Here is a 57671-nt window from a genome sequence, read left to right on the forward strand (position 1 = left end):
TGTTTCGTTTCGAATCTAGTTTTCAGAGAACAACAACTCTGAAATGTAAGCTACGCGTTTGGTGGCGATGGCGGAGGGGTTCCACACGTACCCATCCCGAACACGACCGTTAAGCCCTCTAGCGCCGATGGTACTTGGACCGCAGGGTCCTGGGAGAGTAGGACGCCGCCAAGCGATTTCCCTTTGGGGTATTTTTTTTGGAAAAGGGATAAGGGCCCTTAGCTCAGTTGGTTAGAGCGCACCTCTGATAAGGGTGAGGCCGGTGGTTCGAGTCCACCAGGGCCCATAGCAAGACCACAACAAGAAATACACCAGTGTATGGGGCCATAGCTCAGCTGGGAGAGCGCCTGCCTTGCAAGCAGGAGGTCAGCGGTTCGATCCCGCTTGGCTCCACCATTCCCTGATAGCTCAGTTGGTAGAGCACTCGACTGTTAATCGAGTTGTCACAGGTTCGAGCCCTGTTCGGGGAGCCATATGGAGAGGTGTCCGAGCTGGCCGAAGGAGCACGATTGGAAATCGTGTAGGCGTCACAAGCGTCTCGAGGGTTCGAATCCCTCTCTCTCCGCCAGATATTTTTTAGCAAGGCCCGTTGGTCAAGGGGTTAAGACACCTCCCTTTCACGGAGGTAACAGGGGTTCGAATCCCCTACGGGTCATAATATGGAGGCTTAGCTCAGCTGGGAGAGCATCTGCCTTACAAGCAGAGGGTCGGGGGTTCGATCCCCTCAGCCTCCACCATATAAACTTTATAACGACGCGGGGTGGAGCAGCCCGGTAGCTCGTCGGGCTCATAACCCGAAGGCCGCAGGTTCAAATCCTGCCCCCGCAATTATACTTTCCTTGAGAAAGTGATCTGGAACCGTGGTGTAGTTGGCCTAACATGCCTGCCTGTCACGCAGGAGATCGCGGGTTCGAATCCCGTCGGTTCCGCCATTTTTTAATTAAATATACACCGTGCCGGTGTAGCTCAACTGGTAGAGCAACTGACTTGTAATCAGTAGGTTGGGGGTTCAAGTCCTCTCGCCGGCACCATTTTTAGTATTTACATCTGAATTTGTGATAGAATGTATATTACAAGTGAAATTGTTAATACTAAGATTCTCTTAGTGGATGAATGGCTTACTCTATGGCGGTCGTGGCGAAGTGGTTAACGCACCGGTTTGTGGATCCGGCATTCGGGGGTTCAATTCCCCTCGATCGCCCCATGATTTTTTAATGGGGATTAGCCAAGCGGTAAGGCAACGGACTTTGACTCCGTCATGCATAGGTTCAAATCCTATATCCCCAGCCATTTCATTACGAGTCATTAGCTCAGTTGGTAGAGCACCTGACTTTTAATCAGGGTGTCGAAGGTTCGAGCCCTTCATGACTCACCATTATATTTTGCGGTCGTGGCGGAATTGGCAGACGCGCACGGTTCAGGTCCGTGTGGGCTAACCCCCGTGGAGGTTCGAGTCCTCTCGACCGCACCATATGTTTTGCGGAAGTGGCTCAGCGGTAGAGCATCGCCTTGCCAAGGCGAGGGTCGCGGGTTCGATTCCCGTCTTCCGCTCCAATATTTGCGCCCTTAGCTCAGCTGGATAGAGCGTTTGACTACGAATCAAAAGGCCGGGAGTTCGAATCTCTCAGGGCGCGCCATTATTCTCATAAGTATCGGGATGTAGCTCAGCTTGGTAGAGCACCTGGTTTGGGACCAGGGGGTCGCATGTTCAAATCGTGTCATCCCGATTTTTTTTATTTGCGGGTGTAGTTCAATGGTAGAACTTTAGCCTTCCAAGCTAATAGCGTGGGTTCGATTCCCATCACCCGCTTCCTAGTAACATATAGAAGAGCCTTTGCTTATAGCAAAGGCTTTTTTTGTGTTAAAAAGAATAAGTGTAATTTATTTAAAATAGGGTCAATTGTCATTTGATTAAGGATGGAATCTTTGTTTAAATAAATAGAACAATTCGTATCTGATTAACCGTATTTGTTTATAAAGGAGGACAAACAGTAATGAAAAGAGCTCTGGTCATTGGTGGAAACGGAACATTAGGTAAAGCCGTTGTTGCGAAACTGAAAGATTATTCCGTTGAGGTTATTACAGCAGGTAGACAATCCGGGGATGTTCAGGTGGATATGACGTCGACAGAGAGTATTACTACCCTCTATGAAACGGTGGGTAATATTGATTACGTCATTGTGGCGGCAGGCCAGACCCATTATTCGAAACTGGAAGAACTGACTCCTGAGAACAATATGATTAGTGTGCAGGGTAAACTGCTTGGACAGGTCAATATTGTGTTGATTGGTCAGCACTATATTAACGATAAGGGGAGTTTCACGCTGGTCAGTGGCATTATACAAGACCACCCTATTGAGCAAGGTGCATCAAGTGCTATGGTCAATGGGGCTATTGATTCGTTTGCCAAAGCGGCAGCGTTTGAGTTACCAAGAGGCATTCGTTTGAATTCGGTTAGTCCTAATCTGTTTGTAGAGTCTGCGGAAAAATATAAGGATTTCTTTATTGGATTTAATCCTGTACCTGTAGAGAAAGTGGCTAATACGTTTATCCAGAGTGCACTTGGGATTGAAACAGCCCAAAATTTCAAAATATATTAAAAGCCGGAAAGTTATATATGATTTTGATGATTACCTATCCCTAATTAATTGCAGGATGAGAAAGGTGTACATGAAATACATTTAGTTGTTAAGCATGTAGAATGATTTTTCATGAAACAGAACTGAATGAGGCCATTTGAAATATTAAATAAAAAGGAGATCCACCGAAAATCCGGTGAATCTCCTTTTGTTTGTTGTGGATGAAACAGAGGTATATTGACTATTATGGAGCAGGTAGTCCAAGAACTTCGAGCATTTCATTACGTTTGAGCGATTCGGCAATGGGGCCGTCAATGAGCCATTTCTTAGCATTGAGGACATAGACATGACCATTTTGGACAGCGGGTAGGCTTTTCCATACTTGGAGTTGCTGGATTTCGTTGAGTTCATCTTTTGTTTTTTGCAACGCTTCAGCTGACCCATCTGAGCTAATGGACACGATAAACAGATAGTCTGCTTTGATTTCAGGCAAAAGCTCAACCGAGATACTGGCATTCATCCGATCCGGATTCTCTGCCTCGAGTTTGGTAACGAGAGCATCGGGAGTGAATCCAACCTCATAACCCGCTCCTACATAACTGGAAGCTGGAAATGGCGTGGATGGAATGGAAGAGAAGAACAAACGCATATCCTTCTCTTCCAGGCGCAGGAATGCAGCTGTAGGTTTGGTCTTGGTGATATCGGCTGCGAGCTTCTGAGCTTCAGTTACTTGGTCTTTATTTTTTTGTAAAAGCTGTTCAGCCCGCTCTTCAATATCTAGCGCAGTAGCTACCTGTACGATAGATTCCTGCCAATTACGGCGATCATAAGTGATCGTAGGCGCGATCTTCTCGAGTTGTTCGAGAATTTTGGCATCCAAACTGGCATTGGCAATAATGAGGTCCGGGTTGGCGCTGACTACAGCTTCAAAATTGACACTTTCATTGATGGGTTCGACATCCACGCCTTGAGCTTCAAGTTGCTCATTCAGGTAATCTTGCCGACCAATAGGTGTAGCAAGTACCAGTGGTACCTCCAAGGAGAGGAGAATGTCCTCCATATTAATGGACACAATCCGTTCGGGATGTGCCGGGATTTCTTTGCTGCCACTGGCGCTCTCCACGGTCTTAGTAGCTGATTCAGTGGATGAGTCGCCATCTGTCCCCGCAGCTGATTTTACGCCATCTGCAGATGGCTGCGAAGTGCTTGCAGGTGTCTGCCCACACGCAACAAGTAACATGGCGAGTATGAACATGATCCCCGTTATTTTGACATAATGCTGTTTGTACATCATAATCCCCCTGTGTTTCTAATGATATTGATTCTCAGTATACTTTATATTGTAGCGGTCTCATGTTGAGGGAGACATAGCCTTCTGTGCTATCCGGTCATGGATTAATGTGCTGAGTCCCACCAAAAAGTTTCAGGGTTTCATCGATGATCTGATCATGGGCATATGGTGAATAATCCAACCAAGGCATTTCATCAAGCAGATATACATGTTGGTTCTGCACAGGCATCAAATCTTGCCATAGCTGAGTATGTTGTAGTTTATGCCAACGTTGCTGGGATTCTGAGTCCTGGTCCACAATCAGTAACATGCGATCTCCAACCATTTGAGGCAACTCCTGTTCATCCAATGCACGATAGACTTGCCCCGGAAGCAGATCGTGTGAAGGGGACACGCCCAGGTCGTTATATAGAACAGCGCCCCCATTGCGTCGCCCGTAGATTAACAGATGACCCATCATGATATGAATAATGGAGACCGTATCCTTACCGATTAAATGAGTAAGCTGCTCTTTGGCTTGGATTACCTTGTCATCGTACTGCTCCAACCATTGCTGAGCATCTTGTTGCTGTCCCACAATGGAGGCAACTTGTACGAAGTGTTCCCGCCAGCTCAATCCTTTCCATGGAATAACGATGGTAGGCGCAATTCGCTGCAGTGTTCTTTTTAACGTATGGGCTTCGTACTCATTACAGAGTATGAGGTCCGGGCTCGCTTGCATCAACAACTCAACGTTGGTTTGCCAGATATGAGGATTCATTCGTTTGCTACGCCCCAGATGATAAGGGATATTGGAGAAAAAAAGATTCCTGTGTTGATCCCGTCGGTTATCGATCAATGCCGCATGGGGGATGATCTGCAATGCCAGCAGATGGCCAGTGGTTCCGAAGGAGAGAGTAGCAATTTTACTGCGTTTCTGCCGTTGATAGGTAGAGGGAGACACGCCAACATATTTTTTGAATTTGCGACTAAAGTAAAACTCGTCCTGAAAACCAACCTGTGAGGCGATATGTTTGATGGTTTGGCCGGGGACGAGCAGCATCTCTTTGGCCCGGTCCATGCGGATGTTATTCACGTATTCCATGGGACTGATGCCAGTGCGGTTTTTGAATACCCGCGAATAGTGCCATACACTCATGCCTGCCACTCCGGCAAGAACTTCACGAGAAAGATGCTCAGCATATCCAAGCTCAATAAGTTCAAGCGTTTGATCCAAAGCAGAGGTGTGTTCGGAATCTCCTATTGCACTTTCTTTGGGAGGAGCATACACATGGGTCAACAATTCATGCATCAAAGTCTGAATACGAAATGGACGATTTTCTTGAGGTACAGAGATGCATTCATAGAGCTGGGAGGCAATTCTGGTACATTCCTGAAAAAGTTCATGCGGTAATTCATCAGCGTAAGATGAACGAAGTAACCCTTTTTGGTAAATCTCCCTTACAGTAGAGCCGGAAGTAGCTTTATTGATATCGGAGAGAGGCTTCAACATATCAAAATATATCGCGATGCCCTGTAAAGGATGAACCTCATCCGTTGTATATTCTATCGCTGTTCCTGGCAGGATCAGATACATCTTGCCGAGTGTGGCATGATTCAGTCTGTGCCCAATACGAATATCGGCTTCACCACCAGTACAGATGAGCAGAAGATGTGAGTCCGCTAATACGAATGGGGCAAGAAAAGACGCTTGATCGAGAACTTCGGATGTCTTGAATCTTGCATATAGGTCACGGGTATGGTCACCGTTAGATATCAGTGGAAAGACTTGCAAAGTCACCAGAATCCCTCCTTAACTTACGATAGTAACATTACATATGATGTATTTGAGAATAATTATCAATTATCGCATATTGTCATACAAATAAGAAGTCATATGATAATATGAAAATGAAATAGCGAATTCTGATCATTTAACCGCGTAATTCTCCACTATAAATTGAATTGATAGGTTGTAGATTTGGAAAATAATACATGTTTCCCATCATCCAAACTGTTGAGCGAATAACCAGTAAAATTGCAACCGATGTTAATCTTAGAATTACTTAAATAACTGATCTAATTTAGTTCACTACACAAAAAAGACAAGCTCCTCTCCTATGATGTCCGCAGGAAGAGGAACTTGTCTTTTTAATTAAAGCTTGCGATTAGTATCTTTCCAGAATGGTTTGTGTTTTCAAGCCATCGGCAGGAATCAGCCAGTTGTTGTTCTCCAGCAATTGCAGCAGTTGGGTACGCAGTCCGGATACGGCTACAGCATCATCGGTTTTGAAAGAAACCTCTACGATATTCTCAATACCTGTACCTGCTGCGTCACGGATCGGCCATACTTCGAGCGTAAGCTCTTGACCATTCCACGTACCTTCATAACGTTGGAATGTGATTGGTCCATATGCACGGGATTGAGTCAGTTGCTGCTTGCCCCAGTTGGAGGAAGTCCAGTTTTTCAATTTGCCCGGAAGCTTGTCCAGTAACATGTTCAAGGCTTCTTGCTGCGAAGGAAGTTGGACTCCTGTCGCTTTGGTATCGACTTTTTTGGTGTTGGAGAAGCTCAGCGTCTGTTTGCCATATCCCCAATCAATTTCAGCCTCGTAGTTATCATCCGATTGATCAAATCCCTCTTGGTTAGCCAGAGTCAGCGCTGCGTTGATATCGCCATTGATCACAGGGTAGCGTTTTTTATAAGTCAATTCGTAGTTATTCTTGTCATCCTTTTTGCGAAAACGTACGTTCCATCCTTGTTGATCCAATCCGAGAGCATTGGTGTCGAAGTACTCCACGTTAATGTTTCTTGGCGTGGAACTCAGGCCGAGTGTCTGAATCACTTCACTGCGTGGTGTCCCATCTGTATTCAATACAAGTTCCGGCTTGGCCAGAAACTTTACTTCATATGCAGGAACGGCATTGGCAGCAGCTGAAGCCTGGGGTGCCCCCAGAAATGTCATTCCACTTCCCAATGTTACGATGCTCAGCATCAATGAGGCGGTTACCTTTTTCCACTTTTTCAAAACCAATCACTCTCCTAATCTGGATTAACGTACAGATCCCACTTTATCGCCCGAATATATGAAAGCGATTAAAGGGAAGCGCACATTGCGTTAACCCTGCATAGATTTGATGAATGGCAAACGATAGTTTATAGCGGATCAGGGCAATCAGCCATGGAAAATGGGGAAGCCGTGACTCACCTCTCGCAGCACTTCTTTGAAGCGGTTTACCTGAACGGAAGGGTGGCGATCCTTGTTATGTACCGTATAGATATGGCGCGGTGCCTGCTCTCCCGGAATTGGAAGAACTTGAATGAGCCCGTGCTGTTCCTCCCACTGTACCGCCATCCGAGACATGAATGAGACATGCCCCCCGATTAACACGAGCTGTTTGATCGCTTCCAGGGAATCCATCTCCACGGTACTCCGCAAACGAATATCATGTTGCGCAAGCCATTGATTGGTTAGCCGCCGTGTACTGGATTCATTGCCATGTAAGGCAAAAGGAATCTGCGCGATATGATCAGGTGTTAATGCATCCTTCTGGGCCAACCCATGTTGCGGGGAACAGATTAATACCAGGTCGTCTTCACACAGCGTCTCTGCTTGCAGGGCAGGGCCAACAAATGGCTCGGAAGAGATCACCCCCAGATCAATCTGATGCCGAATCAGCATCTCGCGAATAACAGGTGATGGTTTGACGGATAAGACAATACGAATGCCCGGGAATTCCTGAGAAAAGGTGTTGAGTATGGTAGGCAGCAAATATGTAGCCGGTACATAGCTTGCTCCAATGTGCAGGGTGCCCCGATAGAGACTGTCATATTCCTTTACGACCCGTCTTGCCTCTTGGGTCAGAGCATTGATTTTGACAGAATAGTGGAGCAAAGCCTGTCCGGCTTCGGTTAAAAAGGTCTTTCCACTACGCGATTCGAATAATCGCACGCCCATCTCTTCCTCCAATGACTTCATATGAAATGTAACGGTGGGTTGTTTGATCCCCAGTAACTCGGCCACGCTTGTCATGTGATGATGCTTATCGATCAGCTCAACAATTTGCAATTTGATCAGATTCAATGTCCCCCCACTCCTCTCACTTCTACTAGCCCCAATATATAAGATGATCTAATGTTTTTCATAAAGACGGAGAGTACAGAACCAATCTGAAGAAGCGAAGCGTTCGCCTTTATCCCCGGATTTCTCCCTTCATAAAGGGAATATAAGAAATCTGGGGATAACAGCGATCGGAAGATGGTGCTGTAATCGGAGCGACAACATGAAAATTAATTTAGTTCACCTACTATAGATTTAATCTATGAACATCAACAGAATTCATCTAAAAAGTTAATTCCAATTTTACATACAAGACATACAACTCGCGAAAGCGGACGTTAGACTGAGAACAGTGCAAGAGATCAAGTAACAGAAGACAGGCAGGGATGCTTATGAAATTAGAGATAACGGGAATTCAAAAATCATTTAATCAAACACCCGCACTGCTGCCGACAGATCTAACGCTGGAGCATGGAAAGTTCACGACCCTGCTCGGCCCATCGGGCTGTGGCAAAACAACACTGCTTCGCATGTTGGCCGGGCTGGAACAGCCGGACGCGGGGGAGATTCGTGCAGATGGTCAGTGTATCTACTCTGCGGCGAAGCGGATTGATATACCAACACACAAGCGTAATCTGGGCATGGTGTTTCAGGATTTTGCATTATGGCCGCATATGACCGTATACGAAAATGTAGCGTTTGGCCTGAAGGCCGGAAAACAGAAATCTGATCTGCGGCAAAAGGTGAACGAAGCCCTTGGCATGGTTCGCCTGCAAGGGATGGAAGATCGATATCCTCATCAGCTGTCTGGTGGACAGCAGCAACGGGTTGCTTTTGCCAGAGCCGTAGCGGTTAGACCTGGTGTGATCCTGTTCGATGAGCCACTGAGTGCACTGGATGCTGTACTCCGGGAAGAGATGCGGATTGAGATGATGTCACTGGTTCGGGACATGGGATTGACTGCGCTGTACGTCACACATGATCAGATTGAAGCGATGTCGATGTCAGATGAGATTGTGGTGATGCAGAAGGGGCGAATATTGCAAAAGGGAAGCCCGGAAACGATCTACTCGGCGCCAAGTGATCCGTATGTTGCTTCGTTTATCGGAAAGTCCAACTGGCTCACGCCTAATCAATCCATGGTTCGTCCGGAGCATGTCACCTGGAACAAAACAGGTCATGATGATCTGTGTTATCCGGGGACGGTACTCAGCGTCAGCTATGTAGGTGAGCGTTACGAAGTGCGAGTGCAGATGGAAGGGCTGGGTGTATGGACAGCCTATATGAATCAAAGAGTGCGTGTAGGGGAGCGGGTGCAGCTCTATGTAACCCCTGAGCGGATATGCCGAATGGACGGTTATGACCACCCGAGTATGAAGCAGAACGAAGCGATCGCAGTGGCATATTAAATTGTTGAACAAGCACGCAGTTGGAAGCAGAAGTACACATTTTATAAGAAACCAGGGGAGATGGACGAATATGTTGGGTATGAACACACGAAAAAAGAGCGCAATGCTGTTATTATCAGCGGTAATGAGTATCAGTTTGTTCGGATGTAGTACAGGGAACTCGACCACAGGCAACGTGGCACAACCGGCGGGTGAAGGTAGCACGGCAGCAGCGGCGGAAACAACGAAACCGGCTGGTGGCAAGTTAGTCTTGTACAGTGCTGGCCCACAGAAGTTGGCGGATAACATCGTGAGCGGATTTACAGACAAAACAGGGATCGAAGTTGAGATGTTCCAGGGAACGACAGGCAAAATTTTGGCTCGTATGGAAGCTGAGAAATCCAATCCGGTTGCAGACGTTGTAATCCTGGCCTCTTTACCTTCCGCACAGGCTCTGAAAGCGGATGGACTGACTATGCCATACCCTGAAGCAGCCGATGCAGACAAGCTGAACAAGGACTGGTCGGATGCAGAGGGCAACTATTTTAGCAGCAGTGCTTCCGCACTGGGCATTGTGTATAACACCAAACTGGTATCTACACCACCAACAAGTTGGGCAGAGCTGGCTACGCCTGCGTGGAAAGATGCAGTGAACATTCCGGACCCTACATTATCAGGTTCAGCACTCGACTTCATCACAGGATACCTGAGTGCGAATGGTGAAAAAGGATGGGATCTGCTGAGTGCCTATAAAGCCAATGGTGTAGCGATGGCAGGCGCCAATCAGGAAGCACTTGATCCAGTCATTACGGGTGCCAAAAGCATCGTAGCAGCAGGTGTGGATTACATGGCGTATTCCTCCAAGGCAAAAGGCGAACCACTGGATATCGTATATCCTGAGGAAGGAACGGTAATCAGCCCAAGACCGGCAGCGATTCTGAAATCCAGCCCAAATGTAGAGAATGCCAAAGCGTTCATTGACTACCTGTTGTCCGATGAAGCACAGAAGCTTGTTGCAGATGCTTATCTGATTCCGGGCCGCGAAGACATTGAAGCGACTAACCGTGCCAATGTGAAGGATATTCCACAACTTAAAGTGGATTGGAACTGGATGAGTGAACATGGCGAAGAGACAGCGGCGCGTTTTTCCGAGACTTTTAAATAAGAAGAACAAGGATAGAGACAACCAGGCAAAAGGAATACCTGCTGTCTGTGGAAAGTCATGTGAGGTGAACGTAGTGAAACCTGTTGGAATGGACAACAACCGAATTTTTCGGAGAGTGGGCGTGATTCTGGCCCTCTTTCTGCTGACCATAAGCATTGGCGTACCGCTATTGTTGATCTTCTGGCAAAGTGTGTATCCGGATGGACAATGGGACTGGATGGCTCCGATTCGCACGATTACCGGTCATCATCTATCAGGTGTATTGCTGAACTCCGTCTGGCTTGGTATCTGCGTTGTAGCAGTAACCACGCTGCTGGCGCTACCGCTGGCCTGGATGATGGCGAAGACTCGGATGGGCGAGCATCGCTGGGTCGATGTAATCCTGATGATTCCGTTCATGACCCCGCCGTATATCGGCTCGATGGGCTGGATTCTGTTTATGCAAAAAGGGGGATATCTGCAGCAATGGGTGTCCTCATCTGCGGGCTGGAGTGAGCTGTTCTTCAGCTTCTGGGGCATGGTGCTCATCATGAGCTTGCACTTGTTCCCATTCCTGTATCTGCTGCTTCGAGATGCATTGATCCGCATCGGTGGCAATCTGGAAGAAGCGGGAGCTGTGCACGGTGCACGTGCAGGGTACCGTTTCAGACGTATTATTTTACCCTTATTGTTGTCATCTTACGGCATGGGGATCATGCTGGTCTTTGTCAAAACGATTGCGGAATTCGGAACACCAGCGACCTTTGGGCGCAAGATTGGCTATTATGTCATGACCTCCGAGATCCATAAGTACATCTCCAGTTGGCCGATTGACTTCGGCAAGGCGACTTCGCTGGCATCGGTGCTGCTCTCCGTCTGTCTGGTGATGTGGTATATGCAGTCTGCCATGAGTCGAAAGTTCACGTATCGTCTGGTCGGTGGCAAAGGGCAACGTTCGAAGCGATATTCTCTTCGTGGCGGAGCAGGATGGTTGTGCGGGGCGTATCTTGCAATCCTGTTGATCCTGTCGATAGGTATCCCATATTTCTCCATCATCGCCGCTTCAACCATGAAGTTACGGGGATCGGGAATTGCATTTGATAATCTGACCTTGGATCATTACAAAGAGCTGTTATCTTGGGGATCGGTGAGCATGAAGGCCATCGGGAACAGTCTCGGTCTATCCCTTGCGGCTTCAACGGTCGCTGTTATTATCGGAACTGGATTTGCGCTGGCGATCGGCAGATCATCTTCATTCATGCAGCGTGTGATTGACTTGTTCAGTCTGTTGCCTAATACGGTGCCGGGTATCGTGATGGTGGTGGGTCTGATTCTGTTCTGGAACTCACCCTGGATGCCAGTCACGTTGTATAACACCTATGGCATGGTTGTGCTCACGTACGTTGTGCTCTTCTTGCCTTACACCGTGCAGTATGTAAAATCGAGCTTTACCCAGATTGACGGAACGTTGTTCCAAGCTGGGCAAGTGTTTGGCGGGAAGCCGCTGTATATTCTGCGGCGTATCCTGATCCCGCTGATCCTACCCGGCATGTTGGCCGGCTGGATGATGACCTTCACGATTGCAACAAGAGAACTGGTTGGATCGTTATTGATTCTTCCACCGTCGATGCAGACGTCGGCTACGTATATTTTTGCCCAGTTTGAACAAGGTCAGGTATCACTGGGAATGGCGATGGCCGTGGTGACTGTAGGTATGACGGTGCTGATGCTGCTGGGAATCGAACTGCTGAATTCAAAGAGAAAGTGGAATGCATCATGATCAAACTGAACGTATGGGGCGGTGCAGGGGAACACGGACGTTCCGCCTATCTCCTGAGCGGGAGCCAGTTCCACCTTTTGCTGGATTGTGGTGTGAAAAAAGAAGGCACGGGCGAGTATCCGATGATTGACCAGGAGATTGTCCCGCAACTGGATGCGGTCCTGTTGTCCCACGCCCATGAGGATCATTCGGTCGCCATCCCTTTGCTGTACAAGATGGGCTACCAGGGTGAAGTGTGGACGACGAGAGAGACGAGGGCGCAACTACGTACGTATTTTGCCAACTGGCGAAGGTTTGCAGAACGTGTCGGAGAGAAGCTCCCTTACGATGAAGCAGATGAGCAGGCTATTCGTTATCGGTATCTGGAGGATGAGGTTGTATCCCAAACCTGGTTCGAACCCATTCCTGGAGTAAAAGTGATGTGGGGCCGGAGTGGACATCTGGCTGGATCGGTATGGTTTGGGGTTGAAATGGAAGGTAAGCGGATTTTTTATTCCGGGGACTACACGTCCGAATCGATGCTTTTACAGGAGGATTATCCAGCGGAGGCGTTCTTACGGGAAAACATGATTCGTGAAGATACGTTGTTCGATACTCCGAGCAGTGAACAGTGGGGCGCGGAGGAACTAATTGCTATAAACAGTGGGCAAAAGGCTGGAGAACTCATAACGTCACCAGATCAGACATCTGTTGCATCAGAAGCGTCGTCAAGAACACTTGTATCCACGGAGATACCCATGAAGCAGAGAAATTTCACATCCAACGGAGCAGATGGAGCAGTCAGAGCAGGCAGAGCAAACGTAGCAGACGCTGCGCCAATATCTTCCGTCGTGGTGGATCTGGCGATCATTGATGCGGCCTACGGTACGGACCAGGATACACAGGCCGACAAACTGGAACAGCTTGAACGAGCCATTCGCCAGACGATTGCTCAAGGTGGAAAGGTGCTCTTACCTATGCCTGTCGTAGGGCGTGGACAGGAGATCATACTGTGGGCACAACAACAATTCCCGGCTATTCCAATCGTAGTGGAACAAGGGCTGGTGGACGGTATGAAGCAGCTTATGCATGTTCCGTATTGGTTGAGGGAGAAGGGAGAGCGTGTCACTGGAAGTTCGTTGAAAGACGAAATTGATGGCTTTCTGACTGGACGGGGATGGGATCTGCCTACTACTACCCAAGAGCGGGAACAACTGTTGGAACATCATGCTGCTTCGCTATGGTTCATTCCGGACGGCATGATGCAGTCCTCGCTTGCCCGTTGGTACTATAGTCAATTATCGGACAGGGAGGAGAATCTGATTCTGCTCACTGGGCATGTTGCTCATGGTACATTTGCTGATAAGTTGCTACGGGTTCCTGACAAGTATGGCGTGTGTGATGTGCGGAAAATACGTTATAAAGTACATCAGGGCTGGAAGGATGTTGAACGGATGCTGCATCAGGTTCCAGCAAGGCATACGGTCCTTGTGCATGCTGACCGGGCAGAGACGGACAGATTAAAAGAAGGATTGCTCAGAAATAGCCCGTCACCGAGAACAGTGATACATTCACTGTCTGCTGGTGACGAGCTATATGTGTGAATTGTGTATGAATCGAATTGATGCGTCAGATTGGAACGTCCCTGGGGACGTTCTTTTTCCATTGTTGTCTGATCATTTAGGGTTCGCGATGAATGGGGTGCTCCAGTTCGGCATGCCCCATCAAACTATCAACGGCTTCACCATCCACCAGTATATCCAGACTCTTCACTTCATCAAATTGAAACATCGTTGTTGTTATAGCTTCCAATGCGAGCAATTCTCCACTGGTACCGAGGTTCGCTTCAGCGGGGATATGAACATCCAAAGTCACCGTACCCTCAGCATATTGGACAGAGAGCAATTCCACCTGCTCCCAGAGGGAAACAAGCTCCGAATCGGTGTTCGTTTGCAACGCTGCAAATGTTTTTTCATATTTTTCGGAATCATCCTTGTATTCAATTTCCTGTTCTGTTTTCTCCAGCTCAAGTACCTGAGAATCTGCCAAATATACATTGACGACTTGTGTATTCATTGTGCCCAGATCCACTTCCGTTTCGGATGGGTTTGGTGACTGCGTCTGTCCTCCCTGAACAGCAGGTTCATTCGAACCGGATTGGCTCACTGGCTTCTGGGCACATCCAACTCCGATAAGGATCAAGCATGATAATATAAGTGCACAACCTAGCTTCTTATTCAAAGAATCACTTCCTTTATCTGATTTATTTGATGATTTATAGGCCCAAATACTCCTTGATTCCATCGGCTATCGCTTGAGCGGCTTTCATCTGAACAACTTCGGACGACATCAGTTCTTCATCGAGCACATTACTCAAGAATCCCACTTCCAAAAGCACTGCAGGCATGGTCGTGTCTCGGATTACTTCCAAGTTGCCATTTTTCACACCACGATCTCTGAGACCCATGGCTTTCACCAAACGTTGATGAATGATAGTAGCTAATTCCTTGCTGTTACTGCGTTGATAATAATATGTCTCCGTACCTGTGGCTTGGGGGGCGGACTTCACGCTATTGCCATGGATAGATACAAATACATCCGCATTTAATTGATTGGCGAGTTGAACACGCTCAGGGCGGGTCGGATAGGTATCACCTTCACGAGTCATCACCAATTCGATATTGGGTTCATTGAGCAACAGGGCTTGTACTTTGTGAGCCAATGCGAGGTTGTATTCTTTTTCGGGTTTGTTCGTGATGCTGATCGTCCCTGGATCACTGCCACCGTGTCCTGGATCGATGACCACAACCTTGCGTCCTGAGTCGCCTACTGGAGTGACTGGAGCAGGTGTGACATTGTCACCCGCAACATTCAGATCAATAATCAGTTTGTCGGCAATCACATTGTGGCTGTACTGGACATTCTTCACATTATTCAATTCTACGACAATGCGAACTTGTGCCGGTTCTCGTTTGAACAGTGAATATCTCACTTCCGTCACATTGGGATAACCGCTCACATCCAACTTGCCATTGAGTCCTTGATCCAGCGGCTGGGAGATATCACCAAAGGTGGCTCCGGGCAAGTCCACAACCAGACGATCAGGGTACTTGAGGGTCGTTACTATCGGCTGAACGGCCCCATCGGTGGATAAAACGAGCTGATTATTGGCAAATTGGATATCGGTAACCTGAGCGGTAGAGCTTGAATCCCCTTTTCCAGGACTATTTCCTGGTTCAATAGCAGGTTCCTTACTGGTGTTTGTTAAGTATACGATCTTGTCTGGATTGTTCCATCTTACCTTAAGCCCCATTTGTTCACTGACAAATCGAATGGGAACCACCAGCGTTTTATTCAAAATCTGCGGTGCTGTGTTCAAAGTGACTTGTTTATCAGCAACCATGGCTTGCTTTTGGTCCACGGTTAGGGAAATCGTCTGTTGATCTTGCTGAATTTTTACAGTGCGTGCTTGTTGGTTCCAATCGACTTTGAATTTCAAATTTTCGGCAACGACTCGAATCGGGATCATCACATTTTTATTGATAATTGTTACCTGTACATCACTTGGGAGGACTAATTCCTCTCCATCCATAAAGATTTTCGACGTGCTTGCAGCGGCATTTCCCTGATTAGGGAGCAAAACGAGTAAGAACAGACTCAAAAACAGTAGTAAAATGGTTTTCTTCATTATGCACCTCGACTAATATTAGATCATTTTCTTAATTCCAAAATATCCCTACATATTATAAACGGTAAAAATGTAAAAATGTTTCTCTTCTGATATCTAATTATCAATTGATGGATGAAAACATGATGTGTGATCTCAAATGGGATGAATATTTCTCTTTATATTTTTAATGATGTAATTAAATTTCATATAATGTTTGACTTGTGAAATTTAATATCATATACTGGGTGAAATTATGGCAGGATGACGTGTTCATCGGGTCTTGCAGGAGGTTGGAAGTGGATGGATACAGGCAGCTATCCGATGTGGGAGAAGTATCGTTTGAAGCAGGAGCATCTGGTCATCGGACTAATGTCAGGAACGTCACTTGATGGAACTGACGCGGCACTGGTGCGTATTCAAACCGATATGAGCGGGGTATTACAGCAGATAGAGCTGGTTGATTTCGTCTGTGTGCCGTATTCGAATGGATTGAGAGACGTACTGATCCGGTTATGTTCACCGGGGACGGCGCGTGTCGACGAGCTGACAGCCGCGCACTTTGGTGTATCGGAGTGGTATGCGCATAGCGTTACGGAACTGATGCAGTCTGCCGGTATTTCAACACAGCAGGTGGATGTGATTAGCATGCATGGACAGACGGTATGGCATGCTCCTGTAGCATCTGCATTTCCAGGGCCAACGGGAGCAAGTATTGATGTGGTATCGACATTGCAGATCGGTGAATGTGCTGTCGTTCGAGAACGGACAGGACTGCCAGTGATTGGCAACCTGCGGGCAAGGGATATGGCGGCTGGTGGGGAAGGTGCCCCGCTTACGCCTTATGCGGATGCTCTGATGTTCCGCAGCCCGACGGAAGGACGGCTGGTGCAGAATATCGGCGGCATTGGCAATGTCACGGTGCTTCCCTCCGAGTCATCTACCGAAGGTATTTCGGCTTTTGATACAGGACCGGGTAATATGGTGATGGACGCCATTGTGCGGCAGGCAACGGATGGGCGGCAGCATTATGATCCGAATGGAAGTATTGCCGCACAGGGGAAGGTCGATCAGGGTCTGGTAGACCTGTGTTTGGAGGATGAGTACTTCAAAAGGCTTCCGCCGAAAAGTACCGGGCGAGAAGTATATGGAGCCGCGTATGCAGTGAGACTGATGGAGATGGCCGCAACGCGTTCCTTATCCCTTGAAGATACGCTGGCTACTGCCACCTGTCTGACCGCGGAGACCATCGTGCGTGCAGTGAAGGATTTTATCCTGCCCAAGGTGCAAATATCGGCCATGCTCGCGTGCGGTGGTGGCACTTCCAATGCCACGTTAATGGAGATGATCCGTCAGAGACTACCGAAGGATATCCGTTTGGAGCGAACGGCAGATTATGGTATACCCGATGATGCTCGGGAAGCCATTGGATTTGCTTTACTTGGCCATGAGGCACTTATGGGAAGAACCAATACACTTCCGGCAGTAACCGGCGCGAAACACGCCGTAATCTCGGGCAATCTCACACTTTAGTGAGACCTGAATTTAATATGAGTTCAGTTATGGAAGGGCGAGGAATTCGATTAGACGCGAGTGGAATTATAAGATAAAATGCTTGTACATGAATGCAGTACGGAAAGGAGGAGCGAATGGAAGGCATGAAAGGTGGACTTGTACGTTTACGCGCATTAATGGATGACTTGACCCCGTCCGAACGGAAGATCGGAGCTTATATTCTCGATCACCCGCAAGAAACTGTTCAATCCTCGGTGGCCCAGTTGTCTGAACGGAGTGGAGGCAGCCCAGCTGCCATTATCCGTCTCTGCAAATCACTAGGTGTAACGGGTTTTCAGGAGCTGAAGCTGAAGATTGCCGGAGATTTGCAGACGAGTGAGCCATATCAATATACGGAGATTCGTCCCCAGGACTCCATGGAGAGCATTATTCAGCATGTGTCCGCAAACAATATTCAGTCGGTGAAGGATACGGTTCATATTCTGGACCCACGTCTGGTGGAAAAAGCTGTGGACGTGCTTCATCAGGCAAACCGGATCTTTTTCTATGGAGTAGGGGCCTCCAACCTGATTGCGCTGGATGCACATTACAAGTTCATGCGAATCAATCGCACAAGCTTTTCGTTCGCCGATCCGCATATGCAGATTTCGTCCGCAACGACGCTTCGTGAGGATGATGCGGTGGTATGTATCTCGTATTCAGGGGAGACGTCGAACGTAATCTCCTGTCTCAAGCATGCTCACGATGGCGGTGCAGCGACAATCAGCATTACCAAGTGGGGCAGCAATACACTCAGTAGTATGGCAGATGTACCCCTGATGATTACTTCCACCGAAAGTGATATTCGAAGCGGAGCAACTTCGTCACGGATTGCACAGCTGAACGTGATCGACATTTTGTATCTAGCGATTGCCAGTCGGGATTATAACCAGTCGGTGGAATATTTGGAGAAGAGCCGACAGGCTATTCTGGAGCACAAGTGAAGTAGAACCATATGAATCCCTTTCTGTTTATGCAGGAGGGGATTTTTTGACGGATTATATCCGCTTTTAGAATAAAAAAATAAAAAAAAGAGCCCAGACTAATGTTGGGCTCCTCTCTTACCACCTCTAATAATACCCCTTGATACGGCTCAGGAAGGCCCCGCAATGGCGCTGCGGACAAATCCGTCAGCCAGATCAAGCCTGTGCTGGGCTTCCGTTGCGTCCACACCTGCCATCAGCATGACGATTGCCGTTTTTACATGACCGTCTGCACCGGTAAAAGCCTCTTCAATATCCGCTTCATTCGCTCCGGTTGCCAGATGGATCATGCGTTTGGCCCGATGAACAAGCTTCTCGTTCGAAGGGTTCAGATCAACCATGAAATTACGGTAAACCTTGCCCAGACGAATCATGGCGGTAGTGGTGAGCATATTCAGAATCATTTTCTGGGCGCTGCCTGCCTTCATACGTGTTGAACCCATGACAACCTCTGGGCCGACAACAGCCTCAATGCTCACATCAGCCAACAGGGTCATCGGCGTGCCTGCATTATTGCTCAAGCTGATCACCGTAGCCCCGATCTCCTTGGCATGTCTCATCGCACCCAGCACATACGGCGTTCGTCCACTGGCTGCAATGCCAACCACAACATCGTTTTTGTCTAAGCCATGTTCATCAAGGTCCGCAGCTCCCAACTCCTCACTATCTTCAGCACCTTCAACCGGGTCCTTCACTGCCCGGAATCCCCCTGCAATAATACCCTGCACCATGGATGGTGGGGTTCCGTAGGTAGGCGGGCATTCCGAAGCGTCAAGTATTCCTAATCGTCCACTGGTACCTGCGCCTACATAAAAAAGCCTGCCGCCAGACTGAAACGCCTCCAAGATCCGATCCGCAGCTTGAGCAATGACCGGAATGAGGGGCTGAATGAGCTCCGCAATCCGTTGATCTTCCTTATTAATGAGCTCCATAATTTCTGCCGAAGGCAATTCATCTATATGATCCGTTAGTGGATTGGGTTGTTCTGTTAGTAGTGAATTCAGCATGTGATTCATCCGTATGGCCTCCTTCTCTCTTTTAAAATGATTCATTCAGGGAACGGCGTTTTCTTGCCAGTTGTGCTGCGCCAACCGCTGGAGCGGGGGCATCTTCACGATATACAAAGTCCAACTCTCCATAATATCCTGATAACTTCTGGATAAATGTATTTCGGAAAAGTGTAGCGTATCGAAACATTGATCCGGACAGGACAACCGGAGTGGATGCAAATTGGGGATGACGGGCAATCAGTGCCTTGGCGGTATCCGCCAATTGTGAGGCTTCGTCAATGATCAGTGCGCGGGCAGCCTCATCTCCGAGTTCAGCAGCTTCTATAGCTAGGCGTGCGATGGATGCGGTCTCGGTTTTGCCCCAATCCGTCTGATACACTCGCGTCTTTAACTCCGATATATCCCGAAGGTTCAGATTCTTTAGAAGAAGCGGGGTTAAACAGGTTGGAGGAAGAACACCGTCATAACTCTGCATAACCACTTGGAGTGCACGCTGCCCAATACGATAGCCACTCCCCTCATCTCCGAGCAGATGACCCCAGCCTCCTGCACGGTATCGCTCGCCTTCCCGCGTAAAGCCGTACACGATGGAACCTGTTCCAGAGATACACAATACACCGTGCGTATGTCCGAGAGAGGCCATCAGAGCAATCTCTCCTTCGGATATAACCCAGACTGGACAACCTTCTGATGCCTGTTGATTACGACTCTTCATGTAGTTATTTACTGCTTCGGCTATAAGTTGCCGTTCTTGGATCGTATCTACACCTGACATACCAAGGCATATACCCTCACAATTTGTCGATAAATCACTTATTAGATTAAATAGCTGTTCCAGCACTCGTTGCAGTTCGAAAATGGCCTGTTCAGTTGTAACGCTGTGAGGATTCGTGGGACCGCCGCTGAGTCGGGCGAGAATTTCACCAGATTCAGAAATGATTGCTGCATCAGTATTGGTACCGCCTCCATCTACGCCTACATACACTCGCAAAGTGGCTCACCTCGCTTGCTTGGGTTTTCTTTTTACATAGTATAGTTGCATGAAAAGAAAAAGTAAAATTAAATTTTATAATAAAAAATAATGTTGAATTTTTATTTTACAACTCATATAATGAATTCAATCTACAATTTTGGAAGGAATTAATACTGTTAATGTCAATTAAGTTGACGTTAATATTGCATTTAAGAGATTTAGCCTGCGACTGGCAGGCCCAATCTACAGGGGAGGTGCTTTTCCTTACTGCCGCGTGTATAGGTGGATGGCGTTTGAAGGCCGAATGATCACAAAGGGGTAGCATGGTTAGGCAATGAAAGAATCGGATGATGACATGCAAAGGAGATGAAGGGATGAAAAAGAAGGGTCTGGTATGGGCAATGTTGTTGATGATGGTCTGGGTTACAGCCTGTGGGAATAGCGGAGGTGCTGCTTCGGATGACCCGAATGCCGATGATACGGTAACGGTATGGACCTATCCTGTACATGGCACATATGAAGATGAACTGAAGGATCTAATCTCTGATTTCAATAAAGAACACCCGAACATTACCGTGAAGACGGAAATGCTTTCCTGGGCGGAAGGGCCCAAAAAATTCGATGTCGCTCTGAACGCAGGTAACCCGCCGGATCTTTACTTTCATAGCGTAGACGGCACATATGTGAATACGGGATTGGCACTTGAGCTGGACAGCTACCTGACACCTGAGATCAAGGACGACTACCTGCCAGGTACGCTTGATTTAGGCCAGATTCAGGGGAAACAGTACGGACTACCGTTGTATCAATTCCAATGGGCATGGGGTAGTAACAAACGCATTTTGGAGGAAGCGGGCATTGATTGGAAGTCCATTCAACAAAATGGCTGGACCTGGTCCGAATTCAACGATGCTGCTGCCAAGCTGACCAAAACGCTGGATGGCGGGGCCAAGCAATATGCACTGGTTACCGACGGAACCTCGCTTGACTTCATTGAAATGCTGTCTCGTAACAACGGGATGATCGATGTTCTTGATAAAGACGGCACGTTCCAATGGAATGATGGGCGCATTCTGGATACCCTCTCTTTTATCAAAAACCTGATGGATCAAGGGTATATGCCGAAGGAAACGGCGGCTCTTGCTCCAGCAAAACGGACGGATATGTTCTACGCGGGGGAAACGGCGATCATCTCCAAAGCGATTCCTTATTATGATGTGATGATTCAGAACCGCAATAAGGACATCGATGATGGCAAGGTGCAGGGAGAGAAGATTGATTTTGTCCTGTTGCCTGTACCGCATAATGATGATCAACCTGCGGCCACAACGATGGGTGGCGAAGGGTACGTAGCCTTCAAACAGAAAAAGGACAAGGGCGAACAGCATGCCAAAAATACGTTCCTGGTGATGGAGGCGCTTAGTGGTGCCAAAGCAGGGAACTCGGCCAATGAACTGGCGCTTCCATTCGTAAGACAGTCCCAGGTGGATCTGTTTAAAGGAAAAGAGCTTGGTCAACCGGATAATCTGGCTGCTGCAAAAGTCATGGCAGAGAATATCGCGATGCCGGTTGTACTGGAACTGGATATCGACAAAGCATCTCAGCAAAAACAATTCAAGGAACAGGTTGTGAAGCCTAATATTCAGGCGCTGTTCTCGGGTGAAAAATCACCGGAGCAGATCGCAGAAGACTTCAAGAGCAAAGGCCAGCAGATGTTTGGACAATAACTCGGACAATCAAACATAACGTAAAACCACACTGATTAGGAGAGGAGGATTCGCCATGCAGACCGCCCTTGCGCCAAAATCGTCAGTGCCCCGGACTTCCCGGGTTGCCCGGTTTTGGCGAGACTACGGGTGGGCGTATTTGTTTATTTTGGCGCCTGTCCTGCTGTTTCTCATTTTCACACTGTATCCCGTTCTGACGGCTCTTGTGATGAGCTTCCAGAAATACAATATTATGAACTCGACGTGGGTTGGATTGGATAACTACGAGCGGTTGGTGAAAGATGAGACGTTCTGGAAGTCGATTAAAAATACGGTGATCTTCACCGTAGGCACAGTCCCCGTCAATATTCTCATTACATTTGTACTGTCCTATTTCATCTATCAGATGAAAAGCAAATGGCAGACATTTTTCAAAGCTACCATGTATCTGCCTGCGGTAGCCTCCGGGGTGACCATCTCCATTGTATGGCTGGCGATCTTTGACCCGACGGATTCGGGACTGCTCAACCGTTTCCTCGGTCTGTTCGGCCTTGACCCGGTAATCTGGCTGGGCCAGTCGGGAACGGCACTTTTTTCCCTCATTCTGATGAACTGGCTTGGATCGCACGGAGCGGGCATTATTCTGTATCTTGCAGCCATGGGCGGTATTCCGAAATCGCTGTACGAAGCGGCGGATATTGATCATGCCAGCGGCTGGACCCAGTTCAGCAAGATTACATGGCCGCTGCTCAAACCAACGACGCTGTATCTGCTCGTCACGGGTGTGATCACGTCTTTCCAGGTGTTCATCTCGGTATATCTGATGACACAGGGTGGACCAAACTTTGCGACAACAACAATCGCTTATCTGATCTATGAAACGGCATTTAAATTCTATGAGTTCGGATTGGCTTCGGCTCAGTCGTTTGTACTGGCGATTATCATCATTGTCATCTCCGTCATACAGTTCAAATATTTCTCCAGCGATATTGAGTATTAGAGGTAGTTCAAAACACGGACTATTAGAGCACGTTGCATTAAGCATCCGGGGGTGAATGAAATCCATGAAATCAACACAGAAAAAGATTCTGCTCGTTGTTGCATCCATTCTGCTGGTAGTCTGGGCGCTGGTGACGGTCATTCCGATGTATTGGATGCTCGTTGGTTCGGTGCAGGATAGCGCGATGTCGGCTTCGTTTAAACCACAGATGATTCCGGAGCAGTTGTCGTTATCACCATATGAGCGCTTTTTTGCCAAAACTGATGCCTGGCGCTGGTTATACAACTCGCTGCTCATCTCGATCATTCTGACCGTAACAAATGTATTCTTCGCCTCCCTGGCGGGATATGCGTTCGCCAAACTGAAGTTTCCGGGTAGTCAGGCGGTATTCTGGACGTTGCTTGGGACAATGATGATCCCGGCGCAGGTGACACTAATTCCTTTGTACATTCTGATGGTCAACGTGTTTGATCTAGGGGATACGTATACGGCCATTATTCTACCTGCTGCCGTTAGTGTGGGCAACATTTTCTTGATGAAACAGTTCATGTCTACGCTGCCCACATCGCTGATACATGCAGCACGTATCGATGCATGTAGTGAGTTCGGCATCTTCTGGAAAGTCATTCTGCCGATGGCAAAGCCGGGAATCGCGGTGCTGGCGATATTCACGTTTGTGGCTTCGTGGAACGAATTCTTCTGGCCGTTCCTCATTACCAATTCCAACGAGATGCGTACCATTCAGGTGGGGCTGGCTTCATTCGTATTTGCCGAATCAACGGACTTCGGCGCAATGATGGCAGGGGCAACAATAGGTGCGCTGCCCATGATTATTTTGTTCTTCTCACTGCAACGTTATTTCCTACAAGGCATTACGATCGGTGCAGTAAAAGGTTAACTGTTAGTTCAGGACAAGCGACAACGTAAAGGGGGATTTACCTATGGCACGCGTGGAGTTTCGCCAAGTGCGCAAAGAATTCAAAGACGATCATAAAGGAACGTTCACGGCTGTGGCCGGCTCGGACTTTGTTATAGAAGATAAGGAATTCGTAGTGTTTGTGGGTCCTTCGGGCTGTGGCAAGACAACGTCACTGCGGATGATTGCCGGACTTGAAAAGCAAACAAGCGGTGATATTGTGATCGGTGACCGGCTTGTTAACGATCTGCATCCGAAGGATCGCGATATCGCGATGGTGTTTCAGGATTATGCACTCTATCCGCATATGACCATCCGTGAGAATCTTTCCTTTGGCCTGAAAAACCTGAAAAAGCCAAAGTCCTACATTGATGAACAGGTGCAGAATGCGGCCTCCATTCTGGGACTGGAAGCTATGCTGGAGCGCAAACCACGCGAGCTGTCTGGTGGTCAGCGCCAGCGTGTTGCGGTGGGACGGGCGATCGTCCGTGATCCGCAGGTGTTTTTATTCGACGAACCACTGTCCAATCTGGATGCCAAGTTGCGGGTACAGATGCGAGTGGAGTTGGGTGAGCTGCATAAACGTCTCGGTGCCACGATTGTGTACGTGACGCATGATCAGGTAGAAGCCATGACACTTGGGGAACGCATCGTGGTCATGAATCATGGAGATATTCAGCAGGTGGCTTCACCGAAAGAATTGTATGCGAGTCCGCGGAATATGTTTGTTGCCGGATTTATCGGTTCCCCGGCGATGAACTTCATTGATGCCCGGATTGAAGGCACGCAGGTTGTCGTGGACGGTGCATCATTCACCTTGCCAGAAGATGTACTCGCTCGTCTTCAGAGTCATCAAGGCAAGCCGGTGATTATGGGTCTGCGTCCAGAGCATATTTTTGGTGATGATGTCGCTCCGAATATCCCAACAGACCATATGCTGCAGGCACGAGTTCAGGTTGTAGAACATCTGGGCTCCGAGAATTTGGTATATTTCCATTCCGGTGCCCGTACTGTTACGGCCAAGGTCCACCTGGAAACCCATGCTTATGTAGGTATGGACAAAAATTTTGTGCTGGACCTACGTAAGGCGCACTTTTTTGATCCAGAGACGGAGCTTGCGATTGGACGGGAGTAAGAGACGATGCCTGGTGAAGAAGGAACGGTGAGAAAGGGGAGAATAAAAATGCGTAAGCTGAGTGAAGTATTGATCAAGTCGGGTGCGGAAATCTATCGGGATATTATTTCGGTGGCCTTGTACAGTGTCGTTAGCTCCATCGTTTTGATTCCCATTCTGATGTTTGCTCCGCTGCCAATCGCGGTGCTGCTTCTGGCCCTGATATATATGCCCATCCTGTTCGGGGTCTGTTATGCCATGCACCACAGGCTGGAGCGTAAGGAACGGCGCAATGGGCTTAAGGATATCTGGATCGGAACGTTGAAGGGAATAATCCCTGGAGTGTCGGTGGGTATGCTTTTCGCGGTGCTTGGCTTCATTCTATGGTCTACCTGGTGGTATTACGGTGGACAGGGTGGAATTACAGGTACAGCGGTGGGTGCATTCCAGACGTTCTTTGTTCTCATGGCGCTGATGTCACAGTTCTATACCTGGCAGCTTGTTTTACAAAAAAACATGGGCATCGTTCAGGCGATGGGGGAAAGTGTAAAGCTGTTCTTCCGTCACCCGGGGTACACGATGGGCGCTTGTTTTCAGGCCATGTGCCTGACGGCTCTGCTGATGCTGACTGTCGTTGGTTTCGGAGCGCTGTTTGGAGGTATGTTTGCCATTTATCAACATAAGGTTGCTCTTAATGTGCTGGAGCCTGAAGAAGAGCCTGTCGTAACAGGCGGTAATGATCACCAGCATACAGGCTGGGTCAGCCAGGGGAATGTGTGATGGGTCAGTTGAATGGGACCGAGCAGATCCCGGCTGTAAAAACGGGAGTTGATCTTCTGTCCAGAGGGTTATCGCATCCATGGATAACGGGTAACCGAATCGGTCTAATTACAAACCCGACTGGTATTACAGCGGATTTTGTATCGACAATAGATGTGTGCGCTGGACTGGCTAATACCGAGCTTACAGCGCTCTATGCCTGTGAGCACGGACTGTATGGAGAGCTTCAGGCGGGTGTCAGATTCGGAGACATGCTTCATCCACATCTGGACATTCCGGTGTTCAGCCTGTATGGAGATTACAAGAAACCTACGCCTGCAATGCTGGCTGGAGTGGATACGGTGCTGTTCGACATTCAGGATGTGGGTATCCGTTATTACACATATGCCTCAACCTTGTTCCATATGATGGATGCCTGTGCTGAAGCAGGCAAACGTATGCTGATTCTGGACCGTCCCAATCCGCTGGGTGGAAACGAAGTGGAAGGAGGTGTGCTGAACGCGGGGTATGAATCACTCGTTGGCGCTTGGCGTATACCTGTACGTACCGGATTAACGATAGGTGAACTCGCCCTGATGGTCAACAGCGAGATGGATGTACCTTGCAAATTGGACGTGGTTGCCATGGAAGGATGGCAGCGCTCCATGGAGTTTGCGGATTGTGGGCTTCCCTGGATATTACCCTCTCCCAATATGCCCACGCTGGACAGTGTGCGCGTATATGCGGGTACGTGCCTGTTCGAAGGCACTAATGTATCGGAGGGCAGGGGCACGACCCGCCCATTCGAGTGGATTGGAGCCCCCTGGATTGAGGGTGAGCGTTTGGCGGAACGATTTCGGGAATACAAGCTGGAAGGTGTACATGTGCATCCAGTGTACATGTCCCCAACATTCTCCAAACACGCAGGTGAGCTGTGTGGTGGCGTAAGGATTTTTGTAACGGACAGTAGGAAATTCCGGGCGGTAGAGACAGGGTTGGTGCTTTTGCATGAACTGGTGTCACTCTATCCGGAGCAATTCTGCTGGCTGAAGCCACCAGAGCCGGGTTCAAGGTACTTTATCGACCTGCTGGCAGGGGGGAAGGAAGTCAGGGAAACGATTCATGACCGCGCGGAATTCGTTCGTTTAATGGATGCGTGGAATGTACAGGCAGCGGAATGGAAGGAGCGGCGAAAGCCGTTTTTGTTATATGAATGAACGGATGTTTGTTATCGGAGGGAGGTAAGAAATGAGTGGGCCAAAAGAGTTATACCAGTCGAAGCTGAAACAGATGTCCTTGCGTGAGAAAATCGGGCAAATGCTGCTATGTGGCTTTCATGGCACCGAAGCTGCTGGCGATGTGGAACCCTTTCTCCGAAAGTATCCCATCGGTGGCGTAATCTATTTTGCACGCAACGTTGAGTCGCCAGAGCAGGTAGAGCGGTTATCGTCAGGGCTACAACAGATTGCCAAAAGCAGCGGTAATGTGCCGCTCTGGATATCCATTGATCAGGAGGGCGGCATGGTTGCACGAATTACCGAAGGAATCGCCTTGATGCCTGGACCAATGGCCATTGCAGCTGCCGGTTCCATTGACGATGCATATCAGGCGGCATATATCAGTGGGTTGGAGCTGAAGTCCATGGGCATTAACATGAACTTTGCTCCGGTATTGGATGTTAACAATAACGCGGCCAATCCGGTCATCGGTGTACGATCATTTGGCGAATCTCCACAATCGGTTGCAGAATATGGGGCCAGAACCATTGCGGGAATACAGGACGCTGGGATTGCAGCGACAGCCAAGCATTTCCCGGGGCATGGGGATACGGATACCGATTCCCATCTGGATCTCCCGATCATCACTCATGATCGGGAACGGGTAGAGCGCCTGGAGTTGATTCCATTCCGAGCGGCTATAGCCGAAGGTGTCGATGCCATGATGTCGGCGCATATTTATTTCCCTGCACTGGAGCCAGAGCGTCTGCCCGTAACGCTATCGCAAACCGTATTAAGCGGTCTGCTTCGCCAGGAACTGGGTTATGAGGGCATGATCGTGACAGATTGCATGGAGATGGATGCCATTGCCGTGAACTATGGCACTGTCGATGCAGCCGTAATGGCGGTAGAGGCCGGGGCAGATCTGGTGTTAATTAGCCATACGGCTAAGCTTCAGGCAGAGGCATTTGATGCTTTGTTAGCTGCTGTGAGGAGCGGGCGGATTAGCGAGAGACGTATTGATGAGTCGGTGAATCGCTTGCTGATGTACAAGGCGAAACGTGGTTTGTTAGAGAGTGAAACGGGTGGCGCAGGTGATGATGAAGTGTATGGTGTAGTATCGAATGCATCATTGCCAAAGGCATCAAACGCTCCTGCTCTATCCAGTGGGTCGGAGCGCAACAGTTCATTACACCAAGAGGTTGCTCGCCGTATTAGCGAGAACAGTATCACACTGGTGCGCGATCAGCTGAATATGCTGCCTTTGAGGCCGGAACGCACGCTGGTCATAACGGTTGCCACGTCCGTAACGACAATTGCAGACGAACAGCTGACTCAGACGTTCACCTTGGGCTCAGCCTTATCCATGTATGGTCTGGATGTTGTCGATCTGACGGTCACGCCCGAGGAGGTTGCCATTCGTTCCGCCCGTCTGCTTCAGGCAGCGGAAGCAGATGACATTCGGCAGATTGTGGTGGGAACCTACAATGCGGGAAGTCCCTCCGGCGATCCACAGTGCAGGCTGATTGGTTGGATACAGCAATTGGGCAAACCGCTGGCTGTTGTGGCATTGCGAAGCCCCTATGATCTGCTGGCGCTTACGGATGCCCAGGTCTATGTAGCGGCTTACGAGAGCCGGCCACTTGCCATGGATAGCGTCGCTCAGGCGCTGATGGGGCGCATTCCTTTTGCGGGGAAACTTCCTGTAACATTAAAGCAGACAGATGATGAAAGAGCGGATGTCTCCTAGGCAGTAATAAGAATATGAGTAAAACTACCTTTTGCAGGATGGAGAAGAGATGGATTGTGGGTTGAGCGAAACGGAAGTGTGAGTCGTTAAAATGAGAACATATACAACACAAAGAGACGATCCTTTAAAGGACCGTCTCTTTGCTCATTATAAGCTATTAATTATAGATTATTGCAATTGCAGGGCTTTGGCTGTCTGTGCCTCAACTTCATCCAAAAGTGAAGTCATGTCCATACCTGCGTGGTTGCCAAGCAGGATAATGGTGATATCATCGGACAGATTACGTGAAAAGGCTGTGGCAAACCCGCCACCACTACCGTTGTGGAAGACGGTACGGTTTGCGCCATTCTCTTTGAGAATCCAGGCGTAGCCATAGTTTTTATCAGAATAAGGCTCATACATCTGTTCAATCGTATCCTGGCTTAGAATCTTGTCCGTATACAGCGCACGATCCCATTTCAGCATATCGTCCACCGTGGAATAGATGGTTCCTGATCCGGATTGAGACACATAGTAAGGTGCAGTTACCCATGCGTTATCTTCTTGAACAAAACCACTAATCGTGTGCACTTTACGGGATGCCTCTCCCGAATTCTTCATACCAAGTGGTTTCAGTATCGTCTGCTGCACGTAATCGGCATAACTCATGCCAGATACCTGTTCAACGACGTATGCAAGTAAAACATACCCGCTGTTGCTGTACAGATAGGCACTTCCTGGTTCAAACTTCAGCGTTTTGTGGCGAATCTCCTCTACAGTCTCTTCCATAGAAGTTCCTTCACCCCGACCAAATGCAGATGGCAGACCTGAAGTCTGGGATAACAGCATATGCAGCGTGATCTGATCTCCCTTTGGTATACCAGAGATATACTTGGAGATTGGATCTTGCACATTAATCTTACCATCCTCCACGAGACTCAGAATGGACGCGGCCGTGAAGGATTTGCTCAGCGATGCGATTCGGGTCTTTTGATCCGGTCGATTCAGCGTCTGTTCATCGGCAAGTCCGTAGCCTTGCTTTAGAAGTACTTCACCATCGCGGGCGATCAGAGCCATACCTGGATAGTTGATCTCGCGCAGATACGTATCCACGCTGGCAACCTCGCTGTTCAGCAGGCTGACTTGATCAGTGACCATACTTACACTCATCTGCCCCGTGGCTGTACGTTGGACCTTGATGTCTGCTTTGATTGCATTAGCCATGGCCCGGACAGGTACCATCAACGTACCGTTAACGGTACGTGAATTCACACCTGTAGCTAGATCGACCTTGTTTACTTTAATGGAATTGCTGCCAGCCTGATGGATCAGCTTGTCTCTGCCAACGGTAATGGTAGCCGTCTTGGTGCGATTATCCCATTTCAACGTGCCTTTAACCGATGTGACCACATCCCGCAGTGGAACAAACGTTGAACCTTTGATGATAAGTGGTGCGTTCTTCCAGGATTGTTGCTCACCATTCACTTCAATGTGAACTGCTTGCGTCGCCTGCGCCACGGATGCCGTAATACCAGCTTGTCCCAGAATCGGGCCTGCACACAGGATGAGCGCTAACAGAATGCGGAACATGGATGAATATACAGTGGAAACATGTTGCCTTTCATTTGCCTTGCGTAAGATTTGAATCCTCTCCTTCCAATCGTTTCATGAATAGCCAGCTTATGAGCATTGTAAACGATCTCGCGTAGAGGGTCAAAACGATTAAGCGGATATAATCCATATCATCTGATCAGATCATTTAAATTAAATTTGTACTAATTTAGTATCTATACATAATATTTTTACAGCAATTGTCCGATAAAAGGATGGGTGAAGATTATGATGGGGGATAGTTTAATGAAGAAAAGGATTCGAAATTGGTTTACTTTAACCGTAAAAAAACGCCTGATTGCTGCATTGCTCCTGTTCCTGATAGTACCGAGCATTACCGTGGGATGGTTGTCTTATCAAAAAGCTGCTGACCAGGTTAAAATGGAGATTATTCGTTCCGCACAGGCCAAAACAGAAATGCTTAGTCTGCAGATAAATCAAATGCTGGATATGGAGAAGGATAACGCAGCGCAGATGGCTGCGGGTATTACTTCAAACGATATTATTAATAAATCCCCTGCACTGCAAAGGCAGATGGATCGGATGTCTCAGAATCATAAGGAACTGGGTGTACTCACCGCAGGTGCGGAAGATGGCAGCTGGATGAAATCTCCTGATCCCGGGGAACAGATCTATGATCCACGTGAACGTTCATGGTATACGATGGGCATGTCCCAGGACGAACCTGTAATCTCGGATACGTTCCAGTCGGTCACGACAGGTGAATGGGTTGTAACGGCAGCTGCCAAGCTGGCTGATGGCAAAGGGGTATTCGGGGCCAATGTCAGTCTCAATCATCTGAAAGAATCCGTTGATCAGATACGTATTGGTAAAGAAGGAAAACTGTACATGCTGGATAACGGGGGTAAATTCCTGTTCCACTACAATATTGAATCCGGTACACAGTCGGATGAAAGCTACATTAATGAGATGTATACGAAGGAAAGTGGAACGGTGAAGTATACATATGATGGTCACGAAGTGGAAGCTGTGTATTTCACCAATCCGGTGACAGGTTGGAAAATTGTTGGCGAGATGGTTCCTTCCGAAGCAAGTGAAGCCGTAATGCCTATTTTGATCCGTGCAATTACAATTGTGGCATCTGCATTGGTTATCGGGTTGATTCTGCTTATATTCATTATCCGCAGTATTCACCGGCCATTGCTGCAATTAACGCAGGCAGCATCCAAAGTAAGCGCCGGGGATCTCACCGTTCGGGTTGGTTTGCAGCGCAAGGATGAGTTCGGACAGCTTGGAGATAGCTTTGATACGATGACGACTTCCCTGCGTAGTGTGCTTGGAGAGGTGCATGATACGTCCAGCCAGTTGGCAGCATCTTCTGAAGAGCTAATGGCAAGTTCGGAACAGACATCCAAAGCCACAGAACAAGTGGCTGAACTGATGCAGGATGCAGCTGCGGGTACGACTTTGCAGAACAATAGTCTTGCTGCTACAGGTCAACTCGTGGGCGAAATGTCCATTGGAGTCAAAGAGATCTCATCAAGTGCTGAAGACACCGCTCGTATCGCTCTGGATGCATCCACGAAGTCGGAAGCGGGTATGGTTACAGTAGAAGAAGCGGTTACCCATATTCAGCAGGTGAATGATGAGAGCAAAGCCATGTCTGTGGTCATTGAGGATTTGCGCGCGAAAAATGAAGAGATTCTTGTGATCGTGGCCGAGATTACGGCCATTGCCAAGCAGACGAACATTCTCGCTTTGAATGCATCTATTGAAGCTTCAAGAGCTGGCGAGCAAGGGCGCGGATTCGCGGTCGTAGCCAACGAAGTGAAGACACTGGCTCACAGTTCAGGCGCTTCAGCCGAGCGGATTAATGAGCTTATGCATGAAATGCAGGAGAAAACCAATGCGGTGCAATCCACTTTTGCCCGTACGGGAGAAGGTATGGTGAAGAGTTCGCAGATGGTTACAGAAGCGGGCGAAGCGTTCAATAACATTCGTACTGCGGTTCAGTTGGTGGCTGCACAAGCTGGAGAAGTATCCGCGGCTTCCCGTCAGATTGATGGCGGCATGAGTCATATTAACAAGGCAGTAAGTGATACAATGGTTCTGTCGGACAGAATTGCCTCTGGAACGGAAGATGGATCAGCGGCGGCTCAAGAACAGTTGGCTACAATGGAAGAGGTTGCAGCTTCTTCGGCAGCATTGTCACGTATGGCTGAAGATCTGCAAAGCATGATTGAACGGTTTAAGTTGTAACAGAGATTGAAATGATAATGATTGAGGATAAATGCTTATGGAAGGTGCTGAATGCCCTTTCTGCGATGAGACTGCAGGGTTGCGACCCTGCGGTCTTTTTTCTGTTGAACAAGGGGCATCCGTTATGTCTTTAAACACAGCATTCTTTTCCGTTATATTGACATATAACAAACAAAACTATATTATATCTATAAATAAACAAACATAATTACAAAATATTTGATTAATATACGGTTGGAATGACCATAACAATGATAAAAAGGAGCTTTTACATGAAATCATCGGAATCCTGGTTGCAAACAGCTTCATTGGAAGAGATCAAGCGTGGTTATATGGAGGAGGGTTCCGCCTATATATGTGTCTGCTGCGGATACAGGACGGAATCGGGGATTATCTACCCTGAAGAAGGAGTGCTCTATGAGGCAGCCCGTTATATGCGAGTGCACATTGAGAAGGTTCATGGATCGGTATTTGAATATTTGCTGGAGCTGGATAAAAGCGTAACCGGATTGTCTGATGTCCAGCGGGGCTTGTTGTCACAATTCTATGAAGGCAAGAAGGATGCTGAAGTACAGAAGACCCTTGGCATCGGGAGTGCTTCCACGATCCGGAATCATCGGTTTGTATTAAAGGAGAAGGAACGGCAGGCCAAAATATTCCTGGCATTAATGGAGCTTCTCAAAAGTAAGGATACACAGGCCCCAGCCGAATGGGTGTCGCCGGTGACAAGGCATGAACATACGATCCATCCGAACTCATTTGATATTACAGAACAGGATCGGGAGAAGGTGCTAAACAAGTATTTTCCAGAGGGTACTGGCGGTCGGCTGACGACGTTTCATATGCAGCAAAAGCATAAATATATTGTGCTTATCGAAATTGCCAAACGATTCGAGACAGAGCGCAAATATTCCGAGAAACAGGTCAATGAGCTGCTGAAGGAAGTTCATGATGATTACGTGGAAATACGGAGGTATCTCGTCGACTATGGTTTGCTGGAACGTGAGCCAGACGGAAGTCAGTATTGGCTGGGAAGCCACACAGATCAACAGAGCGCCAAAGTTGGAAAACAGGAGCGCAAAGAAAAGGGGGAGCAGGAGAAGATGAATCGTCGCAAAGAATTGCAGGAACAGGCCAAAGAAGTTAAAACGGAAGCGGGCGTCTACCAGATTCGGAATGAACGTAACGGTAAAGTTTATATCGACAGCACACTGAACCTGAAAACTATTAACGGACAACGGTTTATGTTACAGATGGGTAGCCATCTGAATCGAAGATTGCAGGCTGAATGGAATGAATATGGAGAGACTGCGTTTGTGATCGAGGTGCTGGAGACATTGAAACAAGACGATAACCCGTATTACGATTCCAAAGATGCACTCGCCAAATGTCTGAATCGCTGGTTTGAACAGTTAGAGCCCTACGGAGATCAAGGGTACCACGGAGATAAAAAGCAATCTGCTGAATAGGAGAGGCATTTTCCTCTCTAAAATGCCTGACCTTTTATAACCCATAAGCCCCTTTGCCAATATGATGGCAAAGGGGCTTTGGGTGTTACAGACTACTTATTATTATATAAGTTGAACTAATCTTTTACACGATAACAGCGATTGGAAGGTTATTTTGTAATCGTAGTGTTAGTGTAAACAATCTTTAGTTCAACGATTACAGCTTGAATTGTTCCACCAGCTTCTGTAGCTTGTGAGCCAGATGGGCAAGGGAATCAGCAGAGGATGATATCTCCTGCATGGAAGCCACTTGCTCCTCCGTAGCAGCAGAGATGTTCTCCGTTCCATCGGCATTGGTTTCCGATATGGCGTGGATCTGATCAATGGATTGCACCACTTCGGCTGTACTTGCAGACATCTGTTGTGAGGCGGCTGCAATGTTCTCAAGCTGATGATTGACGACCCCAACAGCCTCACTAATCTGGGCAAAAGCTTCATCTGCAAACTGCACGGCACGAATGCCGTTGCTTACATCCTGTTGCCCGATCTGTACATTGTGATTGGCCATTGAAATCTCCTGTTGAATCGCTCCGACCATCTCTACAATCTTCTGGCCGGACAGGCTCGATTGTTCCGCCAGCTTGCGGACTTCGCTGGCAACCACGGAGAAGCCACGTCCATGCTCACCTGCACGTGCTGCTTCAATAGAAGCATTGAGAGCAAGCAAATTGGTCTGTGCAGCGATATCTGTAATGACAGATACCATCTCACCAATGGATGTGGAATGCTGTTCAAGTCGTCCAGCAGTATCTGCCATACCTTGCACAAAGCGACTGACGGAACTCATCTCGGATACGGCCGTCTGCATGGTTGCATTCCCTTTATCCGCGAGCTCACTTGCTTGCATGGCAGCTTCGGATACTTGCTGTGTGCTGTTCGTTACCTGTCCCACACCTCCAGCAAGTTCATTCATCTGCAGTGCCGTATGTTTCAGGTTGCTTGTTTGTTTCTCAAGTCCAGCTGCGGATTCTTCCGTGATTAGGGCGACTTGCTCTGTTGCTTTGGTTGTCTCCGATGAGTTGACTGCCAATTGTGTGGATGAGGCGGTTAACTCGTCAGCTGTATGTCGTACGTCCTGAATAACGGTTCGCAAGGATTCGCTCATCTTATTGAAGCTGGTGCTCAGCTTGCCGAATTCATCCTGTCCCAATACAGCAACCTCGATGGTCAGATTACCATTACTAATTTCGTCAGATGCCTTCACCAAGCGGTTCAGTGGTTTGGTGATTGATTGCACAATCCAGAAAATAATGATGGAGCTTACCGCAATTGCAATCGCTACAACAATAAGTGTGGTGTATAGGATTGGACGGACTGAAGCCGTCACTTCCCCACTGTCAATGACACCAACCACGGTCCAGCCCGTCGTTTCATTGGTGGAGAAAAAGGCGTGTTCCTGGTTTCCATTTAGTGTATAGGTCAGACTTCCGTTTTTCTGTGCAAAAATATCTTTATAGGGTGCCATGGTTCCTTCGGTCCCCGGTTTTTCGGTAGGATGTACAATGATTTTATTGGCATTATCAATGATATAGATATAACCCTTCTCGCCAATCTTCGTGGAGTTAACCGTCTTCGAGAGGGCTTCAAGCGACAGGCTGACAGAGACGACACCATGGCCATCCGCTGAGGTCTGAGCTACTGAAGCAACAACATTGCCGGTATTACTTGATAAGTAGGGGGTGATTACGGTAGGGACATCTTTGTTCTGCGTAGCAGCCTGATACCACGGGCGTTCGCGCGGGTCATATCCTTCTTTGTTCACCGCAGTTACAGGGGAGTTAATATACACGCCCTGATCGGTACCGATGGAGGCAAGTTCTACGTCATCATGCGTTTCCTTATAAGCGTCTAGCAAGGTACGGATGGTATCTGTTTCGTCACCCTGATTGGGTCCGACATTGCCTGCATCCAGCTGACTTGCCAGGAAATCAACATTTTTGCGTGTTGCACCAATGATCTGGTCAATGGTCTGGTTGAGCACAGTAACACTGCTGATCGCGTTCTCATACATTTTCTCTTCAACCTTGGCATCAGCTGTTTGGAACGAGATAATGCCCAGACTAATGGTTGGAATGAGCAATACAATGGCAAATGACAAAATCAGTTTCTCTCTCATCTGCATTGTTCTTTTGACCCCTTGTTTACGAATTTTTTTCATACACATTCCCCCTCTGTGTAACCCATCCTCATGTCTAGTGGACAAGCCCATCTGGTAAAAGATATTTCATTCCATCCTTTCCAGAAGTTTCTGGTGCTATCGTATGACAAATTTCGCGTTTATTCAACATAATTTATGAGTTTCGCGAAAATATTTTTTGATTTTGTAGGTATTTAGGATTACATCTGTTCTATAAAAAGTAATCTGTCTCTCCCTTAGTGCACATCTTGTGGTATATTTCTGAATTAATGTGAAGTGAATTCTGCAAAATGTGAAATCCATAAGACATGTAACTAGTCATGTTGAATACACAAAGAAGTTGTTTTCATGAAGAGTGGACCTTGATGGATCTACATCCATATATATCGGTTTATGGGGACTGAAATTGGAGAGGGGTTGTAAGGCAGTTGGACCAAAGTACACTACAGATATCTGGACAGGAGAACATGGAAGAGGTCCAGGATCAAGCTACATTCATGCAGGGGGTCAAAGATTGTATCCCAACCCTGCTTGGTTATTTGAGTATTGGCTTTGCGGCGGGTGTTATTGAAATGACCGCGGGTCTGAGTCTGGCGGAAACGGCACTGCTCAGCCTGATTTTATATGCAGGATCGGCTCAGTTCATTGCAGCGGGCATGCTCGCATCGAATGGATCAGCAATAGCCATCATGTTCACCATATTTTTTGTGAATCTTCGTCATTTGTTGCTCAGTGCAGCTGTATCACCGTATTTTCGGCATCTCACCCCGCTTAAAAATATGTGGCTTGGTTCATTGCTTACCGATGAGTCTTTCGGCGTGGCGATGACACGTGCGATTGGCAGGGAAAGGCTTAGTGAACGCTGGATGCACGGTCTGAATATTACCGCATATCTGAACTGGTTCGTGGCTAATATGGCGGGAGCGTACTTTGGACGCTGGATCACTAACCCGGAACGACTGGGTCTGGATTATGCCCTGCCAGCGATGTTTATTGGACTGGTTGTACTCCAGTTGGTGCATCGCAAAAACAAAAAAATACACATTAATGTGGCTATTATCGCCGTTGTCTGTGTAATCTTCGCCAGCATGGCTTCACTTGGCAGCATGAGTGTCATTGTGGCTGCGGTCATTGCGGCAACGATGGGAGTGTTCATGGAACGATGGAAGTAAGATGGGATGTTTTCTGGATTATTATGGGCTCAGCGTTGTTAACATTTATTCCGCGTGTACTGCCACTGATGCTGTTCAGCAAGATACAGATTCCAATGTGGTTATTACGCTGGCTGGAGTATGTACCCGTAGCGGTCATGGCAGCGCTGATTGGTCAGGAACTGTTCATGTCGGACAACCAGTTGGTGCCGATTACGCACAATGCAGCTCTGTGGGCATCCCTGCCTACGATTGCAGTAGCTATCTGGACACGCAGTCTGCTGGGAACCGTATTGGTCGGTATTGTGGCTATGATGATACTGCGATATTGGATCGGATAATTGCTAGGAGATTCATAAGATGGCGACACTCAGTAATGAAAACGCTATTTTCTATTGTGACCGAAAGGGATAAAATGGAGACTGAGGTGTTCAGTGTTTCTATTTTCACAAGAGGAAGGAACGATTTCAATCATGAGTACTAGTCCATCCGTTATATTGTTTCAGGGAGACTCGATTACAGATGGGGGAAGATCACGCAATGATGATCCAAATCATTTTCTCGGACACGGGTATGCGTATCTGATCTCCAGCAAACTGGGTATGGAACTGGCGGGCAAGCAAAAGACCTTCTATAACAGAGGCATCAGCGGGGATCGGGCATCGGACCTGTACGCACGCTGGAATGAGGATACCATTAGTCTAAAACCGGACCTGATCAGCATCCTGATTGGGGTTAATGATGCCTGGCGCACGATGAATGGTGAACCTAGCGGGGTAACGGATCGTTTCGGACGGGCGTATCGCCATTTGCTTGAAGAAACTCGGGAAGTGATGCCGGATACGGGGCTGATTTTGATGGAGCCGTTTATTCTGAGAACCGGAGCAACTGCGGAGAAATGGGAAGCCTGGGAAGAGTATATCGGTCAATATCAGAAGCTGGCCCAAGGTCTTGCTGAGGAATTTGGAGCTGTGTGGGTGCCATTGCAGCAGACGTTTAATGACGCTCTGAAGCAGGCGGATGCAGCGTACTGGTTATGGGATGGCGTACACCCAACCGCAGCAGGTCATGAGCTGATTGCACGCCAATGGTTGTCTGTTGTACAGAATTCTTCGCTTGCGATTGTGTAATAACAACAGCGGACAGCTAGGATATGGGCAGCAGCATTATAGGTATTCAGGATTAATTGAGGATGAGGATATAAGATAGTCAAGAATATGAGATAACCATAAAAAGCCTGTGGTGACAGGCAGAATGCAACGGAGAACCTGGCGAAGGTTCTTCGTTTTTTTGGTTAGGAAGGAGAAGGAAGTAACGTCGTGGAAAGGGTTCTAATGGATAATTCTTCAAAAATGCTATCATATCCGGTAAAATGAAATCGATTACATTATAATATGGGCATGACAATCCATTAACGAAGAGTGGTGAATCCAGTGGAAGATTCCATTCACGAAGTCGAAAATGAAAATATAAACCAACGTGGTACTGAGAGCAGAGCATTGAGTTCCTTAAGTGCCGACAGACTCTTGGAGAAGTTATCCCGGCCTGAATTGGCTACGTTATACACAGACTTGAAGGCTTACGGTGAACGTGCCTTGAAAGAACCCATGCCTTCCTTGTCGTTCCGTCTATATCGACAGTTCAGCGATAGGGGTGAGCGAAAAGCCTATGAAGAGGTTTATTTCGATCGAAGGGGCAGACTTGCTGCTGTGGCGATGCTCGCCTTGGACACGGCTAGGCCGGATGCACTGCAAGCGCTGGAAGAAATGTTGTGGGACGTGTGTGGTGAGTATACGTGGTGTTTGCCCGCGCATCTGGGTACGGGAGAGGTCAACCAGGTGAATGGGAACATCGATCTGTTCGCAGCAGAGACGGTACATATGCTGGCCGAGATTGTGACCATTCACGCCGAGCGGCTGAATCGCCTTGTCATAGAACGGATCAGGTCTGAAGCAGAACGGCGAATCTTCACTCCGCTTTACCGGGATCAACGGAAGTTCCACTGGCAGACAGCGGATCACAACTGGTCGGCAGTCTGTGGTGGATGCTGTGGTATGGCTGCATTGTTGCTGTTGGAAGATGAGCCAACACTACGAGAATCGATCTGCCAAACAGTCAGCTGTATGAACGCATTCTTGAGCGGATATGGCGAGGATGGCGGCTGTGCCGAAGGCATCGGATATTGGGTATATGGATTCGGTTATTTCACCTATTATACCGAGATGCTTCGTGAGTACAGTGAGGGCGAACTAGATCTACTGACGGGTTCCAAAATAACAGCTATCGCAGCCTTCCCACTGCGAGTTCATCTGTCGGGTGGCACATATGTGAATTATTCGGACAGTGTCGAGCAGGAAGAGATCCCTTCTGGATTGCTTTCCCTGCTCGCGTCCCGGGTTGGGTTGCAGATAGATCTTCCGTTTCATATTCCACTGCTTACAGATGATCCCTGTCATCGCTGGGCTCATCTGTTGCGGAACGTGATGTGGAGCGATCCAGCAGTGTACGGGGATGAAGGTGCCTCTGGGCAGGCTGAACGAGGATTTATTTTTCAAAATCTGGGATGGATGATTGCAAAAGGATCGTTCGATTCTCCGGATACAAAACATGCGAACGGCTCACCCCTTCATGTGGCTATTTCCATTAAAGGCGGGCATAACGATGAACCTCACAACCATAATGATCTGGGGCAGTTCATTATCCATTGCGGTGGTGAGAATATTCTGTGTGATCCAGGAGCAGGGTTGTATACCCAAGCGTATTTTGCGCTAGGCAGAGAGCAACTGTTCCACATCTCGTCATCCGGGCATAACGTTCCGCTCATTGAAGGCCAGGAGCAATGCTCCGGTCGGCAAGCGCAAGCCCATGTGTTAGAGGCAAAGCTGGCAGAGGGTGGCGGTGAGCTGGATACTACATTGGATCTGACATCCGCATACTCTGGGGCAGCTTCACTGGCTCGTTATACGCGCCAATTTCATTGGAAGATGGCTCCTGACGGGAGCGGGAATGGAGCGGAATTGCGTCTCATTGACCGTTTTCAATGGAAGAGCAGGTTGGTGTCTTCGGCAGAACGATTCTCTTCGGTGGATGATTCAGATGCAGGATGTTCGAGCGTAGTGGAGCGCTGGATGAGCAGAGTACAACCTGAGGTGGTGAAGAGCGGTAATCTTCGCTGGCAAGGTGCACATGGGGCGATCCATATGACGTATGATGCGAACCAGTGGAAAATTCTTACGGAGAAACTGGACACAGTTGATCATGACAATGTTCCAGTCACATTCTATCGGACGTCACTATCATGGACAGGTGCAATTGATGAGACGGATGTTCGGACAGAACGCCCTAATCCGCTTGAAACGATATGTGAAGTACGCTTCATCATTGAACCGAAAATGGGAGAAACCGAGGTGAGCATGCGTGAGTAAATATACATCTGCGTCCACGTATCCATGGAAAGACGAACTCGAACATTACCGTACATTGGCAGAACAAGCGGGCCCCCCTCCGGCAGACGGCTGGAATAGGGAGCGCAAGTTGGCACTTGTTGAAAGTGTTGTTCGCGCTTACACACCATATCAGGACAGCCAGGGTGCAATTATCGACCCGTTCTCGGGTGTGGAGAGATATTATTCTACACCGGCCTATGCGATGGCTGCGGCAGTTCTGGTTAATGCAGGGCGTACAGATTTGCTCCAATCCGCAGCAAAAGCCCTGTCACAGAGCATTGATGCCCTGGTCAAAGGTAGCGCACCAGACAATCACCCTGATTTTTTTCCGGTGCTCATGATGAGAGCTTATATGTTGTTGAAATCACACCTGCCTGAACATGCACAGATCTGGGCTGAGGCACTTAAGACGATCAGTCCTGAACAAGATTATGTATTTACGATGAGCAAGATGAACAATCCCAATCGCATGATTAACTGGAACGCCATTATGATCTCTGGCGAATATCTGAGGTGGCATGAACAGCTGGCGAATGAGGGTACTGCGTGGATGGATCGATATCTGGAAGCCTATCATCTACCCCGGTTTACGGCCCTTGGCTTGTATCAGGATGGACCGCTGGACCGTCCAAATTGTCCATTTTCCTATGATATTGCCACCCGTTATCACCTTGGGGTGATGCTTGAAGCTGGTTACGAGGGAACCACTGCCGATACGTTACGTGAGCAGCTGCGCCATGGTGCCTTCAGCTCGTTACTGACGCTCTCGCCGCTAGGTGAGATTCCACCGCGTGGTCGCAGCTCCCAGCATCAGTGGAATGAAGCGGCGGCGGCTTATGTATGCTCCACACATGCAACGCAGGCTCTGAAGGCGGGAGATCGGGTGATGGCGGGTGCTTTTGCACGTGCGGCCAATCGGTGTTTTGCTGCTGTTGAGCGCTGGAAGATGGAAGATGGACGTTTGAAAATCGTACGCAATGAATACGCGCCAGAAGATCGGCACGGGTACGAGATATATACCAACCACACCTGTTACAACCTGTGGACGGCAGCAGCGCTTGCTCACGCTTGTCTCAGTGATCCGGGAGACGATGTGAGCGAAGTATACCTTCCTTCCGAGTTAGGCAGCAGGGTTTTGCAGACGGATGGGTGGTTTGAAACTGTGATTGCTTCCATACCTGGTCAGCAACTGGTATTACACACGGCGATGAATGATCCGTATACGATTCCTGGTTTGGTACGGATTCAACAGATGGGGTTACCTGGTCTGATTGGTCCGTCCGCTGCCAGCCATGTGCAGGCCGGGTTTACGGAATTTGCCGAAGGGGCGGTTCGTCCGCTCAGTTACTGTCCTGCCTGGAAGACACCAGATGGGGTATGGCACAGTCTTGCAGAGGGGATTCCATCCGGTGGTGCATATGATCGGGATGTTGGATTAGACCCTGCTCAGGGAGGTGGTTCCATTGTGTATGAGAAGGTGGACCCTGATACACGGAACCAAGTGGAGCAGCATCTGGAGGAAAGAGCGGCAGAAGATGGCGTGAACGCCTTGGAGAATGCTTTTGCCGTGACATGGGTCGGTCCATTACCCGGAATTAAAACATTGCGTACCCATTATGTACAACAGGCGGATGTGCTGACTATAACGTATGAATTCGAAGGAGAGATCGCTGCAGCAGGGGCACTCATTCCGTTGATGTTCCATGATGGTCGTGAACAGGCGGTAATTACCCATACGGATCATAGCGTACGAACGGAGTATCGGGGGGCGTATGTAGAATCCACTGCGCTGGATCAGGGAGCCACAATTCATCTGGAGGAACAGGCTGTGGCCTCCCGTAATGGTTTACTGAAGGAAGCCCGGATTGAATTGAACGGAGCACGTAGGTTGTCATTTGCGATCCGATTGGGCGAGGTTAACTGAAGGTGTTCAGGTTGAGGATCATTAGATCTCCAAACATCTCAAAACAGCTCGAAGCATAGTTAAAAGTGTTATTCGTGGATGATTAGTGATATTTATCGGATAGCTATTGCAGTTACGGCATACGACGCTATAGATAAGTTGAGGATGAGCTGGAGCATCAAACATAGATGTCCGGTATTGAATCGAGGAGGGATATGTTCATGAACACATCAACGTCGGTAAAATGGCTCGAGGAAGCGTGGCAACAGGGAGCTGCCAAGACGATTCGGAATGCAAAGCGGATTAAGGATACCTTTCCGCACATTGCCCCGCAGGGGACGTATGACCGGAATGATCCGGAATGGTGGACAGCGGGTTTCTGGCCTGGATTGTTATGGCTGGTCTATGAGGATGCTCCGGAAAGTGAAGCTGCGGCTTCGCTACATCGCATTGCCGAAAGCTGTGAGCGGCAACTGGAGGGTTGTCTGCGTGATCCCGAATCGGTGGATCACGATCTGGGGTTCATCTGGCTGCTTAGTGGCGTAGCCAACTACCGCCAGACGGGCAGCATGGATGGACGGCGGCGTGGCATGCTTGCCGCCAACCTGCTCGCTGCACGGTTCCACGTGCGCGGTGAGTTCATCCGCGCCTGGAACTTCAGCTCGTCAGCAATGGATACGCGCGGCGTAGCCATCATTGACAGCATGATGAACCTGCCGCTGCTCTACTGGGCATCCGAGCAGAGCGGCGACCCTCGCTTCCGCTGGCTGGCGGAAGCACATGCGGACACCGTGGCGCGCGAATTCATCCGCGCGGACGGGTCCATCTGCCACGTGGTGGAGTTTGATCCACACACGGGGCAGAAGCTGCGAGAGCATGGCGGACAGGGCCATGCTCCAGGTTCCGCCTGGGCGCGGGGCACCGCCTGGGCGTTGCACGGGTTTGCGCTGTCTTTCCGGTATACGGGCGAAGCCCGATATCTGGAGACAGCGGAGCGTGCGGCCGATTTCTTCCTCGCCATGCTTGGCGAAGAGATCGTGCCGGTGTGGGATTTCCGCGCACCTGCGGAGCATCAGGTGGCGTGGGACTCGTCCGCTGCGGCGATTGCCGCGAGCGGGTTGCTAGAGCTGGCGAAGCTGTCGCCACGCGGGGAAATCTATGCTGCCGCGGGAGAACGTATCGTCCGCGGCTTGTATGAGCACTATAGCTCTGGCGACTCGGCAGCGGAAGAAGGTCTGATCATGCAGGGAACGGTGCATTACCCGGAAGGGCGAGGGTTGAATGTGCCGATTATATACGGCGATTATTTCTATATGGAAGCGCTGGCGAAGCTGCGTGGACATGCGGGGTTATTTTAAAAGAAGAATTGAGAACTACGGGCTGGAGGAACTTAAGGTGAGAACTGATCAGTAGGGTTGTGTTCGTGTTATTAGCCTGCGAGTTCTAGTATTAGATTCAACCAGTTAACCAGTTATATATTCAGTATATAGTTGTCATTAGCGTCATTAGCAAACCATCATCACCTGTCCACGTGAGGCTGTCTCCAGTATTAGGAACGATATCCCTTCTATTGGAGACGGAGTATACCTAAGCTTGAGCTTTGAATAGACAAATCAAGGTGAGCGGACAGGCGGATGGTGTACATAATCCAAGGAAGACAAAAGAATGTCTGGTCTATGAATACTCATTCTTACGGGTCCAGTTGGGGTGCAGACTTAGCTATGCTCTACTGAAAGAATCGATTTTCACTTCGAAGGCGTACGTCTCAGGATGACAAAGTCGGCAGAAGATTGATCTGGATAGCGCTGCGGAATAATCTCATGAACTTTGAAATCAGGGTAGTCGAAGAGATATTGAAATAGATTACGGTCCTGGATTGTATCAATCCCCGGGTTGCCGTTTTCTTTCAAACGGGTGTAAAGCACCACCCATGCTGTTGAGGAGTGCAGAATATCATAGAGGGTATTGCGAAAATCCGTTTCATCCGTGATGTGATATAACACATCCAGACAGACCGTCAGATCGGCTTGCAGGAAACCTCGGTTAATCCATAGGCCTGGTGTATACAGCATGAAACTCTTGGAAGAATCCTTGGCAAATTGGGAAGCACAACGCTTTACTGAAGAAGCCGCTACATCCACGCCCAGGTAGTCCTCATAATTCATGTATTGCAACTGGTTGCCATCCCCACATCCAAACTCAATGACACGATGAATCCCTTCACGTTGAATCAGTCCGTTCACGACCTCGGCCTTGAATTCAGCCAAAACCCCGTATGAACCCCTCCCGGAAGTTTCACCCAAACGATATGTTTCCTCCCAATACCCGATGTAATCAAAAGGCTGAACCATTATGTTTCCTCCAATCCTGTTAAAAGAAGTTCAAGACTGCCAATATACATAGGTATGCGCAATATTCGCAGGTATGATCGGTTGAAACAGGAATAGAAGATAAATTAATTTCCATAGAATTCCCTGAAAATTTCCTGAAAGTCTAAACATCTGGAAAGAACTTGCCGACATAAAACATAAGGAAAAAAATGATGATAATCGGGGGGAAATGATGTTAAAGCCAAGATTGACCAAGTACATGGTGATGATGCTGGTGTTGATGCTGAGTATTTCCAACGTAGGCTTGGCCGCTGCGGCAGATAAAGAACTGTCCAAAATTGTGGTTTCCAAGAATGAGATGTCGCTCGAAGTTGGTGATTCTGGGTCTGTTACGGTGACAGGGGTATATTCAGATAATACCTCGGCTAATGTAACGATTAGTACAACCTGGAGTAGCGAAGATACTTCGATAGCAACTGTATATAATGGTGCAATCACGGCCAAAAAAGAAGGTAAAGCGACGATTACGGCAGCTTACCAGGGTCAGAGTCAGACTGTTCAAGTGAAAGTAACGAAGAAGGTCAAAGCCCTTTCGAAAAACGTGCAAAGTCTGGATTTGCGCACGGGAGATACAAAAGAAATTATTTTGACAGCAACGTATAGTGACAATGAAACAAATAATGCAGCAGCAAATACTGCAGAATGGTCTACCAGTGATGAGAAGGTTGCTACCGTTGTGAATGGTAAAGTAACTGGACAAAGCGCGGGTACGGCCGTTATCACAGCCAAAGTTGGCAGCCAAAGCGTGACGGTGGATGTTAACGTTGAAGTGGTTAAACGTGTAGATGTAGATAAACAGCAAGTTAACCTGTTGTTGAACAAAAGTGAAAGTGTGAAAGTGACGGCTACGTATCCAGATGGCACAACCAAAGATGTAACGGATCTGGCGGAGTGGACATCCAGCAACGAGAAGGTCGCAGACGTTCTTAAAGGCGAAATTACAGGATACTCGGCAGGTTCTGCCAAGATCACAGCCAAATACGGTACGAAATCAGTATCCGTTGACGTGGATGTGGATCTGACGAGCAAACTGAGTGTGGTGAAACAAAGTATTTTCTTCCGTTTGAGTGATACAACCAAAACGGCTAATGTCGTTGTAACGGCTTCTTATCCAAACAGCAGCGATGTGAATGTAACAGATCAGGCAACATGGACATCCAGCAACGAGAAGGTTGCAACGGTATTCAAGGGACAGGTCACAGCGATTAGTGCAGGTTCAACAACGATTAAAGCAACCTACAGTGGAAAAACCGTAGAAGTTGCTGTGGATGTAGATACGGCAAGATATTTGGATATCAAAGATGTGACTGACAAGCTCGCCATGAGTGTTACAGGTGAGAACAAGTCCAAAAAATTGGTAGCCAATGCAGAGTATATTGATGCAAGCACAGAAATTGTAACTTCCAAAGCAACATGGACTTCAAGCAATGCAGATGTCGTATATGTATCGAACGGCGATCTAATTGCATACAAATCCGGTACGGCTACGATCACTGTAGCTTATGGCGGTAAAACGGTTAAATTCACAGTGAATGTAGACGTAGCAGACAAGTATGAGATGGACAAGAAGAAAGCATCGGTAGCCGTTGGTGGAACGACTTCTGCCAAAGTACTGGCGTTGTATGGTGAAACATCCAAAGATGTATCTGAAGATGCAACTTGGAGCAGCAGCAGCGACAAAATCGCTGAGGTAGATAGCAAAGGGGTTATCACAGGTGTTGCTACAGGTAAAGTAACCATTACCGCGAAGATTGAAGGCAAAACACTGACTCTGCCTGTTGAAGTAGGTATGGCTAGTGGACTGGAAGCAGATGTGAACTTCGTTGTTCTGTCTGCCAAAGAAACTCAGACGATCCTTCTAACAGGTACGGATGAGGACGGCAACACGTTGGATGTAACATCCGAAGCAACCTGGAAATCCAGCAATGCACGTGTAGCGGATGTGAAAAAAGGCGTGATCACAGGTAACAGCAGTGGTAAAGCCAACATCACAGCAGAATACGGCTCCAAAAAAGTGACGATCCAAGTTGAAGTGGATGTCATCACACGTATTGAAGCTTCCGAGCCGGTTCTTTCCCTGAAATCAGGCGATACAGCTGATCTGACGGTAACTGCCTTCTTGAGCGACGGTAGCGAGCGTGATGTTACGGACAAAGCTGAATGGAAAACGAACAGCTACAAAGTAGCTCAAGTGACCAAAGGTAAAGTCAAAGCTACAGGTTCAGGTAAAGCCAAAATCACAGCAAAATACGGCAGCAAGTCTGTAACGATTGCTCTAGATGTGGATACACTGAAATATTTGCAGACGGATAAAGTAACGTTGACCATGAAACCTGGTGAAAAGGTAACTGTGGCGGCTACTGCAACGTATGCTGATGGCAGTGAAGCTAATGTATCCAAACCGGCTCTCTGGAAATCTTCCCGTATTGCAACAGCATCGGTGAAAGATGGAATCATTCAGGCGAACGGCAAAGGTAAAGCAACGATTACAGTAACATTTGCAGGTGTGAAAACCAAAGTAACGGTAGTGGTTGAAGCGAAGTAAACGATATTTTTCAACTGTGAGTGTGAAACGTGGAAATAAAAACGGTGATGCCAGCTAATAGCTGGTATCACCGTTTTTTGGTCTATAAACTAGGCATGTCTTCAAGCGCTAACGAATCTGAAACGTCTTATTCAGGGGTCTGGAGCGTTTGCAGAAATCTAAGGAATCTGAGACACGTTATATCGGAAAGTACAGTCTTTTATAGCACTTTTGTCAGGTGTTTTTGGTGAATAACGTGTCTGAGATTCCTTACAATTTATAAAGAGGACCTAAAGACCAAATAAGACGTCCTCAGTTCCTTAGAAAATGAAAATAGTCTAGCTATTCGCCAAGATCAGCCACTATGGACTTTGAGAATTTTCTTTTTGGACACTGGCATCCATCCTCATATAGCTTGCCTTAGTTTGAAGACAGACCCTAATGTTAAAAAAGAAACGTCCAGAACCACTTGATACACCCATTACAGATGTATAACCAAGTGGTTCTGTGACGTTCCCTGTATGTTCTACTACTACATCGTGTGAGACAGTACCAGCGCACCATAGGCAAAAGCGATCACGATCAGAATGGCCGGATGCAGCTTGGTTTTGGTCATGACCCAGAGCGAGATGCCTGCAATGATCAACGTCTGCCAGATGCCGATGGAATTAGTGGACAGCTGCCCGAATTCCCATGTGAGCAGAATCATGAGAACGGCGATAACAGGCTGTACGAGTAGAGTCATACCTTTGACTTTTGGTGACGTGCGATGTTTGTTCAACAGACGAAGTAATATAATTAGTGCGGTTGCGGAAGGCACGATTGTGGCAAAACTTGCGATAAATGCCCCAAACCATCCTGCTACGTGGTACCCGACAAATGCAGCAATTTTGGTTGCAATCGGGCCGGGAAGGGCGTTACCAATCGCCAGTACATCACCGAATTGCTCGGTGGTCATCCATTGGTAGTGGTTCACAATCTCTTCCTGCATAAGCGGGATGGAAGCTGGACCGCCCCCATATCCCAAGATGTTCGCTACGAAAAATCCCCAAAATAATTCCCACCATGTCTGGAGCATCCTTAGGACACCCCCTTATCGGACTTGCCCTTGGATTTGAAGCGCTGAACCAGATCCAGATGGAAGACACCATATCCCAGGAAAACCGCGATCACAATCCCCGGATGGATATCCAGCAGCTGCAATAGTACAAAGGCAATTACGCCGAATAGGGCGGCAAAAACTTTACCAAGTCCCTTCCAGGCTTTCATGGCAAATTCATAAGCCATCATGCCCAGCATGACAAAAATAACTGGCCTTACGGCGGCTACCATGCCTGCTACCACTTTCGACTCGCGTAGCGCGTACATGGAACCGAGCAGAGCAATAATGGCAATACTTGTCGGCAAAATATGAGCCAGTACAGACACAATCGCGCCCAGCACACCTTTGGTTTTATAACCGAGATATGCGGCCATTTTGGTCGCGATGGGACCCGGCAAGGCGTTGGCGATAGCCAAAATCTCGCCGAACTCCTCATCACTGACCCATTTGTAACGCGTAACGGCTTCGTAACGGATTAACGGGATCACCGAAGGGCCGCCGCCATATCCGAGAATTCCGGTTCGTACCATTCCGATGACGAGACCGTTGTAATCTTTCCAACCCATGCTGATTTCCTCCTAGAGTCTCATGCCCATCCGGCTTTTATAACGTTTCAACAATAGCTGTGATTCCACTTTGACGATACCTGGCATCTTATAGAGCTTCTCTAGCAAGAACTGCTCCATCTCTTCCATATCGGCAAAAATACCGTGCATGTGCAGGGTACTCGGGCCTGTCATATGATAAAGGCTGGTGACGGCTGGCTCTTCGTCCAGTTTCTCAGCGACTTCATCCAGGAAGGGCGGTTCGACATCGACATTAAAAAAGGCGGAGACCTGAAGCCCAACCTTGCCAGGGTTGATCACCACGGTGAAACGTTCGATGATTCCTTTTTCGGATAACGCATTAATGCGCGCCTGAACAGCTACACGCGACAACCCGATCTGTGTCCCCAGATCCGTATAGGATATCCGGCTGTTCTTGTGAAGCGCGGCGATGATTTTGCGATCCATCTCGTCCAGATTGTACATTTGTGGAATTTCTCCTCCTTTGGAGGAGCGTTTCTCTGACATGTTGACCATCCTTTTCTCTCGCTATATGAAATGAACAATGGAATTTTACTAAACATACAATGTGTATGTGGCATTCATAGTTTAATGACGAATCGTAACTGGAGTCAATCTATTTATCATAGTTATTGAATTTAACCGATTATGAGCCTTCATTTTGTCATTTCGACTAATCGGAAATAAAAAGACCACTCGCATAGTCCAATAGCGAGCAGCCGTTAAATAATAGATAAGCTGGAGTAAAGCGCAAAGTGTGATACGAAGCATGTACGGTTATCCCTGTGCTGTCTTGGGCAATAAAAGGGTAACGGTAGTCCCTTCGCCAGGCTCGGAAGAAACTCTCAACGTTCCTCCTGCACCACGGGCACGCTCTTCCATACTGAACAATCCAACGCCATTGCCAGCGGTTGCTTCGCTGAATCCAGCACCCTGGTCTTCAATAATAACCATCGTCATGTTCTCAGCGTCTTCTATAGTAACACGTGCCTCGGCAACATCGGCATACTTTGCGACATTGGTTAAGGCTTCCTGAATAATTCGGTAGATGGCTATCTCCCGGTTCATCTCCAGTCGTTTGCGCAAATTACATTCCAGATCAACTTCAATCCCGTAGTGTCGGGTGTAATTCTCGATATACGTACGAATCGCCGGAACAACACCCAGGTCATCCAGAACGGATGGTCTCAGCTCCCATGCCATACCGCGTACATCTTCCATAATACCCGTGACCTGCTTACGAAGTGCTTCAACCCCGGGTTGAGGCTGGTCTGCCAGCAGGCGATCCATCTGAATCACCAGAGAGAAGAGACTCTGTCCAATCCCGTCATGCAGTTCACGCGAGATCCGGCGTCGTTCCTCTTCCTGAATGTTCATCACTTGGGACATCATCTTTTGCAATTCGGCTTCGACGGATTTCAGCTTGGTGACCTCGCTGCGTACAGCCAGGTATTGATAGGGCTCGCCGTCGTTATCAAGAAAAGGCACGATGGTGGTGTTGACCCAATAATGACTGCCATCTCTGGCACGATTGAGAATTTCCCCGTTCCATACCTTACCTGAGGATATCGTCTCCCACAGGTTTTTCATAAAGCTTTTGCCATGGTATCCGGAATTAATGATTCGATGATCCTTACCGATCAGTTCCTCGCGCTCATACTGCGAGATTTCACAAAATTTATCATTCACATACTGGATTTTACCCTTGCGGTCTGTCAGGGCTACAATGGAGGATTCATCCAAGGCAAATTTCAGATCACTCAGTTGATGCAGGGAACCCTTCAACCTGCTGCGAAATTCATTATCCGTAATGTGATTATCGATTTCGTTCAGCAGGAGGCGTACGGGCTGGTCTGCGAGACCACTTAATCTGTTCTTGCGTGCACTACTCAAAGTTCAGCAACCCCTTTTTCATGGCGAACTTCACCAGTTCCGGTCGTGTACGCAGGCCAAGTTTCTCCATCAGATTGCTTTTGTGGGATTCGACCGTTTTGACACTGATGATCAGATGTTCGGCGATTTCCTTGTTGGCGTAACCCTTGGCAATCCAGGACAAAATCTCTTTCTCCCGCTCGGATAACGTGTCATACGGTCCGGCGTTTTCCTGTTTGGCTTTGTCCAGGTATTCACTCATCAGCCGCTTGGTCGCACTTGGGTACAGATAGGCGCTACCCTCTGCTACGGAACGAATTGCAGCAAGTAATTCTTCATGCGGCGCACTTTTGAGGATATACCCGGATGCTCCCGCATGGATGGCGCGGAACAGATATTCTTCATCGTCATGCATGGTTAGTATCAAAATGGAGACATCTGGCATCAATTTCTTCAATTCAGCCGTAGCGGTCAGACCGTCTTTGCCTGGTGGCATGCTGAAATCCATCAAGACTACATCTGGCTTCAACTCTTGAGCCTTGGCAATGGCTTCATCGCCATCTGCGGCATCTCCAACGATATGTATATCATTCTTTCCTTCAAGTAAGGCGATCAGCCCGGAACGCACGACAACATGGTCGTCTACAACTAATAGTTGAATCACATGATTTCCCCCTGTCCGCTTCCTTAGTTCTATCTATATCATAACAAAAAAAGAAGCCATTCAGAGCTTTAATCTCCGAATAGCTTCTCTCACGCTCTAGTTCAAACTTTATCCAAACACCTTCGGCTGAAGATGTAGAGCGATTTGCTCCGTCTGCCGGATCATGTCCGGTGAGAAGGTGCAAGGCAATCTGCTGCCAACGAGCAGCACGGCGCCAGGCACGCTTCCTTCCTGGAACACAGGTACCGCTATGGCACATACCAGCCGCTCAGCAAGCATTAACGGGCAACGACCGGGTGTATGCTCCCCGGTGGATTGTGCATCAGATCGGGCTGTGCGTCCAGTCCGAAGGGCTGTGCCCACCAGATCTTGTCCGGCGCGCATTTCCATGCGTTTCACCCGTTCATTACTAGCCCCCGAGGTATACTTCCAGCGTAGCATTGTCCCGTTCAGACAGGCAAGTCCACAGAAGTCGCTGGATGTGTTCAGGCGCAGGCCGTCGATCATCTCCTGAATGCCAGATGGCAGTTCATCATGCATGAGAGGACACTTCCTTTTTCGAAATTATAACGTACGTAACGTGTAATTATTATCATTAACCTTTGAACAGGATCATCTTAAAGAGGTAGTTCAAAAAGTCCGCTTTTGATTACGAAGGATGCCTATCGGCATCATCAGCATCGAATATGGAATTCAGCCGAAATGTCCGTTGCTCACGTAGTTTTGCCTACGCTCCGCTACTCCATTTCTAGCTTCATCCCATCTTCTCGGTACTGAAAACCGCTCTTTTTGAACCGGATCATCTTAAAGTAAGGGTATTACAATGTTAATTCTATTGTAGACCCTTTCTCGTACATTGTAATTCAGGGAAAACCCCTATTTCCGTTCTATAATCTACTGAACTTGGGCAGTGGAGGACTCCTGAGTCAGGTGCACCAAGGGATTGAAGAAATGCGAAGAATGAGGCATATCGGTGAAATGTGACTTTTCTCACAGCAAACTCAGGGAGTTTCTCGTTAAGGATCAGGTAATCCCCCGATAACCCTCGCGCTACTTTCGCGGTATGATGGATACATAAGGAATCACCGAGGGGGACGAAGGTTATGGGTACAGTATTTGTAGAAAGAACAACCCAAAGAGCAGAGCAGAAACAAACGGAGGCGGGCAAAATGACACGAGAAACAGGCGGAATCCTTTCGTTCGTTACATCTGAGCAATGGGGCCTGATTGAAGCAAAAATGCAGCCCAAACGGGTGAAGTCGGGGTATAGTCTCTTTCTCGAAGGCGATGAAGCCGGATATCTGTACTACATTCGTTCGGGACGAGTGAAAATGACCAAGTCGACGGAGGATGGCAAGGAAATTATTTTATCCATTCAGCAAAGCGGCGATCTCATCGGTGAATTCGGCGGCATCGGAGGATTGAATCATAGCTACAGTGCAGAGATGGCGGAAAAAGGGGAACTGGCCATTATCTCGCTTAGCGATCTGGAAAGTATACTCAGCAAACATGGCGACCTTGCCTTGAAATTCTTGCAATGGATGGCACTGTCGCAGCGGATCACCCAGTCGAGATTCCGTGATTTGCTGCTCTATGGCAAGGCGGGTGCGCTCGCTTCGACACTGATCCGTGCCAGCAATTCGTATGGCAGGGTTACACCGGATGGTATTGTGCTGGACATGAAGCTGAACCATACCGATCTTGCCGAGATGATTGGAGCGACCCGGGAGAGCGTAACGCGGATGCTGGGGGCATGGAAGGAACAAGGTACGCTGGATATGATGGACGGCAAACTGATGATTCGTGACCTGGCAGCCCTGCGCTGTATGTGCGGATGTCCGACATTCCCGAGCTGTCCGGTAGAGCTGTGCCGACTGTAAAATAACTTGTTCCGGTGTTCCGAGTTGAGGGAAGCACAACGGTTGCATTCCCGAGGAACAAATTTGATTTGGATTCCAAATGAGGCTTCAAGGCTTCACCTCCATTGGCGATTGGGGTCGTTACGGAGTAAAAGAAAAAAAGCTGGGGTCCCATATATGGGAGTCAGCTTTTTGTGTTTCTTTGTAATTGTTCATTAGTATATTCTCTGGCGAGAATCGAATAGAGCACCGAATCATGAAAGGAACCTTTGTAGAACCAGTGCTCCCGCAGCAGACCTTCACACTGCATGCCAATCTTCTTCATGACATTCTCCGAAGCAGTGTTATGCGGACGACATTTGGCGTAAATCCGGTGAATGCCCAGTTCGTTGAAACCGAAGCCTAGTAGAGCACTGGCTGCTTCGGCGGCATAACCTTTCCCTTGGTAAGCGGGGTTAAGGACATAACCGATCTCTGCATTGGTTTTCTCCATAACGTGAATACCGACTCCGCCGAGGAGTCTTCCATCACTTTTCAAACATATCGCCAGTTCATAGCCTTCTCGTGGTTTGGTCTGCTGCATGTCCAACACAAACTGCACATAAGCTCGTGTATCCTCTTCGGTATTCGGCCCCCACGCTGTATGCTGTGTAACTTCCGGCATGGATGTGTAGCTATGTATACTTTTCCAGTCTGTCTCCAGAATATCCCTGATGATGAGTCGTTCGGTCTCCAATTGCATCGTTGTTCACTCCTTCACGTTTGAATAACTTTACTGTCCATTGTACAACAAAAATAGCCCATAACAGATTCAAAGAATGAATCGGTCATGAGCCATAATGTAGATATCTATGATGTATGTCGAATGCTATTGTGGTTGTTTACATTGAACTGCGGGATAAGTATAAGCCAACTTGCGGATAATTTCCTTTTGCCATCTCGTATCACCCAGATTGGTTGCCAGGTTCAGAAGATCCAAATAATCGTCAAGCTGCAGATCAGCCTTTTGCAGAGTTGTATTCATTCGATGTTCGTTCCCCTTTATCTATAAAATCGTAAAATCATATGCAGTAGAAAGTTACAAAGAGACAAGTTCAAGAATGATAATCATTATCATGTTTATATATTCATTATGCAATGAACGCTGGCAAAATGCAATCCCAAGTCCGCATCGAATTTAACTTTTTTCTGAAAATAGGCTCATCCACAGCACATAGGGAATGTATACACCGAGATATGCAGACGGATACAAGAACCAGCCATTCAGCAGGAAATGGTGAATTTCGGTGGTGAATGTGGTCATATGAGCATTCGTCGCATACACATCACCAGCGATGACGGTTGCCGCACTGTAGAAACAGAGTAGCGCAAGAATATGAAATACTCGTCTAACCATCCGGGAACGAAGAGCAACATAAGCCATAATCAGCGGAACAATCAACAAGAGCAACAAAAATACCAACTTCATCATCGTTTTACTCCTTCGGTAAATGGAATTCTATTGATAATCAGTATGGGCCAATAGACTCAACTTCTAAACTTTTTCATAAACTTTACAAAAAGAAAGAGGAATTCAGCATATGAACAATTAAATTAAAGGAGGATAACCCATTATCAGGTAATTTGGAGGAGGAGAAAGGGAATATGAAGAAGGCGTTATGGCAGCACTGGATCGGGGCATTCCTGGTCTTTATCATGATGGCAACCGCACTGCTGGGGCCGGGTTCGCAAAGTCCGGTACAAGCTGCAGCACCACTTACGGTATCTCAGGCCATCGCTGCCCAGAGCGGTGGAGGCACAGCAACGGTTGAAGGAATCATTGTTGGACATGCTACCGGGTCGCTTACCGCAAAGTTTACATCTCCCTATGCCAATGATTTTAATGTTCTGATTGCGGATTCAGCGTCAGAGCGAACCAACGCCAGATTATTGGATGTACAAGTTCCCTCATCTTTCCGTTCGCAATATGGATTGGCGTCCAACCCCAGTCTTGTAGGCAAAAAGATCATCGTAACCGGAACCTTAGGTGCTTACAACAGCTATGCAGGAGTCAAAAACCCAACGTCCATCACACTTTCCTCCGGAACAACCAATCCTGATCCAGAACCAAACCCGGGCACAACACTGCCGGACGGTACCGGCAAGAAAGTATTGTTTGATAATACCCACGCCCAGACAGCAGGTGCTGCCGACTGGATTATTGACGGGGCATTTTCGGATTTTGCCAATGGTTTGCGAAACGCAGGCTTTGCCGTGGATCAGCTGGAACGCAGCATCCCGTATACATTCGGTGAGCAAGCCATCACCTATAATAAATTGAAAGATTACCACGTCTTCGTCATCGGCGAAGCCAACGTGCCGTTCAAAGCGACTGAGCAGGCTGCGCTGGTGCAGTACGTGCAGAACGGAGGAAGTATCTTCTTCATCTCCGACCACTATAATGCAGACCGCAACAAAAACCGCTGGGATTCTTCCGAATTATTTAACGGCTATCGCCGCGGTGCCTTCCTGAATCCGGCCAAAGGCATGTCCTCGGCTGAAGCCGAATCACCAGCGATGCAGAGTGTGACGAGTTCAGACTGGCTCGCGACGAACTTTGGTGTCCGTTTCCGCTACAATGCCCTTGGAGATGTAAATGCATCGGATATCGTTGCACCTGCACAATCCTTCGGCATTACGACTGGTGTTAATTCTGTAGCCATGCATGCGGGATCGACCATTGCGATTATAGACCCGAACAAAGCCAAAGGCTTGGTGTATGTACCAAGTGGTGTATCCAAGTGGGGCAATGCCGTGGACCAGGGCGTATATAATGGTGGTGGACGAGCTGAAGGAGCCTATGCTGCCATTGCAAAGGTTGGTGCAGGCAAAGCCGCATTTATCGGTGACTCTTCACCTGTGGAAGACGCGACTCCGAAATATTTGCGTGAAGAGACCGGTGCTACCAAGAAGACCTATGATGGATTCAAAGAAGTGGATGATGCAACGTTCCTTGTGAATACCGTGAAATGGCTCGCGGTCAAAGAGAGCTACACCAGTCTGGCACAAGTGCCAGGATTGACATTGGATACGGCAACAAGCCTGCTTCCTATCGAAGCTCCGGCCGCATCAACCGAGCCGCAACTTGAGCCATGGGCTGCACCAGCGGCAGGGTACAAATGGTATGATCCGACTACATTTAAGACAGGTTCATACGGCAAAGCGCAATAAGTAAAGTAGACAAACATCAAATTATTATGCGAATAGGGTCTGACCGTGGAGTTTTGCGGACAGGCTCTTTTTTTGCTTGTTATATCAGTTACAATGAAGATCGTGATTAGCTCCTACAGCCCTGCCATTGCATAAATATGTGCTCCAGAGGGGAAGGTATGGGTACTAATGATGCGGCGTGAAGCCCAACCCAACCAAGGAGGCGGCGAATGATGACTCAGCAAGCAGACTGTGACAGTTCCTCGATGAGGCAGAAGCTTAAGGAAGACCTCCATCGTGTAGCAGAGCGTATGAATCTGACGTTATCCCGATTTGACAATGACAGCGCCTGTCTGCTGGGGCAATTTGCAGAGATTCGAGCGGAGATCAAGCAGATCGAGGTGCTCGCCTCTTCGTTTTATCTGGATTGTTATCTGTCACCCTTTACCGAGAAGTTTGCCGAATTAACATCGAGCGTGCAGCACCTATCTGACCGGAGATATGGGGCGTTGATTGTGATTGAACGGGAGATTCCGTTGGAGTCGATCATTCACTCAGGCGTGACTGTGGATGCACGAGTGACACATGCGTTGCTGGAATCGCTGTTCATTCCTGGTGCGCCATTACATGACGGGGCTGTGTTGATTCGTGGCAATCAGATTGTATCCGCTGGTAATGTGCTGCCGTTGTCGCAAGCGGA

At 48.2% G+C, this 57671-nt stretch carries 46 protein-coding genes, 17 tRNA genes and 1 rRNA gene (1 of these 64 running past the window's edge); 44 read left to right on the top strand and 20 right to left on the bottom strand.

The genetic code is table 11. From position 1 onward, the window contains the following. The first annotated feature begins 57 nt into the window (after positions 1 to 57). From rrf to PAEAM_RS12770, 19 genes are all read left to right on the top strand, one after another. Positions 58 to 174: ribosomal RNA gene (gene rrf / locus PAEAM_RS12680) — 5S ribosomal RNA — on the top strand. Positions 175 to 212: 38 nt separating this feature from the next. Beyond that, a tRNA-Ile gene (locus tag PAEAM_RS12685) sits at positions 213 to 286 on the top strand. A gap of 34 nt (positions 287 to 320) precedes the next feature. Next, positions 321 to 396 (top strand) — tRNA-Ala (locus PAEAM_RS12690). 1 nt (position 397) lies between these two features. After that, positions 398 to 473, top strand: a tRNA-Asn gene (locus PAEAM_RS12695). A 3-nt stretch (positions 474 to 476) separates the two neighbouring features. Beyond that, positions 477 to 568 (top strand) — tRNA-Ser (locus PAEAM_RS12700). Between the two features lie 15 nt (positions 569 to 583). Further along, positions 584 to 655: transfer RNA gene (locus tag PAEAM_RS12705), tRNA-Glu, on the top strand. Between the two features lie 6 nt (positions 656 to 661). Further along, a tRNA-Val gene (locus PAEAM_RS12710) sits at positions 662 to 737 on the top strand. A gap of 17 nt (positions 738 to 754) precedes the next feature. After that, a tRNA-Met gene (locus PAEAM_RS12715) sits at positions 755 to 828 on the top strand. A 26-nt stretch (positions 829 to 854) separates the two neighbouring features. Beyond that, positions 855 to 932, top strand: a tRNA-Asp gene (locus PAEAM_RS12720). 23 nt (positions 933 to 955) lie between these two features. After that, a tRNA-Thr gene (locus PAEAM_RS12725) sits at positions 956 to 1031 on the top strand. A 97-nt stretch (positions 1032 to 1128) separates the two neighbouring features. Further along, positions 1129 to 1204: transfer RNA gene (locus PAEAM_RS12730), tRNA-His, on the top strand. 11 nt (positions 1205 to 1215) lie between these two features. After that, positions 1216 to 1290, top strand: a tRNA-Gln gene (locus PAEAM_RS12735). Between the two features lie 9 nt (positions 1291 to 1299). Further along, positions 1300 to 1375, top strand: a tRNA-Lys gene (locus tag PAEAM_RS12740). Between the two features lie 9 nt (positions 1376 to 1384). Then, positions 1385 to 1471: transfer RNA gene (locus PAEAM_RS12745), tRNA-Leu, on the top strand. 8 nt (positions 1472 to 1479) lie between these two features. Continuing rightward, positions 1480 to 1554: transfer RNA gene (locus PAEAM_RS12750), tRNA-Gly, on the top strand. Positions 1555 to 1560: 6 nt separating this feature from the next. Further along, a tRNA-Arg gene (locus PAEAM_RS12755) sits at positions 1561 to 1637 on the top strand. Positions 1638 to 1653: 16 nt separating this feature from the next. Further along, positions 1654 to 1727 (top strand) — tRNA-Pro (locus PAEAM_RS12760). A 12-nt stretch (positions 1728 to 1739) separates the two neighbouring features. After that, positions 1740 to 1810 (top strand) — tRNA-Gly (locus PAEAM_RS12765). Positions 1811 to 1994: 184 nt separating this feature from the next. Further along, entirely contained in the window at positions 1995 to 2600 is a 606-nt protein-coding gene (locus PAEAM_RS12770; protein ID WP_100527780.1) for a short chain dehydrogenase, read from the top strand. 223 nt (positions 2601 to 2823) lie between these two features. On the opposite strand, the gene PAEAM_RS12775 is transcribed toward PAEAM_RS12770, so the two are convergent. From PAEAM_RS12775 to PAEAM_RS12790, 4 genes are all read right to left on the bottom strand, one after another. Further along, positions 2824 to 3873 (bottom strand): ABC transporter substrate-binding protein, encoded by a 1050-nt coding sequence (locus PAEAM_RS12775; RefSeq protein WP_100527781.1) that lies wholly within the window; start codon positions 3871 to 3873, stop codon positions 2824 to 2826. A gap of 94 nt (positions 3874 to 3967) precedes the next feature. After that, entirely contained in the window at positions 3968 to 5650 is a 1683-nt protein-coding gene (locus tag PAEAM_RS12780; protein ID WP_100527782.1) for a helix-turn-helix domain-containing protein, read from the bottom strand. Positions 5651 to 6017: 367 nt separating this feature from the next. After that, positions 6018 to 6878, bottom strand: coding sequence for a hypothetical protein (locus PAEAM_RS12785; RefSeq protein WP_100527783.1), 861 nt, complete (start codon positions 6876 to 6878; stop codon positions 6018 to 6020). 147 nt (positions 6879 to 7025) lie between these two features. Then, a complete protein-coding gene (locus tag PAEAM_RS12790; protein ID WP_076253950.1) occupies positions 7026 to 7934 on the bottom strand; it encodes a LysR family transcriptional regulator in 909 nt (302 codons plus the stop codon). 368 nt (positions 7935 to 8302) lie between these two features. Here PAEAM_RS12790 and PAEAM_RS12795 point away from each other — a divergent pair, with 368 nt between their 5' ends. The 4 genes from PAEAM_RS12795 (at position 8303) to PAEAM_RS32285 (ending at position 13805) form a co-directional block, all read left to right on the top strand. Further along, positions 8303 to 9319: an ABC transporter ATP-binding protein gene (locus PAEAM_RS12795; RefSeq protein WP_076329907.1), complete on the top strand. Its 1017-nt coding sequence runs from the start codon at positions 8303 to 8305 to the stop codon at positions 9317 to 9319. A 70-nt stretch (positions 9320 to 9389) separates the two neighbouring features. After that, on the top strand, positions 9390 to 10463 hold the full coding sequence (locus PAEAM_RS12800) for an ABC transporter substrate-binding protein (protein WP_100527784.1): 1074 nt from the start codon (positions 9390 to 9392) through the stop codon (positions 10461 to 10463). A gap of 88 nt (positions 10464 to 10551) precedes the next feature. Next, the gene (locus tag PAEAM_RS12805) at positions 10552 to 12222 is read left to right on the top strand and encodes an ABC transporter permease (RefSeq protein WP_100527833.1); all 1671 of its coding nucleotides are present in this window, start codon (positions 10552 to 10554) and stop codon (positions 12220 to 12222) included. After that, positions 12219 to 13805, top strand: a complete 1587-nt coding sequence (locus tag PAEAM_RS32285) for an MBL fold metallo-hydrolase (protein WP_243391339.1) — start codon at positions 12219 to 12221, stop codon at positions 13803 to 13805. The genes PAEAM_RS12805 and PAEAM_RS32285 overlap by 4 nt, the downstream gene beginning before the upstream one ends. Positions 13806 to 13881: 76 nt before the next feature. Here PAEAM_RS32285 and PAEAM_RS12820 read toward each other — a convergent pair whose 3' ends face one another. Beyond that, positions 13882 to 14442 (bottom strand): GerMN domain-containing protein, encoded by a 561-nt coding sequence (locus PAEAM_RS12820; RefSeq protein WP_165789907.1) that lies wholly within the window; start codon positions 14440 to 14442, stop codon positions 13882 to 13884. 34 nt (positions 14443 to 14476) lie between these two features. Beyond that, positions 14477 to 15889, bottom strand: coding sequence for an N-acetylmuramoyl-L-alanine amidase family protein (locus PAEAM_RS12825; RefSeq protein WP_100527786.1), 1413 nt, complete (start codon positions 15887 to 15889; stop codon positions 14477 to 14479). 282 nt (positions 15890 to 16171) lie between these two features. On the opposite strand from PAEAM_RS12825, the gene PAEAM_RS12830 reads away from it, so the two are divergent. Together PAEAM_RS12830 and PAEAM_RS12835 are read left to right on the top strand one after the other, a co-directional pair. After that, positions 16172 to 17401 carry an anhydro-N-acetylmuramic acid kinase gene (locus tag PAEAM_RS12830; protein WP_100527787.1) on the top strand — a complete coding sequence of 410 codons (1230 nt, stop codon included), beginning with the start codon at positions 16172 to 16174 and terminating at the stop codon, positions 17399 to 17401. 125 nt (positions 17402 to 17526) lie between these two features. Then, on the top strand, positions 17527 to 18366 hold the full coding sequence (locus PAEAM_RS12835) for a MurR/RpiR family transcriptional regulator (RefSeq protein ID WP_036616797.1): 840 nt from the start codon (positions 17527 to 17529) through the stop codon (positions 18364 to 18366). A gap of 149 nt (positions 18367 to 18515) precedes the next feature. Here PAEAM_RS12835 and murQ read toward each other — a convergent pair whose 3' ends face one another. Beyond that, entirely contained in the window at positions 18516 to 19421 is a 906-nt protein-coding gene (murQ, locus tag PAEAM_RS12840; RefSeq protein WP_100527788.1) for an N-acetylmuramic acid 6-phosphate etherase, read from the bottom strand. A 22-nt stretch (positions 19422 to 19443) separates the two neighbouring features. Continuing rightward, positions 19444 to 20400, bottom strand: a complete 957-nt coding sequence (locus tag PAEAM_RS12845; RefSeq protein ID WP_243391344.1) for an N-acetylglucosamine kinase — start codon at positions 20398 to 20400, stop codon at positions 19444 to 19446. A 362-nt stretch (positions 20401 to 20762) separates the two neighbouring features. Between PAEAM_RS12845 and PAEAM_RS12850 the strand changes: the two genes are divergently transcribed. The 7 genes from PAEAM_RS12850 to nagZ all read left to right on the top strand — a co-directional run bounded on the left by PAEAM_RS12850 (position 20763) and on the right by nagZ (position 28850). After that, positions 20763 to 22115 (top strand): ABC transporter substrate-binding protein, encoded by a 1353-nt coding sequence (locus tag PAEAM_RS12850; RefSeq protein WP_100527790.1) that lies wholly within the window; start codon positions 20763 to 20765, stop codon positions 22113 to 22115. Between the two features lie 55 nt (positions 22116 to 22170). Next, the gene (locus PAEAM_RS12855; RefSeq protein WP_036616502.1) at positions 22171 to 23094 is read left to right on the top strand and encodes a carbohydrate ABC transporter permease; all 924 of its coding nucleotides are present in this window, start codon (positions 22171 to 22173) and stop codon (positions 23092 to 23094) included. 64 nt (positions 23095 to 23158) lie between these two features. Then, the gene (locus PAEAM_RS12860) at positions 23159 to 23992 is read left to right on the top strand and encodes a carbohydrate ABC transporter permease (RefSeq protein ID WP_017691096.1); all 834 of its coding nucleotides are present in this window, start codon (positions 23159 to 23161) and stop codon (positions 23990 to 23992) included. Positions 23993 to 24035: 43 nt separating this feature from the next. Then, complete coding sequence (locus PAEAM_RS12865; RefSeq protein ID WP_100527791.1) at positions 24036 to 25145, top strand: ABC transporter ATP-binding protein; 1110 nt, start codon at positions 24036 to 24038, stop codon at positions 25143 to 25145. A 6-nt stretch (positions 25146 to 25151) separates the two neighbouring features. Next, positions 25152 to 25904: a hypothetical protein gene (locus PAEAM_RS12870; RefSeq protein WP_243391340.1), complete on the top strand. Its 753-nt coding sequence runs from the start codon at positions 25152 to 25154 to the stop codon at positions 25902 to 25904. Beyond that, positions 25904 to 27100 carry an exo-beta-N-acetylmuramidase NamZ family protein gene (locus PAEAM_RS12875; RefSeq protein ID WP_100527792.1) on the top strand — a complete coding sequence of 399 codons (1197 nt, stop codon included), beginning with the start codon at positions 25904 to 25906 and terminating at the stop codon, positions 27098 to 27100. The genes PAEAM_RS12870 and PAEAM_RS12875 overlap by 1 nt, the downstream gene beginning before the upstream one ends. A 31-nt stretch (positions 27101 to 27131) precedes the next feature. Next, positions 27132 to 28850: a beta-N-acetylhexosaminidase gene (gene nagZ / locus PAEAM_RS12880; protein WP_100527793.1), complete on the top strand. Its 1719-nt coding sequence runs from the start codon at positions 27132 to 27134 to the stop codon at positions 28848 to 28850. 168 nt (positions 28851 to 29018) lie between these two features. Here nagZ and PAEAM_RS12885 read toward each other — a convergent pair whose 3' ends face one another. Next, positions 29019 to 30419: a serine hydrolase domain-containing protein gene (locus tag PAEAM_RS12885; RefSeq protein WP_047840432.1), complete on the bottom strand. Its 1401-nt coding sequence runs from the start codon at positions 30417 to 30419 to the stop codon at positions 29019 to 29021. Positions 30420 to 30686: 267 nt separating this feature from the next. Between PAEAM_RS12885 and PAEAM_RS12890 the strand changes: the two genes are divergently transcribed. Both PAEAM_RS12890 and PAEAM_RS12895 read left to right on the top strand, forming a co-directional pair. Beyond that, positions 30687 to 32660, top strand: a complete 1974-nt coding sequence (locus PAEAM_RS12890) for a methyl-accepting chemotaxis protein (protein WP_165789908.1) — start codon at positions 30687 to 30689, stop codon at positions 32658 to 32660. Positions 32661 to 32932: 272 nt separating this feature from the next. After that, the gene (locus PAEAM_RS12895) at positions 32933 to 34129 is read left to right on the top strand and encodes a DUF2087 domain-containing protein (protein ID WP_100527795.1); all 1197 of its coding nucleotides are present in this window, start codon (positions 32933 to 32935) and stop codon (positions 34127 to 34129) included. 196 nt (positions 34130 to 34325) lie between these two features. Here PAEAM_RS12895 and PAEAM_RS12900 read toward each other — a convergent pair whose 3' ends face one another. Next, positions 34326 to 36326 (bottom strand): methyl-accepting chemotaxis protein, encoded by a 2001-nt coding sequence (locus PAEAM_RS12900; RefSeq protein ID WP_076329889.1) that lies wholly within the window; start codon positions 36324 to 36326, stop codon positions 34326 to 34328. Positions 36327 to 36772: 446 nt separating this feature from the next. Here PAEAM_RS12900 and PAEAM_RS12905 point away from each other — a divergent pair, with 446 nt between their 5' ends. The 6 genes from PAEAM_RS12905 (at position 36773) to PAEAM_RS12930 (ending at position 44163) form a co-directional block, all read left to right on the top strand. Next, on the top strand, positions 36773 to 37477 hold the full coding sequence (locus tag PAEAM_RS12905) for an AzlC family ABC transporter permease (protein WP_243391345.1): 705 nt from the start codon (positions 36773 to 36775) through the stop codon (positions 37475 to 37477). Next, positions 37468 to 37797: an AzlD domain-containing protein gene (locus tag PAEAM_RS12910; protein ID WP_062837141.1), complete on the top strand. Its 330-nt coding sequence runs from the start codon at positions 37468 to 37470 to the stop codon at positions 37795 to 37797. The genes PAEAM_RS12905 and PAEAM_RS12910 overlap by 10 nt, the downstream gene beginning before the upstream one ends. Positions 37798 to 37929: 132 nt before the next feature. Further along, on the top strand, positions 37930 to 38586 hold the full coding sequence (locus PAEAM_RS12915) for an SGNH/GDSL hydrolase family protein (protein WP_076216567.1): 657 nt from the start codon (positions 37930 to 37932) through the stop codon (positions 38584 to 38586). A 294-nt stretch (positions 38587 to 38880) separates the two neighbouring features. Next, entirely contained in the window at positions 38881 to 40881 is a 2001-nt protein-coding gene (locus PAEAM_RS12920; protein ID WP_165789909.1) for a heparinase II/III domain-containing protein, read from the top strand. Beyond that, entirely contained in the window at positions 40874 to 42826 is a 1953-nt protein-coding gene (locus tag PAEAM_RS12925) for a glycosyl hydrolase (RefSeq protein WP_100527797.1), read from the top strand. The genes PAEAM_RS12920 and PAEAM_RS12925 overlap by 8 nt, the downstream gene beginning before the upstream one ends. 200 nt (positions 42827 to 43026) lie before the next feature. Next, positions 43027 to 44163, top strand: a complete 1137-nt coding sequence (locus PAEAM_RS12930) for a glycoside hydrolase family 88 protein (protein ID WP_100527798.1) — start codon at positions 43027 to 43029, stop codon at positions 44161 to 44163. A 387-nt stretch (positions 44164 to 44550) separates the two neighbouring features. On the opposite strand, the gene PAEAM_RS12935 is transcribed toward PAEAM_RS12930, so the two are convergent. Then, entirely contained in the window at positions 44551 to 45156 is a 606-nt protein-coding gene (locus tag PAEAM_RS12935) for a methyltransferase domain-containing protein (protein ID WP_100527799.1), read from the bottom strand. Between the two features lie 226 nt (positions 45157 to 45382). Here PAEAM_RS12935 and PAEAM_RS12940 point away from each other — a divergent pair, with 226 nt between their 5' ends. Beyond that, positions 45383 to 47740 carry an Ig-like domain-containing protein gene (locus PAEAM_RS12940; RefSeq protein ID WP_243391341.1) on the top strand — a complete coding sequence of 786 codons (2358 nt, stop codon included), beginning with the start codon at positions 45383 to 45385 and terminating at the stop codon, positions 47738 to 47740. 511 nt (positions 47741 to 48251) lie between these two features. On the opposite strand, the gene chrA is transcribed toward PAEAM_RS12940, so the two are convergent. The 6 genes from chrA to PAEAM_RS12970 form a co-directional block, all read right to left on the bottom strand. Beyond that, the gene (gene chrA, locus PAEAM_RS12945) at positions 48252 to 48797 is read right to left on the bottom strand and encodes a chromate efflux transporter ChrA (RefSeq protein ID WP_076329890.1); all 546 of its coding nucleotides are present in this window, start codon (positions 48795 to 48797) and stop codon (positions 48252 to 48254) included. Between the two features lie 2 nt (positions 48798 to 48799). Further along, a complete protein-coding gene (gene chrB / locus PAEAM_RS12950) occupies positions 48800 to 49387 on the bottom strand; it encodes a chromate efflux transporter ChrB (protein WP_100527801.1) in 588 nt (195 codons plus the stop codon). Between the two features lie 12 nt (positions 49388 to 49399). Continuing rightward, positions 49400 to 49894: a chromate efflux transcriptional regulator ChrS gene (gene chrS, locus PAEAM_RS12955; protein ID WP_062837151.1), complete on the bottom strand. Its 495-nt coding sequence runs from the start codon at positions 49892 to 49894 to the stop codon at positions 49400 to 49402. Positions 49895 to 50164: 270 nt separating this feature from the next. Next, complete coding sequence (locus PAEAM_RS12960; protein WP_036673065.1) at positions 50165 to 51280, bottom strand: PAS domain-containing sensor histidine kinase; 1116 nt, start codon at positions 51278 to 51280, stop codon at positions 50165 to 50167. Then, positions 51273 to 51923, bottom strand: coding sequence for a response regulator (locus PAEAM_RS12965; protein ID WP_017691068.1), 651 nt, complete (start codon positions 51921 to 51923; stop codon positions 51273 to 51275). The genes PAEAM_RS12960 and PAEAM_RS12965 overlap by 8 nt, the downstream gene beginning before the upstream one ends. Before the next feature lie 108 nt (positions 51924 to 52031). Then, positions 52032 to 52463 (bottom strand): GAF domain-containing protein, encoded by a 432-nt coding sequence (locus PAEAM_RS12970; RefSeq protein WP_051447438.1) that lies wholly within the window; start codon positions 52461 to 52463, stop codon positions 52032 to 52034. Between the two features lie 563 nt (positions 52464 to 53026). On the opposite strand from PAEAM_RS12970, the gene PAEAM_RS12975 reads away from it, so the two are divergent. Continuing rightward, complete coding sequence (locus tag PAEAM_RS12975; protein ID WP_235193905.1) at positions 53027 to 53803, top strand: Crp/Fnr family transcriptional regulator; 777 nt, start codon at positions 53027 to 53029, stop codon at positions 53801 to 53803. A gap of 163 nt (positions 53804 to 53966) precedes the next feature. Here PAEAM_RS12975 and PAEAM_RS12980 read toward each other — a convergent pair whose 3' ends face one another. The 3 genes from PAEAM_RS12980 to PAEAM_RS12985 all read right to left on the bottom strand — a co-directional run bounded on the left by PAEAM_RS12980 (position 53967) and on the right by PAEAM_RS12985 (position 55253). Then, positions 53967 to 54524: a GNAT family N-acetyltransferase gene (locus PAEAM_RS12980; RefSeq protein ID WP_100527802.1), complete on the bottom strand. Its 558-nt coding sequence runs from the start codon at positions 54522 to 54524 to the stop codon at positions 53967 to 53969. 126 nt (positions 54525 to 54650) lie between these two features. After that, a complete protein-coding gene (locus PAEAM_RS31785; protein WP_017691064.1) occupies positions 54651 to 54806 on the bottom strand; it encodes a hypothetical protein in 156 nt (51 codons plus the stop codon). Positions 54807 to 54959: 153 nt separating this feature from the next. Then, positions 54960 to 55253, bottom strand: a complete 294-nt coding sequence (locus PAEAM_RS12985; protein WP_100527803.1) for a hypothetical protein — start codon at positions 55251 to 55253, stop codon at positions 54960 to 54962. Between the two features lie 224 nt (positions 55254 to 55477). On the opposite strand from PAEAM_RS12985, the gene PAEAM_RS12990 reads away from it, so the two are divergent. Both PAEAM_RS12990 and cdaS read left to right on the top strand, forming a co-directional pair. After that, positions 55478 to 56992 (top strand): DUF6359 domain-containing protein, encoded by a 1515-nt coding sequence (locus PAEAM_RS12990; protein ID WP_243391346.1) that lies wholly within the window; start codon positions 55478 to 55480, stop codon positions 56990 to 56992. Between the two features lie 209 nt (positions 56993 to 57201). Further along, positions 57202 to 57671 carry the 5' portion of a sporulation-specific diadenylate cyclase CdaS gene (cdaS, locus tag PAEAM_RS12995; protein ID WP_100527805.1) on the top strand. It continues 160 nt past the right edge of the window, so 470 of the gene's 630 nt are visible here — the first part of the coding sequence; the start codon lies at positions 57202 to 57204; the stop codon falls past the right edge of the window.

This window comes from Paenibacillus sp. GM1FR (assembly GCF_002803315.1).
GTDB lineage: Bacteria > Bacillota > Bacilli > Paenibacillales > Paenibacillaceae > Paenibacillus > Paenibacillus amylolyticus.

What these genes read in the sequence shown, in the direction of transcription:
- murQ (WP_100527788.1), bottom strand. Translation starts at nt 19,421, where the DNA reads ATGAATCACATGCTGAATTCACTACTAACAGAACAACCCAATCCACTA.
- PAEAM_RS12885 (WP_047840432.1), bottom strand. Translation starts at nt 30,419, where the DNA reads ATGTTCCGCATTCTGTTAGCGCTCATCCTGTGTGCAGGCCCGATTCTG.
- PAEAM_RS12860 (WP_017691096.1), top strand. Translation starts at nt 23,159, where the DNA reads ATGAAATCAACACAGAAAAAGATTCTGCTCGTTGTTGCATCCATTCTG.
- chrS (WP_062837151.1), bottom strand. Translation starts at nt 49,894, where the DNA reads ATGTCAGAGAAACGCTCCTCCAAAGGAGGAGAAATTCCACAAATGTAC.
- PAEAM_RS12900 (WP_076329889.1), bottom strand. Translation starts at nt 36,326, where the DNA reads ATGAAAAAAATTCGTAAACAAGGGGTCAAAAGAACAATGCAGATGAGA.
- PAEAM_RS31785 (WP_017691064.1), bottom strand. Translation starts at nt 54,806, where the DNA reads ATGAATACAACTCTGCAAAAGGCTGATCTGCAGCTTGACGATTATTTG.
- PAEAM_RS12970 (WP_051447438.1), bottom strand. Translation starts at nt 52,463, where the DNA reads ATGCATGATGAACTGCCATCTGGCATTCAGGAGATGATCGACGGCCTG.
- chrB (WP_100527801.1), bottom strand. Translation starts at nt 49,387, where the DNA reads ATGGGTTGGAAAGATTACAACGGTCTCGTCATCGGAATGGTACGAACC.
- PAEAM_RS12990 (WP_243391346.1), top strand. Translation starts at nt 55,478, where the DNA reads ATGATGGCAACCGCACTGCTGGGGCCGGGTTCGCAAAGTCCGGTACAA.
- PAEAM_RS12935 (WP_100527799.1), bottom strand. Translation starts at nt 45,156, where the DNA reads ATGGTTCAGCCTTTTGATTACATCGGGTATTGGGAGGAAACATATCGT.
- PAEAM_RS12910 (WP_062837141.1), top strand. Translation starts at nt 37,468, where the DNA reads ATGGAAGTAAGATGGGATGTTTTCTGGATTATTATGGGCTCAGCGTTG.
- PAEAM_RS12770 (WP_100527780.1), top strand. Translation starts at nt 1,995, where the DNA reads ATGAAAAGAGCTCTGGTCATTGGTGGAAACGGAACATTAGGTAAAGCC.
- chrA (WP_076329890.1), bottom strand. Translation starts at nt 48,797, where the DNA reads ATGCTCCAGACATGGTGGGAATTATTTTGGGGATTTTTCGTAGCGAAC.
- PAEAM_RS12930 (WP_100527798.1), top strand. Translation starts at nt 43,027, where the DNA reads ATGAACACATCAACGTCGGTAAAATGGCTCGAGGAAGCGTGGCAACAG.
- PAEAM_RS12915 (WP_076216567.1), top strand. Translation starts at nt 37,930, where the DNA reads ATGAGTACTAGTCCATCCGTTATATTGTTTCAGGGAGACTCGATTACA.
- PAEAM_RS12870 (WP_243391340.1), top strand. Translation starts at nt 25,152, where the DNA reads ATGCCTGGTGAAGAAGGAACGGTGAGAAAGGGGAGAATAAAAATGCGT.
- PAEAM_RS12805 (WP_100527833.1), top strand. Translation starts at nt 10,552, where the DNA reads ATGGACAACAACCGAATTTTTCGGAGAGTGGGCGTGATTCTGGCCCTC.
- PAEAM_RS12895 (WP_100527795.1), top strand. Translation starts at nt 32,933, where the DNA reads ATGAAATCATCGGAATCCTGGTTGCAAACAGCTTCATTGGAAGAGATC.
- PAEAM_RS12835 (WP_036616797.1), top strand. Translation starts at nt 17,527, where the DNA reads ATGAAAGGTGGACTTGTACGTTTACGCGCATTAATGGATGACTTGACC.
- PAEAM_RS12830 (WP_100527787.1), top strand. Translation starts at nt 16,172, where the DNA reads ATGGATACAGGCAGCTATCCGATGTGGGAGAAGTATCGTTTGAAGCAG.
- nagZ (WP_100527793.1), top strand. Translation starts at nt 27,132, where the DNA reads ATGAGTGGGCCAAAAGAGTTATACCAGTCGAAGCTGAAACAGATGTCC.
- PAEAM_RS12875 (WP_100527792.1), top strand. Translation starts at nt 25,904, where the DNA reads ATGGGTCAGTTGAATGGGACCGAGCAGATCCCGGCTGTAAAAACGGGA.
- PAEAM_RS12795 (WP_076329907.1), top strand. Translation starts at nt 8,303, where the DNA reads ATGAAATTAGAGATAACGGGAATTCAAAAATCATTTAATCAAACACCC.
- PAEAM_RS12825 (WP_100527786.1), bottom strand. Translation starts at nt 15,889, where the DNA reads ATGAAGAAAACCATTTTACTACTGTTTTTGAGTCTGTTCTTACTCGTT.
- PAEAM_RS12975 (WP_235193905.1), top strand. Translation starts at nt 53,027, where the DNA reads ATGGGTACAGTATTTGTAGAAAGAACAACCCAAAGAGCAGAGCAGAAA.
- PAEAM_RS12775 (WP_100527781.1), bottom strand. Translation starts at nt 3,873, where the DNA reads ATGATGTACAAACAGCATTATGTCAAAATAACGGGGATCATGTTCATA.
- PAEAM_RS12800 (WP_100527784.1), top strand. Translation starts at nt 9,390, where the DNA reads ATGTTGGGTATGAACACACGAAAAAAGAGCGCAATGCTGTTATTATCA.
- PAEAM_RS12905 (WP_243391345.1), top strand. Translation starts at nt 36,773, where the DNA reads ATGGAAGAGGTCCAGGATCAAGCTACATTCATGCAGGGGGTCAAAGAT.
- PAEAM_RS12980 (WP_100527802.1), bottom strand. Translation starts at nt 54,524, where the DNA reads ATGCAATTGGAGACCGAACGACTCATCATCAGGGATATTCTGGAGACA.
- PAEAM_RS12850 (WP_100527790.1), top strand. Translation starts at nt 20,763, where the DNA reads ATGAAAAAGAAGGGTCTGGTATGGGCAATGTTGTTGATGATGGTCTGG.
- PAEAM_RS12890 (WP_165789908.1), top strand. Translation starts at nt 30,687, where the DNA reads ATGAAGAAAAGGATTCGAAATTGGTTTACTTTAACCGTAAAAAAACGC.
- PAEAM_RS12855 (WP_036616502.1), top strand. Translation starts at nt 22,171, where the DNA reads ATGCAGACCGCCCTTGCGCCAAAATCGTCAGTGCCCCGGACTTCCCGG.
- PAEAM_RS12985 (WP_100527803.1), bottom strand. Translation starts at nt 55,253, where the DNA reads ATGATGAAGTTGGTATTTTTGTTGCTCTTGTTGATTGTTCCGCTGATT.
- PAEAM_RS12865 (WP_100527791.1), top strand. Translation starts at nt 24,036, where the DNA reads ATGGCACGCGTGGAGTTTCGCCAAGTGCGCAAAGAATTCAAAGACGAT.
- PAEAM_RS32285 (WP_243391339.1), top strand. Translation starts at nt 12,219, where the DNA reads ATGATCAAACTGAACGTATGGGGCGGTGCAGGGGAACACGGACGTTCC.